Origin of the sequence: Clostridium sp. SHJSY1 (genome assembly GCF_031626875.1) — a bacterium.
In the GTDB taxonomy this organism is placed as follows: Bacteria; Bacillota; Clostridia; order Clostridiales; family Clostridiaceae; genus Clostridium.
In genome coordinates, this window is record NZ_JANDMF010000041.1 from 1 (window position 1) to 49,546 (window position 49,546).

43 protein-coding genes and 2 pseudogenes are annotated in these 49,546 nt (G+C 30.5%); 40 read left to right on the forward strand and 5 right to left on the reverse strand.

The genetic code is table 11. The features are described 5' to 3' along the window. Positions 1–81: 81 nt before the first annotated feature. The 31 genes from NNC19_RS17050 (at position 82) to NNC19_RS17200 (ending at position 37,855) form a co-directional block, all read left to right on the forward strand. Positions 82–966: an isochorismatase gene (locus NNC19_RS17050; protein ID WP_310939882.1), complete on the forward strand. Its 885-nt coding sequence runs from the start codon at positions 82–84 to the stop codon at positions 964–966. Positions 967–1,003: 37 nt separating this feature from the next. Beyond that, the gene (locus NNC19_RS17055) at positions 1,004–8,185 is read left to right on the forward strand and encodes a non-ribosomal peptide synthetase (protein ID WP_310939883.1); all 7,182 of its coding nucleotides are present in this window, start codon (positions 1,004–1,006) and stop codon (positions 8,183–8,185) included. Beyond that, a complete protein-coding gene (locus NNC19_RS17060; RefSeq protein WP_310939884.1) occupies positions 8,185–8,406 on the forward strand; it encodes an MbtH family protein in 222 nt (73 codons plus the stop codon). Before NNC19_RS17055 ends, NNC19_RS17060 begins: the two co-directional genes overlap by 1 nt. 1 nt (position 8,407) lies before the next feature. Next, positions 8,408–9,775 (forward strand): MDR family MFS transporter, encoded by a 1,368-nt coding sequence (locus tag NNC19_RS17065; protein ID WP_310939885.1) that lies wholly within the window; start codon positions 8,408–8,410, stop codon positions 9,773–9,775. A gap of 75 nt (positions 9,776–9,850) precedes the next feature. After that, positions 9,851–10,924 carry a bifunctional 3-deoxy-7-phosphoheptulonate synthase/chorismate mutase gene (locus NNC19_RS17070; protein WP_310939886.1) on the forward strand — a complete coding sequence of 358 codons (1,074 nt, stop codon included), beginning with the start codon at positions 9,851–9,853 and terminating at the stop codon, positions 10,922–10,924. 309 nt (positions 10,925–11,233) lie between these two features. Further along, positions 11,234–12,148, forward strand: a complete 915-nt coding sequence (locus NNC19_RS17075) for a class I SAM-dependent methyltransferase (protein WP_310939887.1) — start codon at positions 11,234–11,236, stop codon at positions 12,146–12,148. A gap of 168 nt (positions 12,149–12,316) precedes the next feature. Continuing rightward, complete coding sequence (locus NNC19_RS17080) at positions 12,317–13,141, forward strand: AraC family transcriptional regulator (RefSeq protein WP_310939888.1); 825 nt, start codon at positions 12,317–12,319, stop codon at positions 13,139–13,141. Between the two features lie 102 nt (positions 13,142–13,243). Continuing rightward, the gene (locus tag NNC19_RS17085) at positions 13,244–14,206 is read left to right on the forward strand and encodes an ABC transporter substrate-binding protein (protein ID WP_310939889.1); all 963 of its coding nucleotides are present in this window, start codon (positions 13,244–13,246) and stop codon (positions 14,204–14,206) included. 111 nt (positions 14,207–14,317) lie between these two features. Continuing rightward, the gene (locus tag NNC19_RS17090) at positions 14,318–15,358 is read left to right on the forward strand and encodes an iron ABC transporter permease (protein ID WP_310939890.1); all 1,041 of its coding nucleotides are present in this window, start codon (positions 14,318–14,320) and stop codon (positions 15,356–15,358) included. A gap of 1 nt (position 15,359) precedes the next feature. Continuing rightward, entirely contained in the window at positions 15,360–16,400 is a 1,041-nt protein-coding gene (locus tag NNC19_RS17095) for an iron ABC transporter permease (RefSeq protein WP_310939891.1), read from the forward strand. 16 nt (positions 16,401–16,416) lie between these two features. After that, positions 16,417–17,202, forward strand: a complete 786-nt coding sequence (locus NNC19_RS17100) for an ABC transporter ATP-binding protein (protein WP_310939892.1) — start codon at positions 16,417–16,419, stop codon at positions 17,200–17,202. 23 nt (positions 17,203–17,225) lie between these two features. Beyond that, a complete protein-coding gene (locus NNC19_RS17105; RefSeq protein WP_310939893.1) occupies positions 17,226–17,966 on the forward strand; it encodes a nitrogenase iron protein NifH in 741 nt (246 codons plus the stop codon). A gap of 16 nt (positions 17,967–17,982) precedes the next feature. After that, a complete protein-coding gene (locus NNC19_RS17110; protein WP_310939894.1) occupies positions 17,983–19,245 on the forward strand; it encodes a nitrogenase component 1 in 1,263 nt (420 codons plus the stop codon). 2 nt (positions 19,246–19,247) lie between these two features. Beyond that, positions 19,248–20,471: a nitrogenase component 1 gene (locus tag NNC19_RS17115; RefSeq protein ID WP_310939895.1), complete on the forward strand. Its 1,224-nt coding sequence runs from the start codon at positions 19,248–19,250 to the stop codon at positions 20,469–20,471. Positions 20,472–21,314: 843 nt separating this feature from the next. After that, entirely contained in the window at positions 21,315–22,262 is a 948-nt protein-coding gene (locus NNC19_RS17120) for a CAP domain-containing protein (RefSeq protein WP_310939896.1), read from the forward strand. A 323-nt stretch (positions 22,263–22,585) separates the two neighbouring features. Then, on the forward strand, positions 22,586–23,212 hold the full coding sequence (locus NNC19_RS17125) for a response regulator transcription factor (protein WP_310939897.1): 627 nt from the start codon (positions 22,586–22,588) through the stop codon (positions 23,210–23,212). 61 nt (positions 23,213–23,273) lie between these two features. Beyond that, positions 23,274–24,722: a HAMP domain-containing sensor histidine kinase gene (locus tag NNC19_RS17130; RefSeq protein WP_310939898.1), complete on the forward strand. Its 1,449-nt coding sequence runs from the start codon at positions 23,274–23,276 to the stop codon at positions 24,720–24,722. 61 nt (positions 24,723–24,783) lie between these two features. Then, positions 24,784–25,761, forward strand: coding sequence for an Ig-like domain-containing protein (locus tag NNC19_RS17135; protein ID WP_310939899.1), 978 nt, complete (start codon positions 24,784–24,786; stop codon positions 25,759–25,761). A gap of 300 nt (positions 25,762–26,061) precedes the next feature. Next, positions 26,062–26,283, forward strand: coding sequence for a hypothetical protein (locus tag NNC19_RS17140; protein WP_310939900.1), 222 nt, complete (start codon positions 26,062–26,064; stop codon positions 26,281–26,283). 30 nt (positions 26,284–26,313) lie between these two features. Then, a complete protein-coding gene (locus NNC19_RS17145) occupies positions 26,314–27,069 on the forward strand; it encodes a hypothetical protein (protein WP_310939901.1) in 756 nt (251 codons plus the stop codon). A 40-nt stretch (positions 27,070–27,109) separates the two neighbouring features. Then, entirely contained in the window at positions 27,110–27,613 is a 504-nt protein-coding gene (locus NNC19_RS17150; RefSeq protein WP_310939902.1) for a hypothetical protein, read from the forward strand. Between the two features lie 59 nt (positions 27,614–27,672). Further along, positions 27,673–27,834, forward strand: a complete 162-nt coding sequence (locus NNC19_RS17155) for a hypothetical protein (RefSeq protein WP_310939903.1) — start codon at positions 27,673–27,675, stop codon at positions 27,832–27,834. Between the two features lie 156 nt (positions 27,835–27,990). Next, a complete protein-coding gene (locus NNC19_RS17160) occupies positions 27,991–28,995 on the forward strand; it encodes a HEAT repeat domain-containing protein (protein WP_310939904.1) in 1,005 nt (334 codons plus the stop codon). A gap of 77 nt (positions 28,996–29,072) precedes the next feature. Further along, positions 29,073–29,543, forward strand: a complete 471-nt coding sequence (locus NNC19_RS17165; protein WP_310939905.1) for a macro domain-containing protein — start codon at positions 29,073–29,075, stop codon at positions 29,541–29,543. A 242-nt stretch (positions 29,544–29,785) separates the two neighbouring features. Next, positions 29,786–30,532 (forward strand): WGR domain-containing protein, encoded by a 747-nt coding sequence (locus tag NNC19_RS17170; RefSeq protein WP_310939906.1) that lies wholly within the window; start codon positions 29,786–29,788, stop codon positions 30,530–30,532. A 51-nt stretch (positions 30,533–30,583) separates the two neighbouring features. After that, positions 30,584–30,949, forward strand: a complete 366-nt coding sequence (locus tag NNC19_RS17175; RefSeq protein ID WP_310939907.1) for a hypothetical protein — start codon at positions 30,584–30,586, stop codon at positions 30,947–30,949. Positions 30,950–31,218: 269 nt separating this feature from the next. After that, positions 31,219–32,898: an AAA family ATPase gene (locus NNC19_RS17180; protein ID WP_310939908.1), complete on the forward strand. Its 1,680-nt coding sequence runs from the start codon at positions 31,219–31,221 to the stop codon at positions 32,896–32,898. Positions 32,899–32,986: 88 nt separating this feature from the next. Further along, positions 32,987–33,955 carry an SUMF1/EgtB/PvdO family nonheme iron enzyme gene (locus NNC19_RS17185; RefSeq protein WP_310939909.1) on the forward strand — a complete coding sequence of 323 codons (969 nt, stop codon included), beginning with the start codon at positions 32,987–32,989 and terminating at the stop codon, positions 33,953–33,955. 27 nt (positions 33,956–33,982) lie between these two features. Next, complete coding sequence (locus NNC19_RS17190) at positions 33,983–36,625, forward strand: ankyrin repeat domain-containing protein (protein ID WP_310939910.1); 2,643 nt, start codon at positions 33,983–33,985, stop codon at positions 36,623–36,625. A gap of 268 nt (positions 36,626–36,893) precedes the next feature. Next, complete coding sequence (locus tag NNC19_RS17195) at positions 36,894–37,277, forward strand: Rpn family recombination-promoting nuclease/putative transposase (protein WP_310939911.1); 384 nt, start codon at positions 36,894–36,896, stop codon at positions 37,275–37,277. A gap of 20 nt (positions 37,278–37,297) precedes the next feature. Beyond that, complete coding sequence (locus NNC19_RS17200) at positions 37,298–37,855, forward strand: PD-(D/E)XK nuclease family transposase (protein ID WP_310939924.1); 558 nt, start codon at positions 37,298–37,300, stop codon at positions 37,853–37,855. A gap of 178 nt (positions 37,856–38,033) precedes the next feature. Here NNC19_RS17200 and NNC19_RS17205 read toward each other — a convergent pair. The 3 genes and pseudogenes from NNC19_RS17205 to NNC19_RS17215 all read right to left on the reverse strand — a co-directional run. Continuing rightward, positions 38,034–38,465: pseudogene (locus tag NNC19_RS17205) on the reverse strand (flavin reductase family protein); the annotation flags it as partial. A 99-nt stretch (positions 38,466–38,564) separates the two neighbouring features. Further along, positions 38,565–39,098 carry a hypothetical protein gene (locus tag NNC19_RS17210; RefSeq protein ID WP_310939912.1) on the reverse strand — a complete coding sequence of 178 codons (534 nt, stop codon included), beginning with the start codon at positions 39,096–39,098 and terminating at the stop codon, positions 38,565–38,567. Positions 39,099–39,232: 134 nt separating this feature from the next. Continuing rightward, the gene (locus NNC19_RS17215) at positions 39,233–39,622 is read right to left on the reverse strand and encodes a hypothetical protein (protein ID WP_310939913.1); all 390 of its coding nucleotides are present in this window, start codon (positions 39,620–39,622) and stop codon (positions 39,233–39,235) included. A gap of 425 nt (positions 39,623–40,047) precedes the next feature. Here NNC19_RS17215 and NNC19_RS17220 point away from each other — a divergent pair. Further along, positions 40,048–40,416: pseudogene (locus NNC19_RS17220) on the forward strand (helix-turn-helix domain-containing protein); the annotation flags it as partial. A gap of 197 nt (positions 40,417–40,613) precedes the next feature. Here the strand turns inward: NNC19_RS17220 and NNC19_RS17225 are convergent. Continuing rightward, positions 40,614–41,015: a hypothetical protein gene (locus NNC19_RS17225; RefSeq protein WP_310939914.1), complete on the reverse strand. Its 402-nt coding sequence runs from the start codon at positions 41,013–41,015 to the stop codon at positions 40,614–40,616. 364 nt (positions 41,016–41,379) lie between these two features. Here NNC19_RS17225 and NNC19_RS17230 point away from each other — a divergent pair, with 364 nt between their 5' ends. From NNC19_RS17230 to NNC19_RS17240, 3 genes are read left to right on the forward strand one after another with little or no spacing between them, the layout of a single operon-like run. Further along, positions 41,380–42,312, forward strand: a complete 933-nt coding sequence (locus tag NNC19_RS17230; protein ID WP_310939915.1) for a phage replisome organizer N-terminal domain-containing protein — start codon at positions 41,380–41,382, stop codon at positions 42,310–42,312. Then, complete coding sequence (locus tag NNC19_RS17235; protein ID WP_310939916.1) at positions 42,203–42,988, forward strand: ATP-binding protein; 786 nt, start codon at positions 42,203–42,205, stop codon at positions 42,986–42,988. The genes NNC19_RS17230 and NNC19_RS17235 overlap by 110 nt, the downstream gene beginning before the upstream one ends. 31 nt (positions 42,989–43,019) lie before the next feature. After that, complete coding sequence (locus NNC19_RS17240) at positions 43,020–43,328, forward strand: hypothetical protein (protein ID WP_310939917.1); 309 nt, start codon at positions 43,020–43,022, stop codon at positions 43,326–43,328. Between the two features lie 74 nt (positions 43,329–43,402). Here NNC19_RS17240 and NNC19_RS17245 read toward each other — a convergent pair whose 3' ends face one another. Then, a complete protein-coding gene (locus NNC19_RS17245) occupies positions 43,403–44,359 on the reverse strand; it encodes an AraC family transcriptional regulator (RefSeq protein WP_310939918.1) in 957 nt (318 codons plus the stop codon). 244 nt (positions 44,360–44,603) lie between these two features. On the opposite strand from NNC19_RS17245, the gene NNC19_RS17250 reads away from it, so the two are divergent. From NNC19_RS17250 to NNC19_RS17270, 5 genes are all read left to right on the forward strand, one after another. Next, on the forward strand, positions 44,604–45,326 hold the full coding sequence (locus tag NNC19_RS17250; RefSeq protein WP_310939919.1) for a zinc-binding dehydrogenase: 723 nt from the start codon (positions 44,604–44,606) through the stop codon (positions 45,324–45,326). 225 nt (positions 45,327–45,551) lie between these two features. Beyond that, positions 45,552–47,552 carry a methyl-accepting chemotaxis protein gene (locus tag NNC19_RS17255; protein WP_310939920.1) on the forward strand — a complete coding sequence of 667 codons (2,001 nt, stop codon included), beginning with the start codon at positions 45,552–45,554 and terminating at the stop codon, positions 47,550–47,552. A 154-nt stretch (positions 47,553–47,706) separates the two neighbouring features. Further along, positions 47,707–48,474 (forward strand): MFS transporter, encoded by a 768-nt coding sequence (locus NNC19_RS17260; RefSeq protein WP_310939921.1) that lies wholly within the window; start codon positions 47,707–47,709, stop codon positions 48,472–48,474. Continuing rightward, positions 48,434–48,964, forward strand: a complete 531-nt coding sequence (locus tag NNC19_RS17265) for an MFS transporter (RefSeq protein ID WP_310939922.1) — start codon at positions 48,434–48,436, stop codon at positions 48,962–48,964. Before NNC19_RS17260 ends, NNC19_RS17265 begins: the two co-directional genes overlap by 41 nt. Positions 48,965–48,975: 11 nt before the next feature. After that, positions 48,976–49,239, forward strand: coding sequence for a TfoX/Sxy family protein (locus tag NNC19_RS17270; RefSeq protein WP_310939923.1), 264 nt, complete (start codon positions 48,976–48,978; stop codon positions 49,237–49,239). The last annotated feature ends 307 nt before the right edge of the window (positions 49,240–49,546 follow it).

A 49,546-nucleotide genomic window follows, 5' to 3' on the forward strand; every position in this document is an offset into this window, starting at 1 on the left:
TTTATATGTAACCCATATATAAAATAAGTAAAATCAAGCCGTGTACAAGCGTGTACACGAGATATAAAAAGGAGTGATTCTATGGCTATTCCAGCTATAAAACCATATGAGATGCCTAAAGCATCAGATTTACAAAAAAATAAAGTATCTTGGAAGGTTGATCCTAACCGTTCAGTCCTTCTAATTCACGATATGCAACAGTATTTTCTTAATGCTTATACATCAGGAGAATCGCCAGTTGTTGAGCTTATAGACAATATAAAAAGAATAAAAGAACAATGTAGAGAGCTTGGAATTCCTGTTTTATATTCAGCACAACCAGGTAATCAAAAACCAGAAGATAGAGCATTACTTCAAGATTTTTGGGGGTCAGGGCTAATAGATGATCCAGCTGAAACAAGAATAATAAGGGATATTGAACCTTCTGAGAATGACACTGTACTTACAAAATGGAGATATAGTGCATTTAAAAGAACAAACCTTAAAGAATTTATGCAAGAAGAAGGACGTGACCAATTAATTATTTGTGGTATTTATGCACATATTGGATGTCTTTTAACAGCATGTGAAGCCTTTATGGAAGACATACAAACCTTCTTTGTTTATGATGCTGTGGCAGACTTTTCTTTAGATGAACATAAGATGGCTATAAAATATGCAGCTGAGCGTTGTGCATCAACTATTTCAGCATCTATGCTAATTAAAGATTTAAAAGATGGCAAGCCTTCATCAAAAAAAGAAGCACTAACATTGCAAAGCATAAGAGAACAAGTGGCTGAAATTTTAGGTGAAGTAGAGTCAGATATTGATGACGATGAAAACTTAATTGATAGAGGATTAGATTCAATTAGAATTATGAGTCTTGCTGAGAAATGGCGCAGTATTAAAGATGATGTTAATTTCGTTAAGCTTGCTAAAGAACCAACAGTTTCTGCTTGGTGGAATCTATTATCTTCTTCAAAATAAAATCAATATTTAATAAACATAAAGGGGGTAATATAGAATGTCTAATTCTCAAGAGACTCACTGGAATTTATCTGGTTCACAATCTGGCATCTGGTTTGCACAGCAGCTAGAGCCAGAAAATCCAATTTATAATACTGGTGAATATATAGAAATTAATGGATTCCTAGACGAAAAATATTTTGAACTAGCACTTAGAAAAGCTGTGAAGGAAACAGAAGCTCTACATGTGAAGTTTGGGGTGAATGAGGATGGACCATGGCAAATTATTCAGCCATCATCTAATTTTACATTACATTTTATTGATGTTAGTCTAGCTGAAAATCCAAAAGAGGAAGCTGAAAAGTGGATGAATGATGATCTTTCTAAACCAATTAATCTTATAAATGATCCACTTTTCTGTGAGGTTTTATTTAAAGTCTCACCTAATAGATATTTTTGGTATCAGAGAATTCATCATATGGTAATGGATGGATATGGTTTTTCGCTTATTGCACAAAGGGTAGGAAAAATTTATACAGCACTTATAAATAATAAGTCTTATGATGAAGGTGCTTTTGATCCTCTACATTTAGTTTTGGAAGAAGATTTGTCTTATAGATCTTCAGAGAAATTTAAGCAGGATTGTGATTTTTGGTTAGAGCATTTTGCTGATGAGCCAGAAGTAGTTAGTTTAGTAAACAAAGTGGTAAAAACATCTGAACATATTCTGAGAGAAACAGCAAATATAGCATCAGAAATAAGCCAAAGCTTAAGAAATACAGCACAGAAATTTAAAGGAAGTTGGCATAACCTTCTTATTGCAGCCACAGCAGTTTATATGCATCGTTTGACAGGATCAGAAGATGTAATATTGACTTTGCCAATGATGGGGCGTCTAGGATCTGCTTCAATAAATACACCTTGTATGATGATGAATTTGCTACCACTTCGCTTGAAATTAAGGCCTGATATGACTTTTGAAGAATTAGTAAAACAAGTTTCAAATGAAGTGCGAGACTTACAGAAACATCAAAAATACAGACATGAAGAGTTACGCAGGGACCTTAAGCTTTTTGGAGAAAATCAAAGATTATCTGGACCAAGAATAAATATAATGCCTTTTGAATATGGAGTTGACTTTGCTGGGAATAAAGGCGTTATACATAAGCTAGCAACAGGACCAGTTGATGATTTGTCCATTAACATATATGACAAGTCTGATGGAAATGGTTTAAGAATTGACTTTGATGCTAATGGTGAAATTTATAGTGAAGAGCAGTTAGCTATTCATAAAAATCGTTTTGTAAGCTTACTTGAGAAAATTGCTTTTGTTCAAAAGGAGCAATTAGTAGGAAAAGTGGAAATTCTCTTACATGAAGAAGGTCAACAGGTTCTAGTGCAGTGGAATAAAACTACAAAAACACTACCTGATGATAATTTGTCAGCATTGTTTGAAAAGAAAGTGGCTGAGTATCCTGAATTAACTGCCTTAGTATGTGGAGATACTACACTTAATTATAGAGAGTTAAATAGCAGGGTAAATCGTCTTGCTAATTTACTTGTAGATAAAGGTTTGGGGCCTGAGAAAATTGTAGCTTTAGCATTACCACGATCTATAGAAATGGTTGTATCTATGTTAGCTGTTATTAAGACTGGAGCAGCATATTTGCCAATAGATTTAGATTTTCCAGCAGAGCGTATTGAATTTATGCTTAATGATGCTAAGCCTCTTTGCATGATTACAAGTGAAGTTGCATCGCTTAAAATACCTGATAATACTGTGGAATTTAAGATTGAAATTGATTCTAAGGATATGATTGAGCTATTGGAAAGTTACTCTGATTCTAATGTACAGGTTACAAGAGAAGCTATTCATACACCAGCATATATAATTTATACTTCAGGTTCTACAGGGAAACCAAAGGGAGTTGTTGTTAGATCAGAAGGGCTAATTAATTTCCTTTTGTCAATGGAAAATCAGTTTAAACTGACTAAAGAAGACAGGTTTTTAGCTGTAACTACAATATCTTTTGATATTTCAGCTTTAGAGATATTTCTTCCTCTTATCAGTGGGGCTAGCTTAATAATAGCTGAAAAGGAAACTGTTAAAGACCCTGAAGCTTTAACAGATATAATAGTGGAAAAGAATATTACGCTTATGCAAGCTACACCAACTCTTTGGCATGCATTGGTAACAAATTACCCAAGTAGGTTACAAGGGATTAGAGTATTAGTTGGAGGAGAAGTACTTCCAATTGATCTTGCAGATAAACTACACCAATTAGGTTGTGAAGTTACAAACCTTTATGGACCAACAGAAACAACAATTTGGTCATCTAGTATTACCCTTGATTCAGAGGAGACAGGTGTTCCTTCTATTGGTGCACCAATTTGGAATACACAGATGTATGTACTTGATAATGCTTTACAGCCTGTTCCTGTAGGAGTAGAAGGAGATTTGTACATTGCTGGTACTGGCTTAGCTCGTGGTTATTTGGGACGTCCAGCTTTGACAGCTGAAAGATTTGTAGCTAATCCTTATGGCTCAAAGGGAAGCAGAATGTATAGAACTGGCGACAGAGTTTGTTGGCAACCTGATGGTACTTTAGACTACATTAGTCGTGCTGATCATCAAATAAAAATTCGTGGGTTTAGAATAGAGCTTGGAGAAATTGAAGCTGTACTTGCTAAACATACTGACATTCAGCAAGTTACAGTTATTGTTAGAGAAGATAAACCAGGAGACAAACGTTTAGTTGCTTATTTGGTTCCTGCTTCAAATAATAGTTTGAATTTAGCCGAATTACGTGAATATATGGGAAGTTGCCTTCCAGAGTATATGGTTCCATCAGCCTTTGTAGAAATGAATGAATTGCCTCTAACACCTAATGGTAAAATTGATCGCAAACAATTGCCAGCACCTGATTCATCTACAATAGTTAGTAACCGTGCTCCTAGAACACCTCAAGAAGAAATTTTAAAAGACTTATTTACTGAGATACTTGGTATTTCAAATATTGGTATTGATGATAGCTTTTTCGATTTAGGCGGTCATTCTCTACTTGCTTCAACCTTGATGATTCGTATTCGTAAAGCATTTGGAGTAGAGCTAAGCATTGGTAAAATCTTTGATACACCAACTATTGCTGGACTTGCAAAACAGTTAAGTAGTGGAAAGAAGGCAAAAATATCTGTGAAGAGCTTTGAAAAGCCAGATAGAATTCCTCTTTCTTATGCACAACGTCGTTTATGGTTCCTTTATAAGTTGGAGGGGGCAAGCCCTACTTATAATATTCCAGTTGTTATAAATTTATCTGGAAAGTTAGATATAAATGCTTTGGAAAAAGCCTTAGATGATGTGGTTGAGCGTCATGAAATCTTAAGAACAATATTCCCAGAAAATATGGGAATACCTTATCAAAAGATTTTAGATGTTAATGAAGGAAAGAGAGAACTAGTTGTCTCTAAAACTAGTCATGGAGAACTTGAAGAAGAAATTAATAAGGCTGTTAAATATAGTTTTGATCTTTCAACAGAACCAGCCTTTAAGGCACAAGTATTTACAGTGACAGAAGATGAACATGTACTCCTACTATTATTGCATCATATTGTGGGAGATGGATGGTCATTAACACCACTTACTAAGGATCTTGCTACAGCCTATAAATCACGCTCTGAAGGATTAGCTCCAAATTGGGAACCACTTTCAGTACAGTATGCTGATTACACAATTTGGCAAGAAAAGATTTTAAGAGATGAAAATGATGAAAATAGTTTACTTGTAAAGGAGCTTGATTATTGGAAGGAAACATTAGCTAATCTGCCAGAACAATTAGAGGTACCTACAGATTTTAAGCGTCCAGAAGAGGCTAGTTATTGTGGTGAAACTTTAGCGTTTAATATTACTTCTGAGCTACATCAGGGCTTACTTGATCTTGCTAGAAATAATGGTGTTAGCTTATTTATGGTGTTACAAGCTGGACTTGCTACGCTACTTACTAGACTTGGAGCAGGTAATGATATTCCTATAGGAACCCCAATTGCTGGGCGTAATGATGATGCATTAGATAATCTTGTAGGACTTTTTATTAACAACTTGGTATTACGTACTGATACTTCTAGAGATCCAAGTTTTCAGGAATTGCTTCAAAGAGTTAGAGAGACAAATCTAAATGCATATGAACATCAGGATTTACCATTTGAGCGCCTAGTTGAAGCTATTAATCCAGTTAGATCTCAGTCTAGACATCCTTTATTTCAGATTATGTTGGCACTACAAAATACTCAAGATCCAAAGCTAATACTACCTGATGCTGAAACAAAACTTAAACTTTATAGTGTAGGTGCTTCAAAGTTTGACTTAACTATAGAGCTTCGAGAGTTGTATGCTGAAGATGGTAAAGCTACTGGGATTAAAGGGTTTCTTGAATATAGCACAGATTTATTCAAAGGTGAAACTGTTGAAATATTCATTAGTCGTATGTTGAAGCTACTAGATGAAGCTGTTAAAAATCCAAATAAGACTATTGGAGATTTAGAAATTCTTTTGCCTGAAGAACGTCAGAAGATACTTGTAGATTGGAATAAAGGTTTTGATAATATACCAGAAAATTGTATATCTGATTTATTTGAAGAACAGGTTAAGAAGAATCCTAAAAATATTGCAGTAGTATTTGAGAAAGATACATTGACATATGAAGAGTTAAATAATCAGGCAAATAATCTTGCACATTTACTTATATCAAAAGGGGTAGGTCCAGAACATTTTGTTGCTTTAGCCTTGCCAAGATCTTTGGAAATGATAGTAGGTCTTCTTGCTGTAATTAAATCAGGTGCAGCATATGTACCAGTTGATCCAGACTATCCAAATGATAGGATTAACTTTATTTTAAATGATGCCAAGCCAACTTGTTTAATTACAAATTCTAAGATTGTATCTAAACTTTCTGGAATAGATAGTGTTATGAAAGTTGTCCTTGATGAAGAAGATACTATAGAAAACTTAAAACAGTATTCAACTCATAATCCAGTTGATGCTGATCGTGCTAAGTCTTTATCACCTTATAGTCCAGCTTATATTATTTATACTTCTGGTTCTACAGGTGTGCCAAAAGGGGTAATTATTCCTCATCAAAATGTAATAAGACTTTTTAAAGCTACAGATAATTGGTTTAGCTTTAATGAAAATGATGTATGGACAATGTTCCATTCCTATGCTTTTGATTTTTCTGTTTGGGAGATTTGGGGACCATTATTATATGGAGGTCGTCTAGTTGTAGTATCTCATTCAGTAAGCAGATCACCAGTAGAATTTTTAGAGCTACTTGTAAGTGAAAAAGTAACTATGCTTAACCAGACTCCATCAGCATTTTATCAATTAATGCAAGCAGATAGGGAAAACCAAGCGTTTGGTAACAAACTTTCTCTTAGATATATTGTTTTTGGTGGTGAAGCACTAGAACTTAGTAGACTCACAGATTGGTATAATAGACATCCAGAAAATGCACCAACGCTTATTAACATGTATGGAATTACAGAAACTACTGTTCATGTTAGCTACCTTGAGCTTAATAAAACTACTACTGCTAAAAGAGGTAATAGTCTTATTGGCTCTAGTATACCAGACCTAGATATATTTGTACTAGATGATTACCTAAAGCCAGTTCCTCCAGGAGTGGTAGGAGAACTTTATGTTGCTGGTGCAGGTTTAGCTCGTGGATATTTAGGAAGACCTAGTCTTACAGCTAGTCGTTTTGTAGCTAATCCATTTAGTACTTTAGGTACTAGAATGTATCGTACAGGTGATTTAGCTCGTTGGAATGAGGATGGTTCCTTAGATTATATGGGCCGTGCTGATCATCAGATTAAGATTCGTGGTTTTAGAATAGAGCTTGGGGAAATTGAAGCTGCAATAGCTGGGCATCCTGATATTGATCAAGTTGCGGTTGTGGTTCGAGAAGACCAACCTGGAGATAAGCGTTTAGTTGCATATGTAGTAACTAATGGAGAAACAAGTTTTGATTTAGCTGATTTGCGTAGATATATAGGAGAATTTCTTCCTGATTATATGATTCCATCAGCTTTTGTAGAAATCTCAGCTTTACCTTTAACACCAAATGGAAAACTTGATAGTAAAGCATTACCAGCTCCTGAATTTGGTGTGAAAGTTGTAGGACGTGGACCAAGAACACCTCAAGAAGAGATACTTCGTGATTTGTTTATGGAGGTACTAAATCTGCCACAAGTAGGGATTGATGATGGTTTCTTTGACTTGGGAGGACACTCACTCTTAGCAGTACATTTAATGAGTAAAATCCATGAAGCTTTAGGAGTTCAATTAAGTATAGGAAATTTATTTGAGGCACCTACAGTTGCAAGACTTGCTGAAAGACTTGAAATGGGTACTAGTAAAAGTGCATTAGATGTTTTATTACCTCTTAGAAAAAGTGGAGAAGAAGCTCCATTGTTTTGTGTTCACCCTGCAGGGGGACTAAGTTGGTGCTACTCTGGCCTTATGACATACCTAGAATCAGGGTATCCAATCTATGGAATACAAGCACGAGGAATTTCTAAACGTGAAAAATTGCCTAAAACACTAGATGAAATGGCTGCTGATTATATTGAACATATTCGTACAATTCAGCCAACTGGTCCATATAATCTTTTAGGTTGGTCCTTAGGAGGTAACATTGTTCATGCTATGGCAACTCAATTGCAAGAGCAAGGTGAAGAAATTGAGATTGTTGCTATGCTTGACTCTTATCCAAATAGATTTTTACCTATTAAAGATGCTCCAGATGAAGAAGAATCTCTAATAGCACTACTTGCTTTAGGTGGTTATGATCCAGATGAATTAGGAGATAAGCCATTAGACCTTGCTGGTGCCATTGAAATACTTCGCCAAGATGGTAGTGCACTAGCTAGCTTAGATGAAGAGACTATTTTAAACCTTAAAGAGACTTATATTAATTCAGTTAGAATTTTAAAGGAATATAGTCCAAAACCATTTAATGGAGATATTTTATTTTTTAGATCAACCATAATACCTGATTGGTTTGAACCAATTTACCCAGAAGCATGGAAGCCTTATATTCATGGCAAAGTTGAGCAGTATGATATTCATTGCCGGCATAAGGATATGTGTCAACCAGGACCACTTGCTGAGATTGGGCGTATACTTGCAAAAAAACTGCATGAGGCAAAAAGTTTCAAAGAAATTAATGAAGGAGGAGATAAATAATGAGCAATCCTTTTGAAAACCCAAATGGTACTTATTTTGTACTTATTAATAATGAAGGCCAGTATTCCATCTGGCCTGCCTTCTTAGATATACCTTCTGGATGGACAACTATTTATGGAGAAGAGAGCCAGAAATTATGTTTAGATTATATAAATTCAAATTGGGTAGATATGAGACCAAATAGTTTAAAGTCTGAAATAAGCATTGGAAAGGAAACTTAAAATGAGTAGGCAGCTTAATCCCAAATTAGTGGTTAGTATTGTATATGTGACAGCTATGTTTATGGCTGCAATGGATGGAACCATTGTTAATGTAGCACTAGCTACCATGAGTAAAGAATTTCAAGTTCCACCTGCTGCTACTAGTGGAATAAATGTTGGGTACTTAGTAAGTGTTGCTGTATTTCTTCCAATGGCAGGATGGCTTGGAGATAGATTTGGAACAAAAAAAATCTTTTTAACTGCAGTAGGGTTATTTACATTTGCATCAATATTATGTGGATTCTCAAATAATCTTTATACTTTGAATTTGTTTAGAGTACTTCAGGGAGCTGGAGGGGGATTGCTAACACCTGTGGGAATGGCAATGCTATTTAGAACTTTTTCACCAGAAGAACGACCAAAAGTTTCACGTTCACTAGTACTCCCTATTGCTATTGCACCAGCACTTGGTCCAGTTATTGGTGGATTTCTTGTGGAACATTTATCTTGGCGTTGGGCATTTTATATCAATTTTCCTTTAGGGATTCTAACACTTATATTTGGTTTTATGTTTCTTAATGAATATAAAGAGCCTGAGGCAGGGAAGTTAGACCTGCCAGGATTCTTACTATCAGCACCAGGTTTTTCTATGCTTATGTATGCATTAATTCAAGGTTCATCAAAAGGATGGAATTCTCCATTAATTTTTACTACAGGAGTTTTAGGATTTATTCTTGTTAGTATTTTAGTTATAGTTGAACTTCGTGTAGAAAAACCAATGCTAGATTTACGTGTATTAACTGATGGGGTCTTTAGAAAGATGAGCATAATCTCATTGTTTGCTGCTGCTGGTTTATCAGGAATATTATTTATATTTCCATTAATGTATCAGAATATGCTAAAGGCTACAGCTTTAGAGAGTGGGCTTACTACTTTCCCAGAAGCACTAGGAATAATGATTGCTTCTAGAATAATGCCTTGGTCATATAAAAAGTTAGGTGCAAGGAAAGTTATTTCCATTGGTTTAGTATGTACTATATTAATAGTTATACTATTGACTATGACTAGACCAGAAACTAATTCATGGATTCTTAGAGCTTTGTTCTTTAGTATTGGTATTTTCTTAGGACAAGCTGTGGTTGTTGTTCAGTTTCTTACATTTAATAATATTACCCCTGCTAAAATGGGGAGAGCAACAACACTATTCAATGTACAAAATAGAATTGGGTCAGCTCTTGGTGTAGTGCTACTTGCTAGCATTCTTGGAGAGGCTGGTACAACTACAGTTGGTGGAGAAATGATTTATCAGTTTGCATTATTTGGTTCCATTATTTTTCTTTTGATAGGCCTATTTTTTGCACTATCTATTAGAAAAGCTGATGCTGTATAACTTTATTAAATTTAACCTTAACAAGCGTAATTAGTATTAAATATAAACATAAAGATGAAAGGTCGTGACAAAAAAATGAGAAATATTGAATTAAAAGAATTAGAAACAATAGTATATGATTTAGATTTGAAGTTGTTGCATTTAATTAATGAACGAGCGGAGCTCATTGAAGAAATAATTCAGGCTAAGGGCATTGAAGGAGTAGAACTTTCATATAGAAAAATGTTAGATAACATTAATGAGCATAATAAAGGTCCTTTAGAGAAAAAAAGCATAGAAAGTGTTTTTAAGGAGATATTTAAATCTAAGATAGAAATTCAAGAAGAGAATAAAAAAAAGACATTACTTGTATCTCGTAAAAATAAAAAAGAAGATACTATAATAAACCTTAGAGATGAATTAATAGGAAATGGTGAACCCCATTTTGTATTTGGGCCTTGTGCTGTGGAATCTTATGAACAAGTAGCTGCAGTAGCAAAAGCCATGAAAGAAAAGGGATTGAAACTTTTAAGAGGTGGAGCATATAAACCACGAACTTCTCCCTATGAATTTCAAGGACTTGGGGTTGAGGGCTTAAAAATTTTAAAACGTGTTGCTGATGAATATGATATGGCAGTAATAAGTGAAATAGTAAATCCAGCTGATGTAGAAATGGCTGCAGAATATATTGATGTTATTCAAATTGGAACTAGAAATATGCAAAACTATGAACTATTAAAGGCAGTTGGGTCCATAAATAGGCCTATACTTCTAAAAAGAGGAATGTCTGCTACCATTGAAGAGTTTATTTATGCAGCTGAGTATATAATGTCAAAGGGAAATGGACAAATTATTCTTTGTGAAAGAGGTATTAGAACCTATGAAACAGCAACGAGAAATACACTTGATATTTCAGCAGTTCCAATATTAAAACAGGAAACACATTTACCAGTCTTTGTTGATGTTACCCATTCAACAGGGCGCAAAGACTTATTACTTCCTGCAGCAAAAGCTGCTATGGCAATTGGAGCAGATGGAGTAATGGCAGAAGTACATCCAAATCCAGCTGTAGCACTATCTGATGCTAAACAGCAAATGAACTTAGTACAGTTTGATCATTTCTTTGATGAAATACAAAAATTCAGTGAGTTTGGCATTAATAGAAGATAGAGTGAGAATTTAAAGCATGGGACTTTTTAGTATCCTATGCTTTAAATTTAAGTTCTGGTAATATTGCAATGATATTCTAAAAGAACAAGTACAAAGTAGGTTGCAATGATAAACTTATACGAAATAATGATTGTTTATAAATCAAATATATATTTTTAGATAGCATTATATTAAAAAACGCCACTATAAATGTGACGTTTTTGTAAATTTTTTATTTTTACTATATCTATTATAACACAAAATAGGAAAAATGTCAATACTTGTAATAAAATTTGCAAATTGTTATAAATTATTAGAGGTGATAATTTTATGGAACAAAAAAGTATGACTGCATTGATTAGTGCATTTTCAAGAGCATATCATTCAGTGAAAAACAAAGAGAAAGTTTTTGATGATTACTTAGCAAAGGACATTCTAACTCAAAATGAATATGAGGACATTGCAAGCAATATGTCAAAAGGTATCAAATTCTTTAATCCATCATTTGAAGGAACACAAGATGAAGCATTACGTTTTGTTGTTGATAATCAGTTATCTCCAACTCCACTTGGTAGAGCTGCATTTACAGAAAAGTCCCTTGAAAATGCTGTAAAAATTGGTGCAATGCAATATTTAATTTTTGCTGCAGGGTATGATACATTTGCATATCGTCAGCCTGAATGGGCAAAAGGTATTCAAATATTTGAACTTGATCATCCTTTTACTGGAGCTGACAAGCAGAAGCGTATTCAATCATTAGTCACAGAAAAGCTTTCTAATTTACACTATATAGCTATTGATTTTACAGAATATACTTGGCAAAAAAATTTAATTGAATGTACACAATTTGATCAAAACAAAATAAGTTTTTGTAGTTTACTTGGAATTAGCTACTATTTGAGCAAGGAAGATCTTGCAAATGCAGTTAATACTATTTCAAGTATTGTACCAAAAGGCAGCAGCATTGTTTTTGATTATCCGGATGAGGACTATTATACTGAAAATGCAGGGGAAAGAGTTAAAAAGACAATTACATTAGCTAGTGCAGCAAAGGAAAAAATGCTTTCAAGCTATTCTTACTTAGAATTGGAGCAGTTGTTAGCTGACAGTAACTTTTTGATTTATGAGCATTTAACACCAGATCAAATAACTGAGCAGTATTTTAAAAAATATAATGAAGCAAATCCAGAACATCCTATAAAAGCATTTGATAATGTGAATTATTGCTTAGCCGTTAAAAAATAAATAAGGGAAGTAATTAAACTTCCATTTAATATTAATATAATTTCAGCAGTATATTAAAACCATGGAAAAAATAAAAGTAAAGTTGAAGAAAAAAGTTATAAAACGAAAGGAAGTGAGTTTTAGTGAGGGGGTGGTACTTATAATACACTCTCTCACTAAATATAATAGATGAAGGTTGATATTAATAAATTAGCTGAATATTATGTAAATGCAGCAGTTACTTTAACAGATGCATCTATATATAGCATAGGGGGTAATTCAAAAACTTTAGGAGGAAGTACTCTTCCAGAAAGATGTGGTCTGATTTTTCCCCTTAGAGGAAAGGCAAGATTTAGTTTTGAAGATGCTGTATATGAATTAGAAACAGGAAAAGTATTACATGCAGGACCTAATATGAAGCTTGATAAAGAAGTACTTGGAGAAAGTAATTGGGAGTATGCATTAATACATTATGAAATATTAAATTGTGATAGTTATCCTTATGCAAATTCTCATTTTATAGTAGATGTTGGAGATAGCACTATTATGAATGAAATGATTATACAGCTTTGTGATATATCTATTATGCCCGGAAATATGCAAGCCTTGAGATCAAGAGCTCTTTTTCTAAGAATAATAGAAGAGCTTGTATTTTGTGCTCAAAAGAAACTATACTCTAGCGATGAAGAGATTGTAGATTCAGCAGTAAACTATATTAGAAATCATTATATGGAGGCAATTTCTATAAATACTATAGCAGAAGTAGTTGGGGTAGAAGGGCGTAGATTCTCTTATATATTTCAAAAAAATATAGGTATGAGCCCTATAAACTATTTGACTGAATATAGAATAAATAAAGCTAAAAAGCTTTTAGTTGTTGGAAGTAATACTGTAACTCAGGTTGCAGGGTTTGTAGGATATACAGATCAGTTCTATTTTAGTAGAGTATTTAAAAAACATACAAAAATGTCACCAATAGAGTTTCAGAAAACCTTTAGGAAAAATCCATGGTAGTGTGTAGAAATGTCTATTCTGATAAATGGAAGAATATGATATTCTATAAACACTTATTGATAGTAATTATCAATATCTATAAATATTAAGGTGGAGGGAAATATGAAAAAAAGAATAGGGCTATTATTGGTGCTTACAATTTTTATGGGAGTTATGGCTGGTTGCGGTAAATCTTCAGATTCAAAATCAGAAAACACTACTAGCAAAGAAGAGTCTAGTAGTAAAGAGGGGAATACTGCTTATCCGCGTACATATAAAGATGCTACAGGAAATGAAGTTGTTATTAAAGAAGAACCTAAAAAAATTGCAGTTGGGTATCTTCCTTATTGGGAGTTTTTATTAGCTTTAGGACAACCACCTGTTGCAGCTGTAGCAGCAGAAAATTACACAAAAACATGGGATCCATTTAAGAATTACGATACTAAGTCTGTAATAGATTTAGGAGAAAAGGATATAAACTTAGAAAAGCTTGCAGAGGTGCAACCAGACTTAATATTAGTTCCAGCTAGTGATACTGGAATTGAAAATCTTAAGAAAATAGCACCTGTTATAGTTTTAGATGAAAAGGTAAGAATGGATTGGAGATATGGAATAAAAGAGATTGGGAAAATAATAAATAAAACTCAAGTTGCAGAAGAAAAAGTTAATGAAATTGAGAAAAAGATTTCTGATGCAAGAGTTAAATTGCAAGAAAAATATAAGAATGAAACTGTTGCTGTTATATCACTTATGAAGAAAAATGGATATTACTGTGCAAAACGTCCAGACTTTTTTGATCCAAATACAGGATTAGGATTAAATGCTCCAGAAGGATATCCTAGTGAAAATAAGTATGAACAAATATCTATGGAGGCTCTATCTAAAATGAATCCAGATCATATCTTTTTAGCTGTATTTGATGGTAGTGAAGGATTAGCTGATGATTTGAAAAATGATCCAGTTTGGAAATCTCTTAAGGCAGTTAAAGAGAATAAAGTGCATACTTTAGATGGAGCAGCACATGCAACTAGCATACTTGCTACAGAATATGCTGTAAATGCTATTGTTGATGATTTGTTAAATTAAATTTTATAAAAGCAGATGCATGCCATTTAAATGGTTTTGTATCTGCCTTTTTAAAATCATACAAAAATATATATTATTTTTGTAGTGATTTAATGTATGGGAGTGAGAAGTATGAAAATAGAAGAGAGTATATCTTTGAATTATAAAAAAAGTAAAAATAAATCACTTGTACATTTAGGGATTATTTTAGGACTTATTTTATTATTAATATTAGTTATGATTTTTTCTGTTATGAATGGAGTAGCAGATATATCAATTTCAGGAGCATTGGATTCTATATTTAATTTTAATCCTGAAAATGAGGATCATTTAGTCATAATGAATTTAAGATTTCCAAGAGTTTTGGCAAGTATGCTCATTGGAGCAGCTTTATCTGTTTCTGGGGCCCTTATGCAGGGAGTTACAAGAAATCCCTTGGCAGATTCAGGGCTTATGGGGCTTAATGCAGGTTCAGGATTTGCAATAGCAATATGTTTTGCATTTTTTCCAGGAATGTCACCTTTACAAATTGTAATATTTTCATTTTTAGGAGCTGCATTAGGGGCAGGTATTGTTTATGGAATAGGAGCTATGGTGCCAGGTGAAATTACACCTATTAGACTTGTACTGTCAGGAGCTGCAGTAAGTACACTGCTTACAGCCTTAAGCCAAGGAATAGCTATTTATTTTAAGATGACACAAAATATTATGTTTTGGACTTTAGGAAATGTAGCAGGAGTTAATTGGACACAGATAAAAATAGTTTTTCCAATCATTATAGTTGCACTTATAGGGTCCTTAATAATATCTCGTTCTGTTTCTTTAATTAGCCTTGGTGAAGAAGTAGCAAGGGGACTTGGGGTAAATACATTTATTATTAAACTTGCAGCTACTGTTATAATTTTGCTTTTAGCTGGAACTTCAGTGGCAGTGGCAGGTGCTATAGGTTTTGTTGGAATGATTGTGCCCCATTTATCAAGGTATATCGTTGGACAAAATTATAGACGTATAATACCTGTTTCTGCACTCATTGGAAGCTTACTTATGGTAGTTTCAGATTTATTATCAAGAATGATAAAGCCACCTTTTGAAATACCTATTGGAGCTATTATCTCTTTAATAGGAGTGCCTATATTCTTATACCTTGCAAGAAAGCAGAAAGGGGCATTATAAGATGACTAGTGAATTATATCAAATTGATTTCCATAGAAAAAAGGTTAGGAATAGAAATGTTTTTGTCCTTTCATTACTTTCTATATTAATTTTTATTTCTTTTATTATAAGTATGAATACAGGGTACACAAAGCTTGCACCTATGGATTTATTTAGAGTGTTAACTGGCAGTGGGAGTGCTAAAGAGAACTTAATTTTTTTTGATTTTCGTTTGCCTAGAATAATAATTTCTATGTTGGTAGGTATGGGATTGGCTCTATCAGGATGTATTATACAGGGGGTGTCAAAAAATCCCTTAGCAGATTCAGGTCTTTTAGGGATAAATTCTGGAGCTGGAATTATGGTAGTGATTTTTGTAGTAGCTTCAGGAGCACAATCATTATTTTCTATATTTACACTACCTATTTTAGCTTTTATTGGAGCAGGAATAACTGCTTTTCTAATTTATATTTTATCTTATAAAAAGAGAGAAGGAATTAAACCTTTAAGACTTATCTTAAATGGAGTTGCAATCCAAGCTGCTATTAGTGCAGTTATGACATTAATAGTAGTAGTAATTGATGAAAGAAAATTTGAATTTGTTGCAACCTGGCAAGCAGGAAGTATATGGGGGTCTAATTGGAAACTCGTATTAGCAGCACTACCTTGGATTATATTTTTTGTTCCATATATCATAAGAAAAGGAAGAATCCTTGATATTCTTACTTTAGGAGATAATATGGCATGTGGACTTGGAGTTCAAGTGGAGAGAGAAAGATTAAAACTTTTAGTTTCAGCAGTGGCATTAGCAGCTACCTCTGTATCAATAGGTGGAAGTATAAATTTTGTTGGAATGATAGCACCTCATTTAGGAAGGCAAATTGTAGGACCAAGCCATAAAACTTTATTACCAACTTGTGCCCTTATTGGAGCTTTGTTAGTTTCTATTTCAGATACTATAGCTAGGGGGATTGCTCAGCCATCAGAGATACCAACAGGTATTGTTGTGGCAGTTATAGGAGCTCCTTACTTCTTGTATCTTCTTATTAAAAATAAAAAATAGAAAGAAGGGATTATGAATGAGTAGTATTAGAGCAGAAAAATTAACTATATCATATGATGAAAGGCTAATTGTAGATTCATTGGCTATGGACATACCTAAAGGTAAAATAACTACTATAATAGGGGCAAATGGATGTGGCAAATCTACAATTTTAAAGGCTTTAGGCCGTATAATTAAACAAAAAAGTGGAGTTGTCTATCTTGATGGCAAAGATATAAGGGAGTTATCAACTAGAGAAGTTGCTAAAAAGATGGCTATATTACCCCAATCACCTCAAGCTCCTGATGGACTAACAGTAAGTGATTTAGTAGCTTATGGTAGATTTCCACATCAAAAAGGAATGGGAAGTTTAAAGGAAGAAGATAAAAAAATTATAGAGTGGGCCATTAAAGTTACTAAATTAGATGAATATGCAAATAATGCAATAGATAATCTTTCAGGAGGACAAAGGCAAAGAGCATGGATAGCTATGGCTTTAGCTCAGCAGACAGATTTAATTTTACTAGATGAGCCTACAACATATTTGGATATGGCATATCAGCTTGAGGTATTAGAGCTTTTAGATCATCTTAATAAAACACAAAAATGTACTATAGTTATGGTACTTCATGACCTTAATCTTGCAGCAAGATTTGCAGATTATATGATTGCTGTTAAGGGTGGAAAAATAGTAAGTCATGGAGAACCTGATAAAGTAATGACAGACACTGTTTTAAAAGAAACATTTAATATTAAAGCTGAAATAATTAAAGATAGTATAAGTAAAAAACCTTTATGTTTAACTTATAATTTGTATAAATAAAAGAGAAAGAAAGAGGTATTAGAATGAAGAAAATTGCTATTTATGGTAAAGGTGGAATAGGTAAATCCACTACTGTTTCAAATATATCAGTGGCTATGGCCAAGCTTGGGTTAAAAGTTATGCAGATAGGATGTGATCCAAAGGCTGATTCTACAAGAAATCTTACTGGAGGTAAAGCTATTACAACTGTACTTGAAACCTTAAGAAAAAAAGGTGATGCAACACTTGAAGATTTAGTTGTAGAGGGAGCGCATGGTGTTTTATGCGTTGAAGCTGGAGGACCAGTTCCAGGAGTAGGGTGTGCAGGAAGAGGTATTATTACAGCATTTGAAAAGCTAGCAGAACTTGATGCTTATGAAATATATAATCCTGATGTTGTTCTATATGATGTACTTGGAGATGTTGTGTGTGGAGGTTTTGCCATGCCAATTAGAGGTGGATATGCTGATGAAGTATGTATAGTAACATCAGGTGAGATGATGTCATTATATGCAGCTACTAACATTTCCCATGCTGTTAAAAGTTTTGGAAAAAGAGGGTACGCTTCATTAAAAGGGCTAATACTTAATTCTAAAAATATTGAGAATGAAGAAGAACTTGTGAAAAAGGCTGCAGAAGAGATTGAAACAGAAATACTACACTACATTCCAAGAAATCATTTGATTCAAAAAGCAGAAGACCAGGGAAAGACAGTTGTAGAAGCATTTCCAGATAGTGATATGACAGAAGAATATATGAAATTAGCAAAACTACTTTTGGAATAAAAGGGGAGTGATTTAAATGCTAAATTCAGATTATATAAATGACCTTAAAAAACTATCTTTTGTCAAATCTAATAGTGGAGTTAAATTGTTACCTAAAGGAGCTTCTCCAGGTAAGCATTGTCCAATGCATACAAGTATAAAACTTACAAACTCAATAAAGGGAGTATCATCTCTAATTGTTGGAACACAAGAATGTGCAACTTATAGTAGGATGGTAGTAAAAAATTCTCATGGAAAAGATGGAGAATTACATTGGACATATGTACTAGATTCTAATGAGGTAGTATTTGGATGTAGAGATGGATTAATTGATGCTTTAATAGAAATGGATAAGCATGGTGCAAAGGCAATTATGATTATTGTTACCTGTGTACCAGAACTTATTGGAGAAGATATTGAATCAGTTATATACGAAATTCAAGATAGTATATCAGCTAAGTTAATGTTTGTTATGGTTGGACACTTTAAGTGTAATGGGTATCCTTCAGGCATATGGAAATCACTTAAAGCCTTTGCAAGTATAATGGATGAAAAAGAGGTTTTGCCAAATAGAATAAATATTTTATCAGAAAATAAAAGCTTCTTAAATTCACCTTTAATAAAAGAGATTATTAAAAATGAAATATATATAAATCATCTTGGAATGAGAAGTTCTCTTGAAGATTTTATGGAAGCACCAAAAGCTTTGTTAAATATAGTATTAACAGCTTCAGAGCTGCCTTTAGCACAAGAAATGAAAGTGAAGTTTGGAACTCCATATGTTTCTCTTCATAATATATATTCCATTGAAGAAGTAGATGAAGCCTATAAAGAAATTTCAGAATGTATTGGTGTTGAGTTAAAGGGTATTTTTAATGAAGAAAGAAATGAGTTAATCAAATTGGAAGAGGAGATTAGAGAAAAAGTTAAGGGGATAAAATATGTAACTACAGACTCTAATCTAGATCCAATTCCTATGAGTATTTATTTAGCTAAAATGGGTATGGAACCTTTACTACTTCATATTGAAGAGTTTTATGAAGAAGATAAAAAATTAGCAAAGAAACTTGTGGATTTAGGACATAATCCTTTTGTATGCCATATTGTAAGTAATCTAGCAGGAGAATTTATATTAGAGAATTTGCAACCTGAGTTTTCTTTTGGGGCTATTCACACTAAAGAGAATAAGAATATCCCAAGCCTTTCTAATTTACATAGGATTAATGGAAGTTTTGGATATGAGTGTACTATTAATTTGCTTAGAAGTATTATAACTGAACTAGATAAAGGAGGTATTTAGTAGTGGGTTTACATAGATTTAGGCCAATGCCTTCTGGAAGAATGGGAGCATTATGGACATTATCAACTATAAAAAATGCTACACTTATAGAATTTGGCTCAATGGGACATATGCTTTATGGAAAAACATTTTTAGAAAGGATAGGAGTTCATGATGGCTGTAAGCTTTATTCTACGCATATTGATGAAAGTGATATAGCTTTAGGTGGGACAGAACGTCTAAAACAAGCAATTGATGAAATTATTATAAATGATAATCCAGAAGTTATATTTATATTGCCATCAACAGTGCCTGAAATGATAGGAACAGACCTTAAAGCATTATGTGAGGATATGCAAAATGATTATATAGAGACACCTATAATTCCAGTTGGTTTTGGTGGTTTTGATGTAGAAAAACATAAAGGTGTAGAACAGACTTTAAAACTTCTTGTAAAAGAATTACCAGAGGAATGTAGTTTAACTGCAAATAAAACCTTCAATATAATAGGCTCATGTGCTGATATATATAGATTTAAATCTGATGCAGATGAAATAGTTAGAATACTTAAGGGTGCTTTTGGAATAGACCCTGTATGTATAATGACTTCAGATACATCTGTAGGAGAAATCAAAAAGATGGCATCAGCTCATATTAACCTTGTTATAAGAAGAGAAGGAATTGAGGCAGCTAAGTATTTAGAAAAACGTTTTGGAACAGAATTTATTCATGAACGTCCTTATGGATTTAGTGGTACAAAAGCTTGGCTTGAAAAAATTTCTGAGATTTTGAATTTAAAGATTGATGAAGATTTTATGGAAAAGGAATTTAAAGGATTTGACCATACATTAAAGTTTAGTAAGCAAGTTTTTCTTAACCAAAGTGAAAAAGCTAGATTATCAATTGGTGGACATGCAGATGTAGTTAAGGGGATTTTAAATTATGCCTATAATGAATTAGGGGTGAATAGTGAAAAATCTTGGTGTGATAGCATGACCATGACCACAGAAAAAATACCATACTGGGGAGAAGATAAGTGGTCAAAAGAGATAACAAAAGAATTAAAGGGACTGCTTATGGCTAGTGATGAAATACTTACATGGGCAAATCATAGCTTATCTATGCAAATAGATAATAAGGGAAGTCGATGGGAATTGAATCCCTATGAACCGCCATTTGTAGGATTTAGAGGTGCTATGAATTTAGCATCACTTTGGGTTAATTATGTATTAGAAAATAACAATTAGATGTGGTATATTCTGAAGAATATTTATTCTTATATGGATATATTCTTCAGAATATGCTCTTAAAGGTAAGCGGTTGTAAAAAAGAAGTGAAAAATATAAAATTTTTAGTTAGGATTTATAATCTCATCTATAAAAATCAAATAATTATTGGCTATCTTTATTTTCATTCATCATCAAGTAAATAGCAAAGCACAAAAGGAAAATCATAGTTCCAGTTAGAATATAATCAAATAAGTGGCTTATATTCCCTCCAAAAGAGGATTTAAAGAAGACAGATATAAGTAGAACAAACACCAATAACAATTTGTATATCTTTTTATCTTTCATAAAGTCAATAAATAGTGCTATTAATGCGACTAAAAGACATATTAACGAAAAAATATTCACCAATAAAACACATCTCCTATCAATATAAATTTTAACTCTCACCAAGAAAATACTCTTAGAAGAATAAGTAAGTATAAGTCCTAAAAGTTATGGCATACAGTTTAGATATTTTGTTTTTTATAAAAATTATATGGATGATACTTTATATATTTAATTATATATAATTTGGAAATATTTAGTACAGTGGAAATTTTTAATATATATTTATTAAAAAATTACTAATCTAAAATAGATCTAGAGTGATATTTTTTTATAGGTTTTAAAATAGTGAAGTCATTACTATAGAGCAATGGCTTTATTAATTATTTAAAAAAAAGTAAATAAATTTGCAAATTATAAAATTTCATTTATCCTTTCTGGACAGTTAGTACAATATATAGTATAATACTGTACTAAATTATACTATATATCTTTTTGTTAAATATTAACAAGTCAAATCGAAGGAGGAGTTCAATATTGAAAAAAAAGAAACTAATGATAACCGTAATAATTATAGGTATAGGATTAATAAGTGCGGGGCAATATCATAAAATCAATAACAATCAAAAAGTGTTAGAGCAACAAAAAAAAGATGGTGCAAAAGTTGCAGAAAATAAAACTGATACTTATCTAAATTCTAAAGAAGAGCAAGAATCACAAGCAGGAGCAGCAGATTCAAGCAACACGAGTAATTTACCTACCGATACAACTACAACTACTCAAAATCCACAAAAGGAAACAGCTAAAGAAGAAACAAAGAAAACTGTTGAAAAAGCTAATACTGCAAACAATGGTTCTAATAATACAACTACTGCTAATAAAGCAGCTAGTAATAATACAGGCACAAATAAGTCAGCTAGCAATAAGACAACTACCAATAAGCCAGCTGAGAAAACAGCTACTGCAACAATAACTAGTACTACTGCAGATAGTAATTCATTTTCAACTACAGCCCCCAGACTACCAAATACCTATAATGTAGAGTATTTGCAACAAGTGGAAAATGATATTGTAACTTTATGTAATCAAGAACGTGCAAAGGTTGGATTAGGACCTTTAGCTAACAATGAAACACTTAGACAAATAGCAAGATATAAAAGTGATGAAATGCTTCAATATAAATATTTTGATCATACATCACCTATAACTAAATATGCCCCGTGGGATTTAGCAAAGACTTTTAATTGGACTTTTGGAGCCTTTGCAGAAAATATATGGATGACACAAACTACTTTAGATTCAAAGAACAATAGTGCTGTATCATCTTTTAAAGCAAGTGTAACAGCTCAAAATATAATGAATTCTTGGATGAATAGTCCAGGACATAAAGCCAATATTCTTAGCAAAAGCTATACCAAAATAGGTGTAGGTGTAGCTTTTTCAAACTCAGGTAAAACTTATGCAACTCAAGAATTTTCTAATTAGTTCGTTGAAATTTCTATGATAAAATAAATATAATCACTGAGAAAGCTAGCAATACTTCATATTAAGAGTATTGCTAGCTTAAATTATTGAGAGCAAAAAGGGAAGCGTACTTATGAAAAAATATATTATGGTATATTGCATATTATAATAAGAGATAATTTATATAGAGTTTATTTTTTTGCTGTTATAAAATTTAATTTAAAAAAGATGTGAATAATGCTGGTTGTGATATATAAAAATGTTGATATGTGTTACAATTGAATATATATTAAGAAAAATTATGGTGAGAATAATAAATTTAATTTAATGGAGTTAGGGGAAATATGGAACTAAAAGTGTTAGTTGTAGAAGATGAAGGACCAATTAATCATATTTTGACATCTGCATTAAGAGCAGAGGGGTATATTGTAAGAAGTGCTTTTTCATCGCAAGAGGCTAGAAATTTATTTGAGAAATTTACACCACATTTAGCATTATTAGATGTAAATTTACCAGATGAAAGTGGGTTTGAACTTTGTAAGTTTATAAATACTAAATATGCAATACCAATAGTAATGCTTACAGCTAGAAATGATATTTTTGATAAGGTAATAGGTCTTGAATTAGGTGCTGATGATTATATAACAAAGCCTTTTCATATAAAGGAAGTTTTGACAAGAATAAAAGTTGCTTTAAGAAGAGTAGAAAAATATAGAACATCCCAAGAAAATAAATTTGTAGAAGTTAATGGAACAGTTAAAATAAATCTAGAAAGTAAAGTTGTCATGAAGGATGAAGAAGAAGTAAGACTTAAACCAAAGGAGTATGAACTATTGGCATTTTTTGTAGCAAATAAAAATAGAGTTTTTTCTAGAGAAGAACTTTTGGACAAAGTATGGGGATATGACTTTGAGGGAGAATTACGTACTGTAGATGTTCATGTAAGGCGATTAAGAAGTAAACTTGATTAAGATGGGGGCAAGTCTATTATAGAAACTATTTTTGGTACAGGATATGTAATGAGGTAGAAATATGAAGATAAAGTATAAGTTCATTATAGGATTATCTTTAATATTACTAAGTTCAGGCATACTGTTAAATATTATAATAAATCAAGTATTAATCAAGAATTTAGAGAATAATGTAAATGACTCTCTTTCGAAAATAATGAGTAGTACTAAAGAATATATGAAGTATAAATTACTAATTAATGCTCCTGAATTTAATGAAGAAGGACTGAAGCAGGAGTCAAGTAATATAGCAAAATATATCTCCTTAAATTATCAGTGTGATACTCAAATTAATAATATGCATGGGGATATTATCAAAAAAAGTGGGGAAAGCAGGTTTGAAGATACAATTAGTAGAGCCACTAGTGAAGCTATCAAGGGAAATACTGTAGCCATTTTAAAATATAGCAATGATAGTGTAGTAGGTATACTATCTTATCCTTTATATATAGACAATAATTATTTAGGGGTAATAAATATAACCAAAAACTATGATGATATATATGGAATGTATAAAAACACAACTAGAATTATAACTTCTACTCTAATCTGTATATTTATTCTTATATTTATTTTAGCTTATGTGGTTGCAAGTAAAATAACAACTCCTATTACATCTTTAACAAAGGTAGTAAAACAAGTGGCTCAAGGAGAATTTAAGATTTCTATCAATATAAAAAGTAATGATGAAGTTGGCATACTTTCTAGGGAATTTATTAATATGAAGGATAAGATAAATGAGCAAATGTTAACAATCAGTCAGGAAAAAAGAAAGGTAGAAAATCTTGAAAAAAGCAGAAATGAATTCTTTAACAGAGTTACACATGAACTTAAAACACCATTAACAACTATTACAGGTTACTCAGAAATGCTTTTGGATGAAATGGTGGCAGATGAAGAATTTAAGAAAATAGCCCTTAAAAGCATACATTCTGAGAGTAATAGACTAAATAAGTTGGTTTTAGATCTTATTGAAGTATCTAAAGGTCTTTCATTTATAGAGGAAGAAAAAAAATCTATAAATATGGCTATTCTTTTAGAACAAATATGTAATGATATGAGTATAAAAGCTAGAAAATATTCATTGCAGATTAATAGAGATATTTGTGAGGGAGAGATACTAGGGCAAAACAATAAGATAAAGCAATTAATAATAAATATTATAGATAATTCAATAAAGTATTCAATTAATGGTGAAAAAATTATTGTGCGATCTAAGCTGGAGGATACTTATTATATATTAGAAGTGGAGAATAGGGGAGAAGCAATTCCAGAAGAAATATTTAATCATATATTTGATCCTTTTGTTAAATCCGAAAAGACTCTAGATAATCAAAGTAGAGGTCTTGGACTATATATTTGTAAGGAAATAGTTAAAGATCATAATGGTGAATTAACTATAGAAAATGGAGAAACAATTATAACAAAAATTAAAATTCCTGCTTTTGTTGCCAACTTGGTAACAAGTTAATGAATTTTGGTAAAAAAATTATTATATCATCTTCCTATAGCAAAAGAAGGAGTGAATTTTAATGATTAGAAAAAGATTTTTGTGTGTTGGACTATTATTATGTACTTTAATATTTATGGGGTGTACACCAAAAGATAAGGAAGTTGTTTTATCTAATGATCAGAATGAAGAGACACTATTACAAGAAAAGAGTGCTAGTGAAAGTATTGAATTAGGTAATGGTTATTTAAATCAAGGAAAATATGATAATGCTAAAAAAGCATATGAAGATGCTATATCAAAGGATGCAAGTAACAAAGAAAACTATGTGCTAATAAAGGATAAGTATATTGAAAAATCAAGATTTGATGATGCATTTTATATAATAAAACTAGCTATAAAAAATAATGTAGATATAGACAATATGAAAAGTATACTTGAAGAAATAAAAAAGAATTTTAAGGTGATAACATTAGAAGATACAGTAAATCAAAATACAACATTTACACTTCCGAAGAAAATAACTTTACAAGTAAATGATGAAAAACAAGATGCAGATGTAAGTTGGAAGACTTCAAATGTAGATACTAGCAAAGCAGGAAGCTTCACATATGAGGGTACAGTAGAACAATATGGGAGAACAGTAAGTGAAAAACTAACTGTAGTAGAAAAGAAAGTTGTAGATAACAAACCTACAACAACTTCTGGAGAGCTTTATAAAAATGATAAACTGGGCTTTTCTATAAACTTTCCTGATAGTTGGAAAGGCAGATATAACATTACAGAAAGTGCTGATGGTATAAAAGTATACTATAAGTTTAGTCAAAGTGTAGTTCCAGAATGGCCAATTTTACTGTTTGAAATTCTTAAGTCAAGTCCTGAGCTAGATGATCATCTTGACACAATATCTACTAAAGTAAGGCATTTTAAAGCTAAGAATATCACATATGTTGTGGGTGGAGCAACTGATATGTGGGATGATAAGCAAAACCCAGAATGGAATGTTTTTCTTCAGACCTATATGGAAAGAGCAAAAGTTGTTGAAACATTGAAATATTAATAATTTATCTAATTAAAAAAGAACTCTAAATTGGAGTTCTTTTTTTATGTAGAAATAAATATTTTATATGTTATTTATAGATTAAAATTATTGTTCAGGTTCTGTTGGCATAATTCAGAGAAATGTTTGGAAAATCTTATATAATAATAAATTTTACAAATATTTAAGGTCTTATTTCAAGGTTAACTCTATTGTTTTTTTGTTGTAAAATGTCGGAAATAGAAATATAATTTTAATATATAAAAATAGATTTTCATTGTATATCGGAACAAATAAAAATACATAGAAAGGAGAATAACTATGTTTTATGGAATTGGGCTTATTATTGTAGGAATTGGAAGTATTATTAATGGTATCTTTGTATATGGAAAGGAACCTTCAGAAGTTGAAAAAACAGGATTGGCATATCAGTATCTTGGTGAAAATGGAATCTCCATATGTTTAATATTATTGGGAGTAATTGCGTTTTTAATAGGAGTTTTTATTATAAGGAATAGATGGAAAAAACTAAAAAGAAATTAAATTAGGGCTATCCTTATTGGAGGTGAAGAAATGGATAATGAGTTAAAAAAGGCATTTGAACTGATTTTAAATTGTAATATCCACCATGGAGATGGTGAAGTTTATCATCATTATTACTGGGATGAATATATTCTAGACTTTATAGGAGAGTATCTAACAAAAGAAGCACTTGAACTAATTCCAAATGGAATTATTGAACCTTGGAAAGATGAACCTAGTATGTACGAAAAGTATTTTATTGATTTAAATAATTCATTTATTATGATTGATGAAGAATATGATTTTTTCTCAGAGTTTGGAGAAGAGGTAGTAAATGCTGCTATGGAAGAAAAAATCTTTATTGGAGAGACTCCTTATCTAAAAGGTTCAAGTTTAATTGATATTATTAAAAAGTTTGATATTGACATGAATAATAGTGAAGACTTTGAATACGCCACAATAGTAGTTAGAGTTCATACAGATGGTACTTTATATAGTGCGTTATGTTCATTGTTTTGTGCAACTTATGGATATGAAGACATTATGGATATTGATGATCCAATTGAGAAGTTAGATGAAAAATGGAAAACTGTATTTGAAAAGATTGAAGAACCTTTAAAATCTCATCTTGCTTGCTTTTTTCTAAATGAATATGCTGCACGTTGTGAGGGAGCATGCTATTCAAATGGTATTAATAATGGCGGATTTTTAAGTGAATTTATTTTTAATAAAACTAACAAATGTTTAATTCAGTTAGACTATGGTGAAGGACAAGCTTCTTCTTTTATATTAAAGAGTGGCAGATAATTGAGTATGACTTGTTAACAAAGGAGGTAGGATACCAAGTATGGAATATGTAATAATGCTGTCAGTATTAATGAGAGCTCACCCAATTATTAGTATGTTAGCTATGATATTTATTGGTTTTGCTGGAGCTGTTTTGGCAGCAGTAACGAATAGGAGGAAGCTAAGCCATTTTGTAATTATCTTGTTTCCATTGTATATGATAAATCTATTTGCTGGACATTTTCTAACTAATGCTTTGCTTGAGAATTATGGTGAGAAAGGTGAGGGGATTGTTGTATCTAGTAATGAAACCTCAGATTTATACAATGATCAGCCTGTTTGGCGCTATGATGTCATGCTTAAATCAGGTAATGAAGAGCCCATTTCTACATATTTCTTAACTTCTGATTTTAATATCATTCATAAAGAATCCTTCAATGAATACCGTTATCCATCAAAAGGAATCAGGTTTAATGTCTGGTATCTGAAGAAGTATCCCAAAGCATTTGTTATTATTGCTAATGATGATAGTGAATATGCTAAAAGTTTCCATCAAGACAACTAGAAGAATCTTAAAAATATGTCTTTAAGGAAAATAAAAATATCGGGTAGGATAGGTGAAAAATGAGAAATTTGAATTTAGAAGATCAACTTATAAGAATTGAAGAAAAATTAGTATTAGCAAAGGAAAAAGATAAAGAATTTGAGGAGTTTGGTTCAAGTAAGCATAAATATGTTTTTAATGAGAGAGCTTCTGAAAAGGCTGTGGCAGATTTTGAGCTGTAGTATAAAATACAACTACCTGAAGAGTTAAAAAGTTTTCTTATAAAATTAGGTAATGGTGGAGCAGGACCATATTATGGCATTTATGGACTCAGCAAAATAAGTGGAGCTAATGGTGAAACAGAATTTGCAGAAAAGCCATGTAAATTGCATCCACATATGTCAGATGAGGAGTGGGAGGAGTTAACAAAATTTAGTGAAGAGGAAAATATAGAGGATGAACAAAGTGATTTTCTTTATAGCTCTCTTTACCAAGGAATGATAAATATAGGTACACAAGGATGTACTTATGAAATGATGTTGGTGGTTACTGGTGAGTATAGAGGTAGAATTGTATATATTGACTTAGATTTACAGAAACCTTTTTTCACTTTTGAAAATAATTTTTTAGATTGGTATGAACGCTGGTTGGATGAAATAATTAAAGGCTATGATACTTCTTGGTTTGGCATGAAAATGGGTGGAGATGACACAACACTAATTAAATTTTTTCAAGAAAGTACAAGTGAAATGGAAAAGGTTAATGCATTATATGGAATGTATAAGCTTCCAGAAATACTGCCTTCAATTTTTGAATTTTTAGAGAATGAATGCAGAAATGAATCAGAAAAAATTAAGAAAACTGCACTTGGAGTTTTAACTAAAAGTAGTTTTCTTAGGGCAAAGCCATTTTTACTAGAATTTTTAGAAGATGATTTAGAAGAAATTAGGCTCATTGCATTACAGCTTATTAATTGGTATGGAAAAGATAATAAGCATGAAATGGCAGAAACAGTTAGGAAGCTTTTGGAGAAAACCAACAATCCTGAAAGCTTTAGATTTATAACTTATATATTAGAAAGTGATGAAAATAATGATGCTTCAATTTATATTCCTTTCTTTTACAATGCAAATATTGAGATAAGGAAAACAGCCATTTATACTGTGGGCAAACATAAAGATAGAGAAAAATTCTTAAAGGATTTTATAAATTGCCTAAAATCAGAGGATGGTTGGGTTGTACATACAGCTATACAGGCTTTATCAGGAGTAACTAATAAAGAGCTTTTGCCTTTATATGCTGAGTTACTTAATAAATATAAATCAGAGGAATTTTATATTAGAAGTAATGTAATGAGTAATTTAAAAGCTTTTGGAAAAGATGCAGATTATATTTTTCAGTAGGAAAAGTGATCAATAATCCTATTATATGATAGGTGTATTCCCAAGTAATTCTATGAACATGATTAAGGAGTAGTGAGATGAAAGGTAGTTTAACAATTCTAAAAGGTGATGCTACAGCACCTCAAGGAAAAGGAAATAAAATTATTGTACATATTTGTAATGATATTGGAGGTTGGGGCAGAGGATTTGTACTTGCTATATCAAAAAGATGGCCAGAGCCAGAAAAAGCTTATCGAAAGTGGTATAGAGACAAAATAAATTTCAAGCTAGGAGAAGTCCAGTTCGTTTCAGTTTCAGAGTATATAACAGTGGCAAATATGATAGGGCAAAGAGGAATAAAAACTGGAAGCTTAGGAGTTCCTATTAGATATGAAGCAGTTGATGAGGGATTGGCAAAAGTAGCTGGAAAAGCAATAGAAACTGGTGCTAGCGTCCATATGCCAAGGATTGGGTGTGGCCTTGCTGGAGGTAAGTGGGAAGAAATAGAGACAATAATAATTGAGAATTTAATAAATCAAGGAATAGATGTTTTTGTGTATGACTATTAATTAGTTAATATGAAGTTATTGAGCTGCCATTTCCATCTGGAAGTGGTGGATTTTCAGAATACAGAATAATAGATGATTGTGAAACAGAAGAAAGAAAGTATTAGAGGAGAATGGTGAGGAAGTAGCTTTATTTCCACTTGATATAGTAATAAAAAATAGAACTTTGTAAGAAGACCTTAAAGCAATAGTAAACTACTTATTTTAGAATACAAAACATTGTACAAAATAAAAGGAGTATATGAATGAGAAAAGCTTTTACATACAAGGATGAAAAATCTAATAAATTTTGGTGGATAGACTATAGTGGCAAAGATTTTGCTGTTAATTATGGTAAGACTGGAACAAATGGAAAGTATGAAATAAAGGAATTTGATAGTTCAGAAGAATGTGAAAAAGAAGCCGTAAAGCTTATTGTTCAAAAAATAAAAAAGGGATATAAAGAAAGTCTAGATTTTGATTTTATTAACCATAATTATTTTGATAATGAAGAAATAGGGCTTCATCCTAAAACTTCTCATCCAAATTTTGTAGAGCACTTTACTGAAGAGTTTTATTATTATTGTGGTGAAGAAGAAGCACCTTTTGGAAATGACAATGGAGCTGATGTTTTAGATGAATTAATGGAACATATTGGAAAGAAAGGAAATGCTAATATAACTATTTTTCCTAAAATGATTATAGAGAAAAATTGGAGTATGACTTATATTCCACCTGACAATACAGATGAGAGTTATATTATAAATTTAATAGGAGAGAGTAAGGGTGATGTTCTAGATAATGACAGAATTATTTATATGAATGATGAGGTTATTATTGCAGCAGCCTTTGGTCAAATTAAGATTACAGGAACAATTGAAAAAAGACTTCAAGATTTGGCTATTAACTCTTTAAAAAGAATGGAAATTCTAAGAAGACACCTAAGATATCCAAAGTCTCCTTTTATAGAAAAAATGAAGAAAGATTTAGAAAGCTTTAGAAATACAAAGTAAAGATTATATTTAAATTTTAGCTAAAGGAAATCTAGTGCAGGAGTGTTTGATTTGGAAAGAGATAATGTTAAAAAAATTATTAAAGAATGGATTTTGAGAATAAATAATGAGGAAGCATTACCAAATGATATTGAATCTTTAAATTTTGGATTATTTGAACCTTATGGAATTGAGTTGATTGGGGCTTTAAATTATGATGCAGAAGATGATGATTGGGCATGTGAAGAAGATTTTATACCAAAAGAAAGGGAATGTCCTGAATTAAATATTGATTCTGATTGTGATTGGGAAACTGTGCTTAATGAAATACAAATGATTCTAAAAGAATTAGTAGATGAATTAAGTGATTTGTCACTTTTAAATGTTAATCATATAACAACAGGTTTTTGTGATAGTGATCTTGTTGTAGTTAAATAATTAGATTAACTGAAAAAGAATGTATATGGAGATATAAGTGAAATTCCTGAAGATTTATGTACAGAGAAAGTTTATAAAGCTGCAGCTGAGATTAGTAGTGATAAAATTCCAGATGTCGTTAAAGAGAAATTTAGAAAGTAATGTTTCATTATTTTATTTTGCATACAGTCTTTTTCCTATGTTGATCATGGAAAAAGATTATTTTAGATTAGTATAATTTAGGTTATAATAAAACTAAGTTAAGATAAAAATGAAATGGAAGTGATTAAATGAAATTAAAACCACTGCCAATAGGTATAGATAATTTTGAAATGTTAATAAGTAGAGGATATTATTTTATTGATAAAACATTACTAATAAAAGATTTAATAGATAATAAAGCAGCAGTAAATTTGTTTACAAGACCAAGAAGGTTTGGAAAAACACTAAATATGAGTATGCTTCAATATTTTTTTGAAAACACTGATAAAGATAATAGTTACCTTTTTGAAGGCTTGAATATAATGGAAGCTGGAGAACAGTATACTTCTCATATGGGTAGGTATCCTGTAATTAATTTGTCTTTAAAATCTGCAAAACAGCCAACTTTTGAGCTAGCATTAAAGTGTATTAAAGATGAAATTATAGATGAATTTAGGCGACATAATTATGTTTTAGAAGGTAATAAGTTACAAGAGGAAAAAGAGAAATATTTAAAAATTACAAAGGCAGAAGAAGAAGATTCACTTTATGTAACAGCACTAAAATTCTTGTCACAATGTTTAGAGAAGCATCATGGAAAGAAAGTAATAATACTTATAGATGAATATGATGTACCTTTGGAAAATGCATTTTTTGAAGGATTTTATGATAGGATGATAGCTTTTTTAAGATCTCTTTTCGAATCAGCCTTAAAAACAAATTCATCCTTAGAATTTGCTGTAATAACAGGTTGTTTAAGAATTTCAAAGGAAAGTATATTTACAGGTTTAAATAATTTAAATATAATTTCAATATTAAATGATAGATATGCAGAGTATTTTGGGTTTTCTGATTATGAAGTTAAGGAATTAACTAAATATTATAAGTTGGAAGAAAAATATTCATTAATAAAAGACTGGTACAATGGATATATATTTGGACAAACAAATGTTTATAATCCATGGAGTGTAATAAAATTTACAGATGATTTACTTGCAAATATTAATGTGTTTCCATCATCATACTGGGCAAATACAAGCTCTAACAGTATAGTAAGAAGTTTAATAGAAAAGGCTGACACAGCTACTAAAAAAGAAATAGAATTATTAATAGAAGGAAAAACTATAGAAAAACCAGTACATGAAGATATAACCTATGATGAAATTTACGATACCATGAATAATTTGTGGAACTTCATGTTTTTTACAGGATACTTCAAAAAAGTTAGTGAAAGAATGAATGAAGAAGATAAACGTTATTTAGAGTTTTGTATTCCAAACCGTGAAGTTAAATACATTTTTAGAACCAAAGTATTAAGATGGTTTGAAGATAAGGTTAAAGTAAAAGATTTAAGCAAATTATATACAGCAATAATAAATAAAGATCCTGAAACCTTTGAAGCTGAAATTGGGAGACTCCTTATAGAAACTATAAGCTTTAATGATGCTTATGAAAATTTTTATCATGGATTTGTAGTTGGAGCCTTGGCCAATATGCATGATTATATAATAAAGTCTAACAGAGAAGGTGGAACAGGACGAAGTGACTTGTTTATAAAATCTGTATCTAAAAGAGGAGTAGCTATAGTCATTGAATTTAAAATAGCTAAAAATATTGATGATTTGGAAAAAAGAGCTGAGGATGCCTTAAAGCAGATTAAGGACAAAGGTTATGACCTAGAACTTAAGAGTGAAGGGTACAAAAATATTATAAAGTATGGAATAAGTTTTTGTGAAAAAGATTGTTATGTAAAATTAGAAGAGGATTAGTTATTTCAAAGGGCCATAAAAAGTAAGATAAATAGTATGCTTTGTTTGGCTCTTTTTATGTACTTAAAATCTGAAAGGGAGGCTTAAATTGGATAAATTATATAGAGCAAATTTTCAGAGTCTGCCAGTAAGCGAAAGAGAAACTATCTTAAAGGATTTAGAAAATACAGAACCAGGATTTATATTTAAAAGATTTGAAAGATTTGAGAGATTTGGGCAAGTAACAGATACAGCAGTATATGAATTTGAACATAGTGAATTTGTTTTTGTTCCTGGTGACAGTGTTACACTTGGCTGGGATTCATTTGTAGTGGGGATGGATGATACTACAAGGGAAGAGCTTATGGAAAATTTACAGGAGTATGGCATTACAGATCTTGAAGAATTTTTAAAAGAAAACATGTCTGAAGTTCGAAAAGTCAATATTGGACCAATGCTTGTAGAAAGAAAATTAAATGATATAGGTTGGGTAAAGGCAGACTTTAAAACCATTGAAGCATCTGAGAATAAAAGATTTAAGGAAGCTATAAAAGAAATGCAGGCTGGAGAATGTAATCAGTACATAATTAATGATACATTACGTTTAAGAAAAAATAATGGTGAAATCACGGCTGACATATATGAATCAGTTTCTTATGAGGATTTTGTAGAGAATATTGAAAGATTAGGCTTTAGACTTCCAACAGAGGATGAATGGGAATATCTTTGTGGTGGAGGCTCACGTACTTTATTTAGATGGGGAGATAGCTTTGATTATGATATGCATTTATATCATTTTGAAAAAGTAACACCTGAAAAAGCAGAATATGATTTAGAAATGCCAAATCAATTTGGGATTTCCATTGGATATAATCCTTATAAATATGAAGTGCTTATGGATTCAAATCAATTTCTTAAAGGTGGGGATGGTGGTTGTAATATTTGTGGTGGGCTTGGTTTGGCCCTTGGATATCTGCCTGTTTCAACATATTATCGAGATATAAATGCATTTGAATTAGATTACGAAGAAGATCTTGATGGGGATTTTACTTTTTATAGAAGAATAATAAGACTATAGGAATAGTTTATTTAATGGAGGAATTTTATGATTAACATAATTAGTGAAGCAAAAAGATTTATAAATATTCTCGATTCTGATTATAGTCTAGAAGAGATAAAAGAAATGATTATATCATGGGAAAATGAAGCCCTTAAGGTTATTACTTATACCCAAAAAACTAATAGAAATGTATTATCACCTTTTTTAAAAGCTATAAAAATAGGAGATTTGGAACTTGTTAAATTTTTAATTGAAAATTATGAGGTATCTTTAGAATTAGCAGATAAAGAGGAAAGAACATCTTTATATATGGCTTTCATGGAGAAAAATATAGAGTTAGGTAAATATCTAATAGGAAAAGGTGCAGATATTCAAAAATCTAATAAAAGTGGCACTAGGATATTTGATATGCTTTTAAGAATTGGAGATATGGAATTAATTGAGGAGTTCATAAGTAAGGGCTGTGAATTAAACTATAAAAATAGTAAAAATGTAACTACTCTTCATTGGGCTGCAAGTTCAAATAATATAGAACTTGTAAAAAGAATACTTACTGAAACTCCATTTACATTAATGGATTATGATGAAAAAGGGAATATGCCTATTGATTTTTGTACCTATAGAGAAATGTTTAAGTTTCTTTTAGAAGCAGAACCTAAACTAGAAATAAATAGATATCATTCAAGTGGTAACTATTCTATACATAAATTTGCACATAGTGGATTAAAAGATATTGTAGAAATAATCCTTGATGAAGGTGTTGATATTAACTTAAAGGGTCTAGAAGGTAACAGTGTTATGCATTATGCAGTATCCTCTCAAGATTTAGAGCTTGTTCAAATTCTAATTGAACGAGTGGCTGATGTTAATGTAAGAAACAGATATAACTATAGGCCTTTGCACTGGGCCTCTGAATATGGCAATTTAGATATGATAAAACTTTTGGTGGAAAATAAGGCAAAGGTAAATATTAAAACAAATGTTATGTTCATAATAAGGGAAACTAAGACACCTCTTTATATAGCAATTGAAAATGGACATATTGAAGCAGCAAAATATTTAGTAAAAAATAAAGCAAAGGTTAATGAACTTAATGATAGTTCTAATGCTACTGCATTGGTTGAGGCTGCTAGACTTGGACAAACAGAAATGGTTAGGTTTTTGCTGGAAAATGGAGCTGAACCAAATGGTGTTAGCAAGAAAAATACAATGGACTTTTACAAATTCCCATTAGCAAATGCTGCTAATAAGGAGATAGTGGAACTGTTAATAAAGGCTGGAGCTGATGTAAATGCTATAAATTCTCAATTTAGCACAGCACTTCATGAATTAGTGGATTCAATAGAAAGAAAAGATTTAAATAATGAAGAAGGCAGAAACAAGCTTGAAGCCATAAAAGCTTTAATTTCTTTTGGAGCAAATATAAATGCCCTTGATTTTTATAATAGAACACCTTTGTCACTAGCACAATGCAAAGAAGTTGGAGATATACTTGTTGAAGCAGCTAATAGTGGAAATGAAACAGCACCACTTTCAGAAAAAGAAGAGTTACGTCAAAAACAGCAAAATGATTATAAAGATATGATAGATACTTTTGTTAAAACTATTGTTGAAGATAAATATGGATATGTTGATTTAAGAGAAGAAGCAAAAAACACTTCAGGTTTTGGGAAAGAAATATTTGAACTTTCATTACATTGCACTGAAAATTCAAATCTGGAAACAGTAATTTCTATATTAAAAAAATGTAATGATGAAGATGTAAAATATTTAAGTCCAGACAACTATTATAATGAAGAAACTGCTTTGCATAGAATCATTGCTAGTGCTGTTAAATCTGAATATTCAGATCCTAATGAGTTCCCAAACCTTAAGAATTACAATGAAGCAATTGAGCTAATGGTTACTAAAGGTGCAGATGTAAATGCAGTAGAAACTTTATTTGGAGATACTATGCTTCATAAGGCAGCTAAAACATCAAATAGTGATTATGATAGTGAAGAAGAAATTGAAGAGTTGAAAAAAATGTTAGAAATCCTAATTAAAGCTGGAGCGGAGATAAATAAGGAAAATAGTGAAGGAGCCACACCTCTAGATTTTATAAAACATGAGAAATTGATCCAGTACATGATTAAGGAAGGTGCCAAATTTGGAAGTTTCAATGGAATATTATCTGAACTTCATATTTATGAAAAGCCAGAAGAAATACTGAAAGTACTAGTTAAACATGGTGCCAATTTAAACTGTAAGAACAATAATGGTGCAACACCAATAATGACAAATGCAGCTTTTAATAATGTAGATACTATATTACTTTTCTTAAAGTATGGAGCAAATTTAGAGGAAACAGATAATGAAGGCAGAAATCTACTTCACTATGCATGTAGTAGTGGTGCTTTTAACATTATTTCTGACATTATGGAAAATAAAAGGATAGATTTAAATAAGCCAGATAATTTTGGGCAAACTCCATTATATGAATTACTTCAATATACAAAGAATCATTGGGATAGGGAAGTTGAAAAGCAGGCAAAAAAGGACATGGAAGAAATGGCAGTAAAAATAGTTCTAAATGGAGCCTTAATTGATTGTTTAGATTATGAAGAAAATACACCACTAGATTATGCTTCAACCAAAAAGCTTCAGGGAATACTGAAAAAAGCTTCTAAGGAGTATTTGAAAAATTAAGGTTTTATTCTAAATTAACTTACAGTAATTATAAACCTTATTATAATCATCCCACTCATTTTCTCTTTTAAAGAGTAGGGTCTGTATTATTGGTTTGAGGTATTCACTTTTAAATTTATTTAAAATCCCCCGATTTACCCCATCTACTTTACAATGTTAACAAGGAAAGAAGGAGAATCTTCAGATTATGGTATGAAGATATTCCTTCTTCAATTTTCAGTTTAAGAAACCCTTGTTATGGTATATAATAAAACTATAATATGTTTAAATGGTGGTGATTAAGCTGATAAAGAAAAATAGAAATATAGACAATGAATTTATAATGTCACCTAAAAATGACTTTGTTTTCAAATTACTATTTGGAGATGAGAAAAACAAAGATCTATTAATAGCATTCTTAAATGCAATACTAGAAAAGCCAAATAACGAATTAGAGGATATAGAGCTAGTAAATACAGAGTTATTAAGAGAGTTTGCAGAAGACAGAAAAGGAATATTAGATGTAAGAGCAAAAACAAAAAAAGGTGAGCATATAGATATAGAGATTCAAGTGTTATACACAGATTATATGGCAGAAAGAACACTATTCTATTGGAGCAAAATGTATAATGGACAAATCAAATCAAATCAGGGGATACATATAATAAATTAAAGAAATGTATAACTATTAATATATTAGATTTTGAATGTTTACCTATGAATAAAGTTCACTCAAGTTTTCATATAACAGAAGATGAAACAGGAGAAAAGCTCACAGATGTATTGGAAATTCATTATTTGGAACTACCTAAATTATTTAAGGCAAATATTAAAACAGATGAAAATGAAGAGATAATTCAATGGATGATGTTTTTAGAGGCAAATAATAGGGAGGGGTTAGAGATGTTAGCTGAGAAGAATGAGAAAATAAAAAAAGCCTGCAGTATTCTTGAAGTTATAAGTAAAGACGATATTAAAAGAGCAGCTTACGAAGCAAGGGAAGCAGAACTACATGACCAAGCAACAAGATTACAAAGTGCTAAAGAAGATGGTATAAAACAAGGTATAGAAAAAGGTATAAAACAAGGTATAGAAAAAGGTATAAAACAAGGCATGGAACAAGGTAGAAAGGAAGCACTAACAGAAAGTGCAAAAAATCTCTTGTTAATAGGGGCGGATGTAGAATTTGTCTCAAAAGGAATAGGCTTAACGATTGAAGAAGTTGAAGAAATTAAAAAAAGTCTAAATTAAAAAAGAAATCTAGTTTAACAAGTTTAATTTAGATGTACAAATAAAAAAATGCAGATATTTTTACAATAATTTTTGCAACAAAAAACCTATGCTTTATTTTTAATTTAGCATAGGTTTTTACATTTATTTAGTTATTGATGAATTATATAATAAGGCTCTGCCCTTATAGTAACATTTATTATTTAGAATCAGGAGTACTCATGCTTCTATATGTTTGAAATAATGAACCAACATTATCCTTTAAGTCAAAGTACCCTGAACCCATCATTATTGTTGGTTTAACTTTTAGAGCATCTGGTTTTCCATTTTCTAAGCAATCTTCATTTGCATATACTGCAACAATTTCTCCAATAAACATGGTGAAATCAAATATAGGAATTGTTTGTATTACTTTACAAAGATAATTTACAGCACATTCTTTTATCATTGATGCATTTCCTGCATCATCATAAAAGGAATCAAAAACATTGGATTTATCTTCTTTATTACCAGAGACACATCCACAAAAATCAATCTTATCAATATATTCGGAAGAAGGTATGTTTGCACTAAAGAATCCATTTTCCATTACCCCTGAAGTTGTATAGTGGGAATTTTTCAATGAAATATACTATATAAATTGAGAAAAATATAGACTTTTTATTTTCTGTGAGTTATCATATAGATAAATCATGCCCCAAATTATATGTATTTGGAAAGCTAAGTGTCTTTAAAGTATAATTTTAAATACTTTCCCTTTTCTCTCAAATAAATTATTATCACTATAAATTGAATATTCTCCTATCTCTAAACCCAAACGATTATACATAGAAAATACTTTTGGATGACTTGATTTTAAATAAATTGCTTTATAATGTTTAGATTTATAATACTCTATTATATTTTTAAGCCACATTTCTCCATTTCCTCTGCCTTCTTTAGATATATGAAAGTAGTTGAATATCAAAATATCTTTAGTGTCCTCATTTATCTGTATAGATTCATTAAAAAAAGTCTTATAATCAAGAATTCCATGACTAACAAGAGCAATGCCTAAATATTTTTCGCCTTTCTTCATAATGTGAAAGTCCATATTCATCTTTACATTCTCAATTAGCTCACAGCAGTGATAAACTTCATTATAATCATCCCACTGATTTTCTGCTTTAAAGAGTAAGTTTTTTATTATCGGTGTTAGGTATTCACTTTTAAATTCATTTGAAATTCCAAAATCAATGCCATTACGGTTATTAATGATCTCCATTAACTAGCCCCCTAGTGAATAGTGATCTTAATTGCTAGTGCTTACAGCTTTATAATGGACTTATTATAACATGATTTATGAGCATATGTTAAAAGAGAGATGGACAATAATAATAAAGTTTTTAGTTTCTACATTTATTTATCGTTCTGTTTTCCTATATATCCAATTACCTCATTATCAGAGTTTTTAATCATATAACAAAATTCAAATGTGCCTGTATTATGGATTGGTTTTTTCACCTTTCTTATTTTTGACATATCTGAAATTACTATGCTACCAGTTGTAAATTGAATATAAATATCTTCTCTACTATGCTCAACCGATGTTAGTTGTGCTTTAATTGTTAGATCAGTTTTGTGAAAATAATAATATACTTCTGATAAGTCGTTAGGGATGTCAAGTAACAGTCTAAACATACTGGTGCAAGGTTCTACTCCCTTTGAACATTCACTGCATAATATCTCTCCATAGAAGGCTATGAATTTCTCTTCCTCAGTAACTTCCTGCTTACACTTATAGCACAAACACATAATCTTAAACCATTCCTTCCTATTTTGATAAACGTAGACCTGTTCTTAAAACTACTATATCCTTTTTTACTGGACTCTATTGTTGGTATAATAATACCTCGGAAATCATTTATATTGTGCTAGTATACCCAATTTTACAATCAGTAGTCAATTTTCAACATCATTCTTTAACATAGCCTTATTTTTATGTAATATAAATTTGCTTAATAATTAAAGAGGATATTCTGAAGAATATTTATTCTTGTATTTATATATTCTTAAGAATATATTGCTAAGATGTCAGCCGAGATAAATAAAAATAACAATTATGGTAATAATATTTTGGAAGTAGAAATGATTGTATGATAACAACATGAAATATGTTTATAGATATAGCAAGAGAATATATAAAAAATCAAAGGATGAAGTGAGTTGAGAAAATGTTAAGGGCATATAAGTATAGAATTTATCCAAATGAAGAACAAAGAATATATCTATCTAAAACTTTTGGATGTGTTAGATTTATCTATAACAAAATGCTATCTGATAAGATAGTACACTATAAAAATACTGGTGACATGTTAAAAAATACACCAGTACAATATAAAGAAGAATTTGAATGGTTAAAAGAAGTTGATAGTCTGGCGTTATCCAATGCACAGTTGAACTTAGAGAAGGCTTATAGAAATTTTTTTAGGAATAAATCAAGTAAATTTCCCAAATTCAAAAACAAAAAAAGTAATTATCATAGCGTTATTACAAATAACCAAAATGGATCTATATTTATAAAAAATAAATTTATAGAGATGTAAAAATCGGTTTTATATTAACTATAAGGAATGTAAATTCAATTTTATCTTTTAGATGAGAAGTATAAAAGAATCATTTTTCAATAGTATTCTATACATGATTATTTTTGTATAAAATGCAGATCAAAGATTAATTCTTAAAATAACATTCACTTAATATTTGTAGACAAGGGGGATTATAGATGCTAGCTTCTTTATCAGTCTAACTCTAAATTCTCCCCAATAAAATATCTCTTAGAAGGATAAGTAAGTATAAGCCATATAAGTGATGAAATAAATTGTGAACCTTGAAAATTTCCAGGAATCTTAATAAATTCTATAAGTGAAAGTATAGAAATTACTAATAAAAATAAATTGTAAGATATCATTAAATAATACCCCCATTTCTTAAGCTTAAAAAAGCCATAAGCTATAGCTAAAAAAATTATAATATTTAATATTCTCAATATATAATCATAAGCATTATTAAGAGGAAAAAAATAAACTCCAAATTCTTCAATAAATTTTGGGGTAGGAAAAGATGAAAAAAATAATAAAATAGCATTAATTAAAAGTAAATCTCCAATGAAAGTTACTAATATAGGTCTTTTGACTCTCATAAATAACTCCTTTCTAGTATGTCTTACTAACAATAATATTTACATTTTAACACAGTAAAGGGAAAATTCACATTACTTTACCTACTTATTTTTTGCCTAATACATAAATGTATCAGAAATATATTATTCTTATGTATTATATTTTCAATGTTTCCAAATAAAAATCCAAAGTCGAATCTAGTCAAAAAAATATAAAACACACAAAAATTAACAAAAAATGTTGACATAGTAAAGAATATACTATAATATAGAATAAAATTAACTTATATTTACATTAATGGAGGTATTTGAAGAAGAAAAGTTTTTCTGTACTAAAAATGCTTTAACATAAGAGAAATTAGCAAAAAAATAATAATAGGGAGTGATGAAGAACTTGGGAGATGTAAAATGGATCAAACTTAATTTAAATATGTATGACGATGAGAAAATGAAGTTAATTGACGCTATGCCAGAAAAAGATACAATTCATTATGTTTGGAGTAGACTTTTGGTTCAAGCAGGAAAAATAAATGATCATGGATACATTTATCTTAGTAAAGGAAATCCTTATACAGAAGAGATGCTAAGCATAATTTTTTCTAGAACAGTAGAAGCTATAAAGATTGCTCTTTCTACTTTAAAAAGTTATGGGATGATTCAATTTGATGAGAAAAATATTATAAAGATAACCAATTGGGAAAAACATCAAAATGTAGAAGGCATGGAAAAAGCTCGTGAGCAAAGTAGAAAACGTATGCAAAAATATAGGGAAAAGAAAAAAGCAGAAGAAGATAATATAGAAAGTTTAGAAGATAATACATCTATTATGGGGGAGGAATTAACTGTTGCAGAAGGTGACGTAACTGTTACTATGCAGAAAGAGAATAAGAAAAAGAATAAGAATAAAGAATTAGAAATAGAGAGTGATAATAACAGTCTAACATTACATGAAGTTAAAAAAGAAAAAATAAAAGCAGAAAATTTGCAAAAACAAGCAAGTAAGATTTTAAGTTTTTATGAAAATGTAACAGGAAAAGTAGGGATATTCAGTCCAAATGCTTTAGTTGTAGCTATAGATTCTTATGGTGAGAGTTATGTAAAAATGGCTATAGATAAGGCTTTGGAAGTAGATAAACCTAATATGAGTTATATAAATGGCATTTTGAAGAACCTAGCTAAAAGTAGAGATTCAAAGGGAGGAATAAGCCATGGAAAATGTTACACTTCAGATGGTGGAGAATTTAAGAATTTTAAGCCGAAAAAGACTAGAGGACTCTCAGAAGAAGAACGAAAATTGGCAGAAAGCAAGCTTATATAAATGCTCAAAGTGTAGAGATACTGGATGGATACTAAGAAAAAATAATAATGGCTTAGAAGTAGCTGCAAGTTGTGAGTGCAGAGAAAGAGAAAAGCTAAAACTTCAATGGAAGGCAGCCGGAATAAATATTGAGAAGTGCAAACAGACATTTTCTAGTTTTCAGGAATGGAATGAAAGTGCAAAAGAGGCAAAATCAATAGCCATAACCTATGCTAATGATTTTGTAGAAGTTTTAGGAAACAGACAAAATAGTATTCTTTTATGTGGACAAGTTGGGAGTGGAAAAAGCCATTTGTCTATAGCTTTAGCCATAAATCTAATTAATAGCAATTATAAGGTTATGTACATGCCTTATAGAGATGTTGTAACAAAGATAAAGCAAAATATAATGAAGGATGATGCCTATACAAAAATTATTCATGTGTATCAAAAGTGTGATGTCCTTGTTATAGATGATTTATATAAAGGAAAAATCAGTGAAGCGGATATAAATATAATTTTTGAAATCATAAATTACAGATATCTAAATTATTTGCCTATGATAATAAGTACTGAATTTAATATAAGTAAACTATTATCATATGATGAAGCTATTGGGTCAAGAATTTATGAAATGTGTAAGGATTATATAATTGAAATTCAAAGTGGAAGTGACAAAAATTATAGACTTAGATAGCAAAAAAATATTATGTGAGGTGTAGGAAACCATGAATAAATCAAGTTTAAAAAGAGTTTATGAAGCAAGAGGATTAGAAGATTATAAATTAAAGACAATTGATGATCTATTTTACATCTATGGAATTAAGTTAAGTTATGTTGAGGGATATTCTAACCTTGAAGAAATGGATAGATTTGTTTTTAATAATTTTGTTATTAATTATTTTAATTGCAATGAATTAGAGGGTAGGAATATAAGCATTCTCAAGGTAAATAAAGTTGGTAGTAGTATAAGGGCTAATTTTATGAAAAATGATAATTTGATATTCGCAGTTGTTAATGTAAGTATTAAGCATTAGAACAGTAAAAATGGGTGAATAAAAAAGTTAATAGTGATATTCTCATAAATAAAAGGATGTGTTTGGCATCCTTTTTATTTAGGTAATTTTTTATATTTTTTTCGATATTCTGAGGGGGAAACTCCATAACGCTTTCTAAAATTTTGTATAAACCAAGTTTTGTTGCTATAACCAACTTCCTCTATTATATCTGTAATAGAATCTTTTGATTCAGTTAGAAGCTGACAAGATTTCAAGAAGCGAAAGGAATGAAGTATTTCAGAGAAACTATTACCAGAATATTTTTTTATAATGGTTGAAAGATAAGTGCTACTATAGTTAAAATGCTTTGCTAAACTTTTCAAAGTGACATTTTTATAATTTTCATAAATATAATCTGTAATTTCAGATATTTTATATTTATCTAATTCAATCTTGCTAGAATTGTTTATATGAGTCTCATAACTTCTGGAAAACTCAATAAGCAAGGAGGAAAGTAGAAAGTTTATCATTTCTTCTTTGTGGTTTCTATTTTCATAATTTTCATAGATAATATGTTCAATTAAGTTATTATAAGTACTGTCTTGAAGATGATGTATTAAAATAAAGTTATCTTTTATATAATGGTTCAACATGGATTCTAGAAAAAAATCAAAAATATATTTATCATTTGGAAGATAGATAAGTTGAAAATAAGCACTTTTGAAATAATCTGGATGTACTAATATATAAAAAATAATATCTTCTTCTGTGTTCATTACTTGAATAGAATGTTTTGCTTGAAGATTAAACAAGCAAATATCTTTTGATTCTAATGTAATATTGGAGTTGTCTACCGTGATTTTACAGGAACCGTTATAAACATATACAAACTCAAAGAAATCATGAGAATGTGTGATAAAATGGTTATAATTTGCATGAGGAAATATATTTATAAGACCTTTTTTATCAGATAATTTATACCATTCTGCTATGTAATCTTGAGTTGATACAAAAGTGGTACAGTTTTTATAATCATTACATACATCATAGAAATATTTTCTCAAATTCATTATTTTTATCTCCTAAGTTCTTATAAAAGTTTATTTCAAAGCCAGCTAATTACATTAATTTAGATTTTAGCATAGAATCTATAGTTTAATCTACAAAATATGATAGAATTCACAATAACACATCATATGATATAAATAATCAAATCAAATGATACTGAAAAATTAGAATAAATAATATATCATATGTAATGCATTTGTGTTGAGAAGATGCATATGAATAGTACAATTTAGGAGGTAGCATATTATGAAAGCACTTGTTTTAGAGGAAAATGGGAAAATTGAGAGTCTTAAAGTTGTTTTTGATAGAGAGAAACCAATACCAAAGGAAAATGAAATTAGGGTGAAAGTCTGTGCTTATGGTTTGAACCCATCAGATTATCAAACAGCATTATATAAAGGATTGAATGATGAGAGAAAGCGTGTTCTAGGATTAGATGTTGCAGGAGGATATTCTATTCAATTAGCAAAATTATGTGGACTAACAGTTTATACTAGTTGTGCAGGGAAGGATATAGAATATGTAAAGAACTTAGGAGCAGATGTGGCAATTGATTATAAAAATGAAGATGTATATGAAGTTATTTCTAAGTTGACAAATAAAAGAGGTGTTGATTATGTGGTAAATACAATTGGCACTGAAAGTGCAACTAAAGATCTTGATATACTTGCAATCAATGGAGAAATTGCAGTTATTGCTGGTTTCCCAGATTTCAATAGGTTAAGATTCTATGAAAAAGGAATATCTATTCATGAAATAGCTTTTGGATTACCTTTTACTAATGGAGATTATAAATCTCAATGCAATATAGCTAAAATTGGAGATGAATTAGCTAAATTATTAGCAGAAAAGAAAATTTTATCTCCCCGAATAACAGAAATTTCTTTAGAAGAAGTTCCAGAATATTTAATGAAAATGAAAGAAGGAAAAATAACAGGCAAGATAGTTGCAAAAATCACAAATATGTAAAATTAGATAGCAAGAAATATAAGAGATAGTTTAGATTATCTCTTATATTTTTTATAGATATTTCTTCTGTGAAAAATTAAATGAAATTAAAAAGTTTTAAAATATATTAAAGAAATAATTGAAATTATTCGATATAAATAAATGTAGAAATAAAAATATCAAAAAAATAATAAAAGTATGTATTTTATAGTAAATGTTAAAATTTATAAATCTAGAGGTGGGAAGATGGAAACAACAAAAGATAAAAAAATTGCAAAGTTTATACTTAATAGTATAAGAGGTAAATTAATTATTAGTTTAGTTGCTATTTGTATGATTCCTTTGATAATAATGGGAGTTACTTCATATACAAAGTCTAAATCGATTTTACATGATAATTTAATAACAACGAGTAATCAAACACTTACTGAGGTAAATAGTGGATTGACAGATTATTTTAGTGGACTTTCTAATATGGCTTCAGCATTATCAAATAATATTGCTAATTTAAAAGATGATGCAAATACAGATGATATAACAGCTATGCTTAAATCAACACAAATTACTAATAAAGATATGTCTTCTATTTACTATGGAACTACTTCAAGTAAATATATTATGTATCCAGTAGAAGTAATGCCAAGTGGATATGACCCAACTAAGAGGCCTTGGTATAAGCAAGCTATGGAAAACAAAGGTAAGCCAATTATAACTCCTCCATATAGAGGAGCTTCTACAGGAGAGTTGATGATTACAATAGCACAAACAGTAGAAAGAAACGGACAAACTGTTGGCGTTATAGGAATGGATTGTACATTAGGGGCTCTTTCTGATAAAATTGCACAAAAGAAAGTAGGAAATGAAGGATTTGTATTTATTACAGATACAACAGGAGTTATATTAGCTCATCCTAATAAAGATAGTATAAATCAAAACTTAAGTGTTTGGGATTCAATGAAATCTAATAATGAAGGATCTCTTCAGTATACTGAAGATGGAAAAGAAAGATTTGGAGTTTATCAAACTGATGAACTTACAGGCTGGAAATTAATAGCCACATTAGAACAATCAGAATTAACAACAAAGACACAAGCTATATTAAATATGATGTATTTAATTGTAGGAGTTATTGGAGCAATTTCAGTTGCATTAGCAATATTATTAAGTAATGGAATAGCACAAAACATAAAGAGATTAAAAGAAGTCTTTGCGAAATCAGCAAATGGAGATTTAACTGTATCTATAAAAGCAACAACAAAAGATGAATTTGAAGATTTGGCTGAATCATTTAATCATATGATAGAAAATATATCAGGGCTTATGAAAAGTGTTACAGACTCTTCTAAAGAAGTATTAGAAACATCTTCAAATCTTGCAAGTATGTCAGAAGAGGTAACTGCTTCAGTTGAAGAAGTGGCAAAGGCTATTAATGAGGTGGCAATAGGTGCAACCAGTCAAGCACAAAACGCTCAAAATGGTGTTGAAGAAATAAATGGACTATCTGATAGATTAGATAAAATGGCTGTAAGTTCAAATGAAGCGGATAAACTTTCTGCTGGAACTAAGGAATTAGGCTCTAAAGGATTATCGATGATAGATACATTAATAGATAAGTCTAATAAAACTAAAATGGTAACAGCTGAAGTTAGTAGCATAGTGGAAGATATGAATGAAAGTACTAAGAAGATAAATAGTATATCTGAAACAATTTCTCAGATAACAGAGCAAACAAACCTTTTATCACTAAATGCTAGTATTGAATCTGCACGTGCAGGGGAAGCTGGAAAAGGATTTGCTGTTGTTGCAGAGGAAATTAGAAAACTTGCAGAACAATCCAAAGGTTCAACAGAAGAGATAAAGCTAATTATAGCAAATATTCAAGAAAAATCAGATACTGCTGTAAATGCTATAAAGGTTACTAATGATGTTGTAACAGAGCAGGATTTAGCAGTAGGAGAAACTAAAGAAATCTTTAATGAAATTCTTAAATCTATAGGAACAGTAATAGACAAGATTGAAGAAATGAAGATAGCTATTGTTGAAATAGATAAGAATAAGAGAAATGTAGTACAAGAAATCGAAGGAATATCAGCAGTTTCAGAAGAAACAGCTTCAGCAACAGAAGAAGTTACTGCATCTACAGAAGAAATAACTTCTGCTATGAATAGATTTACAAGTATTGCAGAAGGTCTTCAAGGATTATCAGAAAAATTGGAATTAGAGATACAAAAATTTAATATAAAGTAATTTTAAAGAAGTTAAGGGTGTCAATATCCTTAACTTCTTTTTATGGTGCCAGTGCATTAGAGATTTTGCATTAGCACCATAAAAAATTAAATAAAACAAAGTGTAAAATATGATATAATTGGATTATTATGGAAAGAGAGAAAGGAGGATTCTTATGACACAAGAAAGGAATAATGATAAATTATGGACAGCTGCTTTCCTTATTTTATGGCAAGGGCAGCTTGTTTCGACATTAGGTGATGCAGCATATAGCATAGCTTTAGGATTTTGGGTACTTGAAGTTACAGGTTCTACAGCACTTATGGGAATGCTTATGGCAGCTTCAACATTGCCTGGAGTTTTAATGTCACCATTTGCTGGGGTGTTAGTTGATCGTTACAAAAGAAAAAATTTACTGATCTTAATGGATTTGATTAGAGGTTTGAGTATAATGGTTATTTCAATAGCTGCATTTAAAGGGATGTTAGCTATTTGGGAAGTATTTGCTGCTGGAATTATACTTAGTATTTGTGGTGCAGTATTTAGACCAGGAGTTAATTCTTCTATTCCTGATATTGTTCCTATATCAAAATTAGAAGGTGCAAATTCTATGCTTTCAATGGCCACTAGTGGTTCAAACATGATTGGAAATGTGGCAGGTGGATTTCTTTTTCAATCACTTGGAGCACCAATTTTATTTTTATTTAATGGATTATCTTATTTGTTTTCAGGAGCATCAATATGTTTTGTAAAGATTCCATTATTAAAAAGGAAAAGTGATAATAATTTTTTTCAGGATATGAAGGAAGGCTTTTCTTTCATGTGGAAGTTTAAAGGTTTAAGATACATATTATTTATGGCAGCTGTGTTAAACTTCTTCTCATTTATTGGAATAGTTCTTAATGCCATTATTTCAGAAAACATCATATCTTGGAGCAGGTAGATATGGAGTTGTAATGGCAATTTTTTCAGGAGGGGTAATGGCTGGATATATATTTTCATCTGTAGTCTCCATTTCGAGTGATAAAAAGTTAAAAGTATTTATCTTTTCAGCTGTAATATGTTATTTAAGCCTCATTATTGGAATTAATCAATCTATTTTTATATTAATTACTATATTTATAGCTCTTGGTGGTTTCTTTAATTCCATTTTAAATGTAATATTAATATCAACTATTCAATTAGCAACACCTCAAGAAATGAGAGGAAAGGTAATGGCATTTATGAGTATGATTACTCAAGGGCTCACGCCTTTTGCACAGGCACTTGGAGGTGTATTAGGTGGAGTGATTTCAATAAAGCTTATTATATCAATTTCATTTGCTATACCAATTGTATTAATAATTCCATTCTATTTTGTGAAGTCATTTGAAGAGTTTATTAGTTATGATTATGGAAAAGATAGGATAGAAGATGTTGTTAAAATAAAATAGAGGAGGTCATTATGGGAGAATTATCAAAGTTGCCTAACATTGGAAAAGAAGTTGAAAAACAATTAAATGGAGTTGGAATATTTAATTTTGAACAATTAGAGAAGATAGGAACAGAGCAAGCATGGCTAAAAATACAAGAAGTGGATGAGTCAGCTTGTATTCATAGATTATTAGCTTTAGAAGGTGCAATTCAAGGCGTTAAAAAAACATTATTATCAGATGAGAGAAAAGCAGAATTAAAAGAATTTTATAATAGACATAAAAAGAAAGATTAAATATAGAAAGAGTGATATAAAAATGAAATAAGAAATTTTACTTATATAGTTCGTGGAATACAACTTGTTTCATTAGTACTTTCTGGAGTTTTATCAGAGAGAGCTTTAAACAAATAGCAGTATGCACTAGCGTTTATAAACACTAGTGCAATTTTTATAATATTAATTATAAATCTTACTTTTCTTTTTTTTATTATTACCCAAAAAGTAGATAAAGAGAGTAGTCACGGAAACTAATTTCTATAATTCTGATTTAATATAATTATTAGATTCAATTGAATATTTCAGTTATAGGTAATTTATTAAT

What these genes read in the sequence shown, in the direction of transcription:
- NNC19_RS17085 (WP_310939889.1), top strand. Translation starts at nt 13,244, where the DNA reads ATGAAAAAAAGAATAGGGCTATTATTGGTGCTTACAATTTTTATGGGA.
- NNC19_RS17110 (WP_310939894.1), top strand. Translation starts at nt 17,983, where the DNA reads ATGCTAAATTCAGATTATATAAATGACCTTAAAAAACTATCTTTTGTC.
- NNC19_RS17225 (WP_310939914.1), bottom strand. Translation starts at nt 41,015, where the DNA reads ATGAGAGTCAAAAGACCTATATTAGTAACTTTCATTGGAGATTTACTT.
- NNC19_RS17100 (WP_310939892.1), top strand. Translation starts at nt 16,417, where the DNA reads ATGAGTAGTATTAGAGCAGAAAAATTAACTATATCATATGATGAAAGG.
- NNC19_RS17190 (WP_310939910.1), top strand. Translation starts at nt 33,983, where the DNA reads ATGATTAACATAATTAGTGAAGCAAAAAGATTTATAAATATTCTCGAT.
- NNC19_RS17165 (WP_310939905.1), top strand. Translation starts at nt 29,073, where the DNA reads ATGAAAGGTAGTTTAACAATTCTAAAAGGTGATGCTACAGCACCTCAA.
- NNC19_RS17135 (WP_310939899.1), top strand. Translation starts at nt 24,784, where the DNA reads ATGATTAGAAAAAGATTTTTGTGTGTTGGACTATTATTATGTACTTTA.
- NNC19_RS17075 (WP_310939887.1), top strand. Translation starts at nt 11,234, where the DNA reads ATGGAACAAAAAAGTATGACTGCATTGATTAGTGCATTTTCAAGAGCA.
- NNC19_RS17210 (WP_310939912.1), bottom strand. Translation starts at nt 39,098, where the DNA reads ATGGAGATCATTAATAACCGTAATGGCATTGATTTTGGAATTTCAAAT.
- NNC19_RS17145 (WP_310939901.1), top strand. Translation starts at nt 26,314, where the DNA reads ATGGATAATGAGTTAAAAAAGGCATTTGAACTGATTTTAAATTGTAAT.
- NNC19_RS17150 (WP_310939902.1), top strand. Translation starts at nt 27,110, where the DNA reads ATGGAATATGTAATAATGCTGTCAGTATTAATGAGAGCTCACCCAATT.
- NNC19_RS17130 (WP_310939898.1), top strand. Translation starts at nt 23,274, where the DNA reads ATGAAGATAAAGTATAAGTTCATTATAGGATTATCTTTAATATTACTA.
- NNC19_RS17060 (WP_310939884.1), top strand. Translation starts at nt 8,185, where the DNA reads ATGAGCAATCCTTTTGAAAACCCAAATGGTACTTATTTTGTACTTATT.
- NNC19_RS17065 (WP_310939885.1), top strand. Translation starts at nt 8,408, where the DNA reads ATGAGTAGGCAGCTTAATCCCAAATTAGTGGTTAGTATTGTATATGTG.
- NNC19_RS17240 (WP_310939917.1), top strand. Translation starts at nt 43,020, where the DNA reads ATGAATAAATCAAGTTTAAAAAGAGTTTATGAAGCAAGAGGATTAGAA.
- NNC19_RS17080 (WP_310939888.1), top strand. Translation starts at nt 12,317, where the DNA reads ATGAAGGTTGATATTAATAAATTAGCTGAATATTATGTAAATGCAGCA.
- NNC19_RS17155 (WP_310939903.1), top strand. Translation starts at nt 27,673, where the DNA reads ATGAGAAATTTGAATTTAGAAGATCAACTTATAAGAATTGAAGAAAAA.
- NNC19_RS17245 (WP_310939918.1), bottom strand. Translation starts at nt 44,359, where the DNA reads ATGAATTTGAGAAAATATTTCTATGATGTATGTAATGATTATAAAAAC.
- NNC19_RS17255 (WP_310939920.1), top strand. Translation starts at nt 45,552, where the DNA reads ATGGAAACAACAAAAGATAAAAAAATTGCAAAGTTTATACTTAATAGT.
- NNC19_RS17160 (WP_310939904.1), top strand. Translation starts at nt 27,991, where the DNA reads ATGTCAGATGAGGAGTGGGAGGAGTTAACAAAATTTAGTGAAGAGGAA.
- NNC19_RS17230 (WP_310939915.1), top strand. Translation starts at nt 41,380, where the DNA reads ATGAAGAACTTGGGAGATGTAAAATGGATCAAACTTAATTTAAATATG.
- NNC19_RS17260 (WP_310939921.1), top strand. Translation starts at nt 47,707, where the DNA reads ATGACACAAGAAAGGAATAATGATAAATTATGGACAGCTGCTTTCCTT.
- NNC19_RS17235 (WP_310939916.1), top strand. Translation starts at nt 42,203, where the DNA reads ATGGAAAATGTTACACTTCAGATGGTGGAGAATTTAAGAATTTTAAGC.
- NNC19_RS17055 (WP_310939883.1), top strand. Translation starts at nt 1,004, where the DNA reads ATGTCTAATTCTCAAGAGACTCACTGGAATTTATCTGGTTCACAATCT.
- NNC19_RS17140 (WP_310939900.1), top strand. Translation starts at nt 26,062, where the DNA reads ATGTTTTATGGAATTGGGCTTATTATTGTAGGAATTGGAAGTATTATT.
- NNC19_RS17250 (WP_310939919.1), top strand. Translation starts at nt 44,604, where the DNA reads ATGAAAGCACTTGTTTTAGAGGAAAATGGGAAAATTGAGAGTCTTAAA.
- NNC19_RS17170 (WP_310939906.1), top strand. Translation starts at nt 29,786, where the DNA reads ATGAGAAAAGCTTTTACATACAAGGATGAAAAATCTAATAAATTTTGG.
- NNC19_RS17195 (WP_310939911.1), top strand. Translation starts at nt 36,894, where the DNA reads ATGGTGGTGATTAAGCTGATAAAGAAAAATAGAAATATAGACAATGAA.
- NNC19_RS17125 (WP_310939897.1), top strand. Translation starts at nt 22,586, where the DNA reads ATGGAACTAAAAGTGTTAGTTGTAGAAGATGAAGGACCAATTAATCAT.
- NNC19_RS17180 (WP_310939908.1), top strand. Translation starts at nt 31,219, where the DNA reads ATGAAATTAAAACCACTGCCAATAGGTATAGATAATTTTGAAATGTTA.
- NNC19_RS17050 (WP_310939882.1), top strand. Translation starts at nt 82, where the DNA reads ATGGCTATTCCAGCTATAAAACCATATGAGATGCCTAAAGCATCAGAT.
- NNC19_RS17270 (WP_310939923.1), top strand. Translation starts at nt 48,976, where the DNA reads ATGGGAGAATTATCAAAGTTGCCTAACATTGGAAAAGAAGTTGAAAAA.
- NNC19_RS17070 (WP_310939886.1), top strand. Translation starts at nt 9,851, where the DNA reads ATGAGAAATATTGAATTAAAAGAATTAGAAACAATAGTATATGATTTA.
- NNC19_RS17105 (WP_310939893.1), top strand. Translation starts at nt 17,226, where the DNA reads ATGAAGAAAATTGCTATTTATGGTAAAGGTGGAATAGGTAAATCCACT.
- NNC19_RS17265 (WP_310939922.1), top strand. Translation starts at nt 48,434, where the DNA reads ATGCCATTATTTCAGAAAACATCATATCTTGGAGCAGGTAGATATGGA.
- NNC19_RS17090 (WP_310939890.1), top strand. Translation starts at nt 14,318, where the DNA reads ATGAAAATAGAAGAGAGTATATCTTTGAATTATAAAAAAAGTAAAAAT.
- NNC19_RS17095 (WP_310939891.1), top strand. Translation starts at nt 15,360, where the DNA reads ATGACTAGTGAATTATATCAAATTGATTTCCATAGAAAAAAGGTTAGG.